The sequence below is a fragment of the Enterococcus sp. 9E7_DIV0242 genome (genome assembly GCF_002140975.2).
GTDB lineage: Bacteria > Bacillota > Bacilli > Lactobacillales > Enterococcaceae > Enterococcus_L > Enterococcus_L clewellii.
The window spans coordinates 4,471,713-4,529,383 of sequence record NZ_CP147247.1; the positions used below are offsets into that span (position 1 = coordinate 4,471,713).

The 57,671-nt window shown below is 40.0% G+C and carries 47 protein-coding genes and 1 riboswitch (2 of these 48 cut by a window edge); of the genes, 41 read left to right on the top strand and 6 right to left on the bottom strand.

Going from position 1 to position 57,671, the window contains the following annotated elements:
* Positions 1-158, bottom strand: the 5' portion of a protein-coding gene (locus A5888_RS20810) for an Rgg/GadR/MutR family transcriptional regulator (protein ID WP_086349347.1). It extends 697 nt beyond the left edge of the window; only the first 158 of its 855 coding nucleotides appear in the window; it begins with the start codon at positions 156-158; its stop codon lies off the left edge, out of view.
* A 156-nt stretch (positions 159-314) separates the two neighbouring features.
* Between A5888_RS20810 and A5888_RS20815 the strand changes: the two genes are divergently transcribed.
* Positions 315-971 (top strand): GPP34 family phosphoprotein, encoded by a 657-nt coding sequence (locus A5888_RS20815; protein WP_170924788.1) that lies wholly within the window; start codon positions 315-317, stop codon positions 969-971.
* Between the two features lie 607 nt (positions 972-1,578).
* On the opposite strand, the gene A5888_RS20820 is transcribed toward A5888_RS20815, so the two are convergent.
* The 3 genes from A5888_RS20820 to rnhC form a co-directional block, all read right to left on the bottom strand.
* On the bottom strand, positions 1,579-2,418 hold the full coding sequence (locus A5888_RS20820) for an AraC family transcriptional regulator (RefSeq protein ID WP_339101826.1): 840 nt from the start codon (positions 2,416-2,418) through the stop codon (positions 1,579-1,581).
* Positions 2,419-2,498: 80 nt separating this feature from the next.
* On the bottom strand, positions 2,499-2,930 hold the full coding sequence (locus A5888_RS20825) for a GNAT family N-acetyltransferase (RefSeq protein ID WP_086349350.1): 432 nt from the start codon (positions 2,928-2,930) through the stop codon (positions 2,499-2,501).
* Between the two features lie 104 nt (positions 2,931-3,034).
* Positions 3,035-3,970 (bottom strand): ribonuclease HIII, encoded by a 936-nt coding sequence (gene rnhC, locus A5888_RS20830; RefSeq protein ID WP_086349351.1) that lies wholly within the window; start codon positions 3,968-3,970, stop codon positions 3,035-3,037.
* Between the two features lie 135 nt (positions 3,971-4,105).
* Between rnhC and A5888_RS20835 the strand changes: the two genes are divergently transcribed.
* From A5888_RS20835 to rbfA, 7 genes are all read left to right on the top strand, one after another.
* Positions 4,106-4,891 carry a GNAT family N-acetyltransferase gene (locus A5888_RS20835; protein WP_086349352.1) on the top strand — a complete coding sequence of 262 codons (786 nt, stop codon included), beginning with the start codon at positions 4,106-4,108 and terminating at the stop codon, positions 4,889-4,891.
* Between the two features lie 226 nt (positions 4,892-5,117).
* Positions 5,118-5,591, top strand: coding sequence for a ribosome maturation factor RimP (rimP, locus tag A5888_RS20840; RefSeq protein WP_086349353.1), 474 nt, complete (start codon positions 5,118-5,120; stop codon positions 5,589-5,591).
* An 88-nt stretch (positions 5,592-5,679) separates the two neighbouring features.
* Entirely contained in the window at positions 5,680-6,888 is a 1,209-nt protein-coding gene (nusA, locus tag A5888_RS20845) for a transcription termination factor NusA (RefSeq protein ID WP_086349354.1), read from the top strand.
* Between the two features lie 20 nt (positions 6,889-6,908).
* Complete coding sequence (gene rnpM, locus A5888_RS20850; protein ID WP_086349355.1) at positions 6,909-7,205, top strand: RNase P modulator RnpM; 297 nt, start codon at positions 6,909-6,911, stop codon at positions 7,203-7,205.
* Complete coding sequence (locus A5888_RS20855) at positions 7,198-7,500, top strand: L7Ae/L30e/S12e/Gadd45 family ribosomal protein (protein WP_086349356.1); 303 nt, start codon at positions 7,198-7,200, stop codon at positions 7,498-7,500. Before rnpM ends, A5888_RS20855 begins: the two co-directional genes overlap by 8 nt.
* 12 nt (positions 7,501-7,512) lie before the next feature.
* Positions 7,513-10,224: a translation initiation factor IF-2 gene (gene infB / locus A5888_RS20860; RefSeq protein ID WP_086349357.1), complete on the top strand. Its 2,712-nt coding sequence runs from the start codon at positions 7,513-7,515 to the stop codon at positions 10,222-10,224.
* Between the two features lie 34 nt (positions 10,225-10,258).
* Positions 10,259-10,606 carry a 30S ribosome-binding factor RbfA gene (rbfA, locus tag A5888_RS20865; protein WP_086349358.1) on the top strand — a complete coding sequence of 116 codons (348 nt, stop codon included), beginning with the start codon at positions 10,259-10,261 and terminating at the stop codon, positions 10,604-10,606.
* Between the two features lie 285 nt (positions 10,607-10,891).
* Here the strand turns inward: rbfA and A5888_RS20870 are convergent, their stop codons facing one another.
* Entirely contained in the window at positions 10,892-11,338 is a 447-nt protein-coding gene (locus A5888_RS20870) for a GNAT family N-acetyltransferase (RefSeq protein WP_086349359.1), read from the bottom strand.
* 100 nt (positions 11,339-11,438) lie between these two features.
* Between A5888_RS20870 and A5888_RS20875 the strand changes: the two genes are divergently transcribed.
* The 31 genes from A5888_RS20875 (at position 11,439) to A5888_RS21025 (ending at position 54,882) form a co-directional block, all read left to right on the top strand.
* A complete protein-coding gene (locus A5888_RS20875; RefSeq protein WP_249274485.1) occupies positions 11,439-12,533 on the top strand; it encodes a DUF7278 family profilin-like fold-containing protein in 1,095 nt (364 codons plus the stop codon).
* A 497-nt stretch (positions 12,534-13,030) separates the two neighbouring features.
* Complete coding sequence (alaS, locus tag A5888_RS20880) at positions 13,031-15,673, top strand: alanine--tRNA ligase (protein ID WP_086349360.1); 2,643 nt, start codon at positions 13,031-13,033, stop codon at positions 15,671-15,673.
* Positions 15,674-15,994: 321 nt separating this feature from the next.
* Complete coding sequence (locus tag A5888_RS20885) at positions 15,995-23,302, top strand: SpaA isopeptide-forming pilin-related protein (protein WP_086349361.1); 7,308 nt, start codon at positions 15,995-15,997, stop codon at positions 23,300-23,302.
* Between the two features lie 274 nt (positions 23,303-23,576).
* Positions 23,577-24,287, top strand: a complete 711-nt coding sequence (locus A5888_RS20890; RefSeq protein ID WP_086349362.1) for a tRNA (adenine(22)-N(1))-methyltransferase — start codon at positions 23,577-23,579, stop codon at positions 24,285-24,287.
* On the top strand, positions 24,277-25,395 hold the full coding sequence (locus A5888_RS20895) for a Nif3-like dinuclear metal center hexameric protein (RefSeq protein WP_086349363.1): 1,119 nt from the start codon (positions 24,277-24,279) through the stop codon (positions 25,393-25,395). Before A5888_RS20890 ends, A5888_RS20895 begins: the two co-directional genes overlap by 11 nt.
* An 11-nt stretch (positions 25,396-25,406) precedes the next feature.
* Entirely contained in the window at positions 25,407-26,636 is a 1,230-nt protein-coding gene (pepT, locus tag A5888_RS20900; RefSeq protein WP_086349364.1) for a peptidase T, read from the top strand.
* Positions 26,637-26,714: 78 nt separating this feature from the next.
* The gene (locus A5888_RS20905) at positions 26,715-27,620 is read left to right on the top strand and encodes a diacylglycerol/lipid kinase family protein (protein ID WP_086349365.1); all 906 of its coding nucleotides are present in this window, start codon (positions 26,715-26,717) and stop codon (positions 27,618-27,620) included.
* Positions 27,621-27,675: 55 nt separating this feature from the next.
* Positions 27,676-27,966, top strand: a complete 291-nt coding sequence (locus A5888_RS20910; protein WP_086349428.1) for a DUF1294 domain-containing protein — start codon at positions 27,676-27,678, stop codon at positions 27,964-27,966.
* An 11-nt stretch (positions 27,967-27,977) separates the two neighbouring features.
* The gene (locus A5888_RS20915) at positions 27,978-29,012 is read left to right on the top strand and encodes a lysylphosphatidylglycerol synthase transmembrane domain-containing protein (protein WP_086349366.1); all 1,035 of its coding nucleotides are present in this window, start codon (positions 27,978-27,980) and stop codon (positions 29,010-29,012) included.
* 234 nt (positions 29,013-29,246) lie between these two features.
* A riboswitch (TPP riboswitch) is annotated at positions 29,247-29,346 on the top strand.
* Positions 29,347-29,446: 100 nt separating this feature from the next.
* Positions 29,447-30,130: a thiaminase II gene (gene tenA / locus A5888_RS20920; protein WP_086349367.1), complete on the top strand. Its 684-nt coding sequence runs from the start codon at positions 29,447-29,449 to the stop codon at positions 30,128-30,130.
* Positions 30,112-30,918, top strand: coding sequence for a hydroxyethylthiazole kinase (gene thiM / locus A5888_RS20925; RefSeq protein WP_086349368.1), 807 nt, complete (start codon positions 30,112-30,114; stop codon positions 30,916-30,918). Before tenA ends, thiM begins: the two co-directional genes overlap by 19 nt.
* Positions 30,915-31,727, top strand: coding sequence for a bifunctional hydroxymethylpyrimidine kinase/phosphomethylpyrimidine kinase (gene thiD, locus A5888_RS20930; protein WP_086349369.1), 813 nt, complete (start codon positions 30,915-30,917; stop codon positions 31,725-31,727). Before thiM ends, thiD begins: the two co-directional genes overlap by 4 nt.
* A complete protein-coding gene (gene thiE, locus A5888_RS20935) occupies positions 31,724-32,362 on the top strand; it encodes a thiamine phosphate synthase (RefSeq protein ID WP_086349370.1) in 639 nt (212 codons plus the stop codon). The genes thiD and thiE overlap by 4 nt, the downstream gene beginning before the upstream one ends.
* 3 nt (positions 32,363-32,365) lie before the next feature.
* Complete coding sequence (locus A5888_RS20940) at positions 32,366-32,800, top strand: GFA family protein (RefSeq protein ID WP_086349371.1); 435 nt, start codon at positions 32,366-32,368, stop codon at positions 32,798-32,800.
* A gap of 309 nt (positions 32,801-33,109) precedes the next feature.
* On the top strand, positions 33,110-34,543 hold the full coding sequence (locus A5888_RS20945) for an amino acid permease (protein ID WP_086349373.1): 1,434 nt from the start codon (positions 33,110-33,112) through the stop codon (positions 34,541-34,543).
* A 338-nt stretch (positions 34,544-34,881) separates the two neighbouring features.
* On the top strand, positions 34,882-36,423 hold the full coding sequence (locus tag A5888_RS20950; RefSeq protein ID WP_086349374.1) for a hypothetical protein: 1,542 nt from the start codon (positions 34,882-34,884) through the stop codon (positions 36,421-36,423).
* 358 nt (positions 36,424-36,781) lie between these two features.
* Positions 36,782-37,225 (top strand): YfhO family protein, encoded by a 444-nt coding sequence (locus A5888_RS20955; protein WP_422389727.1) that lies wholly within the window; start codon positions 36,782-36,784, stop codon positions 37,223-37,225.
* Between the two features lie 233 nt (positions 37,226-37,458).
* Positions 37,459-40,233, top strand: coding sequence for a helicase C-terminal domain-containing protein (locus A5888_RS20960; RefSeq protein ID WP_086349375.1), 2,775 nt, complete (start codon positions 37,459-37,461; stop codon positions 40,231-40,233).
* Between the two features lie 79 nt (positions 40,234-40,312).
* Complete coding sequence (locus tag A5888_RS20965; RefSeq protein ID WP_086349376.1) at positions 40,313-40,816, top strand: DUF5590 domain-containing protein; 504 nt, start codon at positions 40,313-40,315, stop codon at positions 40,814-40,816.
* A 174-nt stretch (positions 40,817-40,990) separates the two neighbouring features.
* Positions 40,991-42,187 carry a pyridoxal phosphate-dependent aminotransferase gene (locus A5888_RS20970; protein ID WP_086349377.1) on the top strand — a complete coding sequence of 399 codons (1,197 nt, stop codon included), beginning with the start codon at positions 40,991-40,993 and terminating at the stop codon, positions 42,185-42,187.
* 51 nt (positions 42,188-42,238) lie between these two features.
* Complete coding sequence (gene asnS, locus A5888_RS20975; RefSeq protein WP_086349378.1) at positions 42,239-43,537, top strand: asparagine--tRNA ligase; 1,299 nt, start codon at positions 42,239-42,241, stop codon at positions 43,535-43,537.
* A gap of 802 nt (positions 43,538-44,339) precedes the next feature.
* Positions 44,340-45,293, top strand: a complete 954-nt coding sequence (locus tag A5888_RS20980; protein ID WP_086349379.1) for a hypothetical protein — start codon at positions 44,340-44,342, stop codon at positions 45,291-45,293.
* 267 nt (positions 45,294-45,560) lie between these two features.
* The gene (gene murC / locus A5888_RS20985) at positions 45,561-46,898 is read left to right on the top strand and encodes a UDP-N-acetylmuramate--L-alanine ligase (RefSeq protein ID WP_086349380.1); all 1,338 of its coding nucleotides are present in this window, start codon (positions 45,561-45,563) and stop codon (positions 46,896-46,898) included.
* A 194-nt stretch (positions 46,899-47,092) separates the two neighbouring features.
* Positions 47,093-47,584: a MaoC family dehydratase gene (locus A5888_RS20990; protein WP_086349381.1), complete on the top strand. Its 492-nt coding sequence runs from the start codon at positions 47,093-47,095 to the stop codon at positions 47,582-47,584.
* On the top strand, positions 47,571-48,257 hold the full coding sequence (locus A5888_RS20995) for a Bax inhibitor-1/YccA family protein (protein ID WP_086349382.1): 687 nt from the start codon (positions 47,571-47,573) through the stop codon (positions 48,255-48,257). The genes A5888_RS20990 and A5888_RS20995 overlap by 14 nt, the downstream gene beginning before the upstream one ends.
* Before the next feature lie 236 nt (positions 48,258-48,493).
* A complete protein-coding gene (locus A5888_RS21000; protein ID WP_086349383.1) occupies positions 48,494-48,859 on the top strand; it encodes an MmcQ/YjbR family DNA-binding protein in 366 nt (121 codons plus the stop codon).
* Positions 48,860-48,973: 114 nt separating this feature from the next.
* Entirely contained in the window at positions 48,974-51,334 is a 2,361-nt protein-coding gene (locus tag A5888_RS21005; protein WP_086349384.1) for an ATP-dependent DNA helicase, read from the top strand.
* 14 nt (positions 51,335-51,348) lie between these two features.
* Positions 51,349-52,314 carry an asparaginase gene (locus A5888_RS21010; RefSeq protein WP_086349429.1) on the top strand — a complete coding sequence of 322 codons (966 nt, stop codon included), beginning with the start codon at positions 51,349-51,351 and terminating at the stop codon, positions 52,312-52,314.
* Positions 52,315-52,487: 173 nt separating this feature from the next.
* Positions 52,488-53,540, top strand: coding sequence for a glycosyltransferase (locus A5888_RS21015; RefSeq protein ID WP_086349385.1), 1,053 nt, complete (start codon positions 52,488-52,490; stop codon positions 53,538-53,540).
* A complete protein-coding gene (locus tag A5888_RS21020; protein ID WP_086349386.1) occupies positions 53,537-54,496 on the top strand; it encodes a phosphodiester glycosidase family protein in 960 nt (319 codons plus the stop codon). The genes A5888_RS21015 and A5888_RS21020 overlap by 4 nt, the downstream gene beginning before the upstream one ends.
* A gap of 11 nt (positions 54,497-54,507) precedes the next feature.
* Positions 54,508-54,882, top strand: a complete 375-nt coding sequence (locus tag A5888_RS21025; RefSeq protein ID WP_086349387.1) for a hypothetical protein — start codon at positions 54,508-54,510, stop codon at positions 54,880-54,882.
* 180 nt (positions 54,883-55,062) lie between these two features.
* Here the strand turns inward: A5888_RS21025 and A5888_RS21030 are convergent, their stop codons facing one another.
* Positions 55,063-55,557 carry a YajQ family cyclic di-GMP-binding protein gene (locus A5888_RS21030; RefSeq protein ID WP_086349388.1) on the bottom strand — a complete coding sequence of 165 codons (495 nt, stop codon included), beginning with the start codon at positions 55,555-55,557 and terminating at the stop codon, positions 55,063-55,065.
* Between the two features lie 641 nt (positions 55,558-56,198).
* On the opposite strand from A5888_RS21030, the gene A5888_RS21035 reads away from it, so the two are divergent.
* Both A5888_RS21035 and A5888_RS21040 read left to right on the top strand, forming a co-directional pair.
* Positions 56,199-57,128 (top strand): YitT family protein, encoded by a 930-nt coding sequence (locus A5888_RS21035; protein WP_086349389.1) that lies wholly within the window; start codon positions 56,199-56,201, stop codon positions 57,126-57,128.
* A 63-nt stretch (positions 57,129-57,191) separates the two neighbouring features.
* Positions 57,192-57,671: the 5' portion of a DUF4303 domain-containing protein gene (locus A5888_RS21040; RefSeq protein ID WP_086349390.1), read on the top strand. The gene runs 81 nt beyond the window's last position; only the first 480 of its 561 coding nucleotides appear in the window; the start codon lies at positions 57,192-57,194; its stop codon lies off the right edge, out of view.

Here is a 57,671-nt window from a genome sequence, read left to right on the forward strand (position 1 = left end):
CTAGATAGCAGCTGTAGTAAATTCGCAAAGCGAATATCGCTGTTTCCGTTTTCATATTTTCCTAAAAACTGTGTTGTGACAATACCTGTTGCTGTCTCTTTTACGGATAGATTCTTTTCTTCTCGGATTTTTTTGAAATATTTCCCTGTGCTGTTCAAACGAGCTCACCTCTTCCCAGTTGAAACTATAGTTTCATTCCTTTCTATTTTAACAAAAACAATCGATAGAGAGAGTTTTTTTGAATAGATTTTTTCTGTTTTTCGATTCTATTGAGGGCAACTGCTATGATAAATGAAAGAGAAGGAGTGAGAAATATGAAACATTTAACAATCAGTGAGCAGTTCTTTTTATTGGTAATGAATAAAAAAGGGACAATTGGCGCCTTGAATGATTATGGAAAAGTTAGTCTAGTCATGGCTGGCTTGTTGGATCTGCAGAATGCCGAAGTGATAGAAATCAGAGACAGTGAGGTGCTGATACTGAATGCAGAGCTTCCTGTAGAATATAGTGGCTTAGCTCCTTTGGTAGAGAAGCTCCAGAGTCTGAAAAAGCGGACACTTGAAAAAGTTGCGGATGCCTATGGTGGTACATTTTTAGAAAAAGAACTATCTTTATTGATAGCGAGTATTCGAGAGCAATTGATTAAGAAAGGCTTAGTAAGTAAGAAGAGTGAGGAAGGGATTTTTGGAGAAAAAATCAATTGGTACGCTGACGAACCTGAGATAGAAAGGATCATTCATTCTATAAGAAAAAGCTTTAGTTCTATGGAAGAAAATTTGGATCAATTAGCATTGGTTTTATTATTGCAAAAATCCAATGCACTGACCCAGTACTTATCCAAGCATGATCAAAAAATGATCAAGGATGAATTAAAAGCATTGAAGCGCAGTGATTTGGCAAAAGACATCCAAAAAATGATGGGCGTGATCGATCAGCTGTATACAGTACTAGCAGTTGCAGTGATTATATAACTAAAAAACGAATGAAAATCGGATGGCGAAGGAACCATCCGATTTTTATTATAGTTTAAGCATCTCGATTACATTGATTTTTTTATGACGGGTAGGTCTGAGTGGGAGACATAGACAGCGGTTTTCACGCCTTTTTTATGTCGTTTTACTTTCCCTTTTTTTGTTGATTTTACTCTCTTATTTAATCCACTATGTGATTTCATTTTGGGCATGATAAAGCTCCTTCTCGGTATTCAATAGGCCAATACTTGTGCCATTCATTTTCTTTCACACTGTGTTATTGCCTATAGATTGTTTTCTTTATATGAATCAGACGCTTAAGTTCGACTTTGAAAAGCTATAATCTTCTTTTTATGTTTCTTTTAAAATAGTACGCGATGAGTGGGAAGATAGACGATTTATGATTCAGATAATATGCTTCAACGAATTCTTCTTTCCACCTATAAGTATTAAAATCGAAATGGCGGCGTAAATTCAGTGATCCTCATACTCAAACCTCCTTAAAAAATAGAACAAGAAAAAGACCTTTTTCTTACTAAAGAATCTTCTATCTTGAATCATCTTTAGTATAGAAAAAAGTCTTCCTGTGAACTTCTGAATTCTTGCTCTATTTGATAGGAATGCAAACATTCATTTTAACGTAGTTGTTATCAAAATCAATTTTTTGATACATATTTAAGCCATACTTTCTGCTCATTTCATACGGGCTTTGCGGCAGCCAGACGATGAACAAACCTTGAATCTCACTGAAAATATCCTGAATATATCCTTCAAATGGGTAGACAGCGAATTTTCCACCTTCCAACAACGTTCTATTGTTGTCATGAATTGACGTATAATCAAAGTCAACTAGACATAAATCACATACATTGTTATGACGTGTAGTTGAAGAGGGATCATTATAGAATCTTTCTGTTAAAACGTTATTTCCATTCATAGACTGGCTGTTTCTATCTATAAAAAGCCGCCATTTTTCTTTTATATCCCTATAATTTCCTAATGTTCTTTCAAAAATCATGTAGGAGTTTTTAATTTCCTTGATTTGAATTTTACTTTCAAATGCTTGATATGTAACAAATTGTCCCGATTTTTCAGGATAAAAGGGATTCGCTGTATTCTGATGGTGAGGCAGCTTTCTATATATTGAAGGGGGAGAATGGTAGTACTCTTTGAAGATTGAGCTATAGTTTGTTGAACTATAGCCGTAATCTAAGCCGATTTCCGATAGTGAGCGTTCTTTCTTGAGCTTAAGATCTATAGCACTCTGCTCCATTTTAAACCGTCTAATAAAGGCATAGACACTCTCACCCGTTACTTCTTTGAAAATCCTACAAAAATAGTATTTTGAGAGGAAAAGATGCGCTGCTAAATCATCAATTGTGATATTGTCTTCTAAATGGTTCAACATATATTCTATACTATCAGTCACTATAGCTTTCTTATCCAAACACTTCACCCCCTTCTTCTATATAGTATTGCTTTTTAAAATTCTTGATAGTAAGTGCTCGAAGTATCTTAGCAGTTATCCTAATTGAGCATTTTATAATAATTTGCTTGATTTTTTCGTTTTGTAAAGCCAATATGCTCATAAAATTGATGGGCAGAAGTTCGATCCTCACCAGAGTTTAGACGGATACCGGTAGCATCAATAGTAAGCGCCCAATGCTCCACTTCAGTCATCAAGGCTTTGCCACAGCCTTTTCCATGAACCGTTGTAGCAACCGCAAGGGCCAAAATATTGAGCAGCTTTGGGGCATAGGTTGTTTGGTAGACAGCTGCGTGGATATAGCCGCAAACCTGTCCCTCGATCAAACTGACAAATAGCTTGTTGTCTGACTCTTTGAGCAGGCTTTCAAGTTGTTTTTTGGTCAGTTCCAATGGGTAATCGTAGCCTAAAGATGTTTGGTTGATTGCATGAAGCGCCTCAGCGTCAGCAAGTTGTGCTTCTCTTATATTCATACAAGTTCCTCCTCGTAAAATAATTGACATTATCAGTAAAAACAATGCGTTAAACTCAATAATCAATAGAATGATGGCGATTTTTTCTAATCGTCGTCAGATATTTAGCCTTTATCTGCAATTTTCTGAGCTTTACCAGTATTCGCAAAATGAAGCTTGGCGTAGTTCTCTAAGAGAGACAGTCCACCTTGTTTTAAAATTCGTGCAGCGACCTGATCAGATTTTGCACCGGCACCAGATGGTACGGCAAAACCCAATTCTTTTCCTTCTTTTTCCAATTCCTCTAGAAAAGCAGCTCGACAGATGATTGAAGCGGCAGCAACAGCGATATGGTATTGTTCACCTTTCGTGATAAAATATAATTTTTCACTGACTTGATTTCGTTCATCCCGAACGTATTTTCGGTAATTTCCTTCCGGCGTGAACTGATCGATAAGAATGCCTTCTGGTTTGACTGGATCAAGATCACGTAGAAGAAGAAAAATCGCTTGGTTATGCAAGGCAACCTTCATGTGAACCGCATTATATTTTGGCTGTATTTCGTTGTATTTTTTTGGTTCCATAATCAATAGTCGATACGGAATCAGCTCTTTGATTACTTTAGAGAGCTTGATGATCTGATCATCTGTCAGCTCTTTAGAGTCTCGCACGCCGAAAGCCTGTAGTTTGGGAATCATATCCTTTTCAACATAGGCTGCACAGACGGTGACCGGCCCGAAATAGCTGCCGTTTCCGACTTCATCACTGCCGATAGCAGAGCGTTGGGCAAAGCCGGCAGGCAGTGCAGTGCTGCTTTTACCTGTTGCTTTCTGTTCCCCTGTCTTTGTAGGTGCTGGTGCGCCCCATTTGGCTGCTTCTCTTTCCGCGTCATTGCCTTGAAACATGACTTTTCCGGAGGTATAAGCAGTAATAGTTGTCGTTCCAACCTTGGCAGAAAACTCAGTGTATGGGATTGCTTTGTTAAGCAGATTTTTTTGATAAGATTGCTTCATTTTATTTAGAGTATCTTTAGATACTTTGATTACTTGATTGGCCATTATTTCTCCTCGCTTTCATTTCTTCTATGGTAAAAGAAAAACGATCAAAAGGAAAGCCTCAACTGAAAATAGTATTGGTTTTCAGTAGGTAAACAGGTAAGATGGAAGAATAGATGAAAAAGAAAAGAGTTGGATAACATGAATGCAAAACAAATTGAAAAGAACGAGTTGTACTATTATAGCTTGGTAAGTCCTAAAAAAGAGTCAAAGCAATTTATTGAACACAGTAATTCGCTGGTACCACAAATGTATGATTATAATTTCTTCTATATAAAGGACCCTTTGTTTGTTTCAGAGCTGCCTGCTTTTATGAGAGGCTATGCGGAGGAGCAAGGTTTTCTTAAGTTATTTGGACGAATCTTTCCAACGAAAGAAAAGGCAATGTGGCTTGCGCCTACCTTTGAAGGTTATGACTATTCGGAGGAGCAATTGGTCTATTTAGCTTTGGAGGATTACGAAGCATTGGAACAAGCCCAGACTGAAGTTGCATATCGGAAAGTAGAAACAGAGGCGGACCTGCAGTTGTATTGTGCGTTTGCTTTTAATGATGCGAAGCGGATATCCTTGAGCTTTGCGGAAGAAAAAATGAAACTGATTCGTTGGTTGTTCCAATTGCAACCTGCAAGTTTTTATATTGCTGTAGAAGAGGATAGAGTGGTCGGCAGTATCGATTTTTATGAACTGCAGGAGTATTATAAGGTAGAGAATGTTTACGTAGATGAAAAATATCGCAAGCGTGGGATTGCGGGAACATTAATCAAAACGGCGGTTCAAGAACGGACGAACAAAGCCATGGGTGTCGGTCTAACTACCCATGTTGATGGAATGGCGCGTTCTTTGTACAAAAAACTGGGGTTTGAGGAAAAAGCCTTTTCTATCAATCATTTATTTGTCAAACAGATGGAAACTAAGAGGAATGAATAACAACAGATAGCAAGGTGAATAAGTACGAATAGTGTATAGTAAGAGCCGTAAGAGAACACAAAGGATTTGTTTGTTTGAACTTTCTTCCTATTTATGGTAAACTATGTACAAGTAATGATACTAAGTGTGAGTGAGCGGGTTTCTGCTCACTCTTTTTAATGGCATCGATCAGGAGCCTTGAGTTGCCAATGGTACGTTACATCTAATCTCGAAGGAGGCGAAAATTTTGAGTAGTGTCGTGGAAACTGTTACTGAGTTAGTCACACCGATCTTGAAAGAGCAGAATTTTGAACTTGTAGATATAGAGTTTGTCAAGGAAGGGAAGAACTGGTTTTTACGAGTGTTTATTGATAAAACAGGTGGCATTGATATAGAAGAATGTGCATTTGTCAGTGAGCAATTAAGTGAACGACTGGATGCAATAGAACCAGATCCGATTCCGCAGGCCTATTTTCTCGAGGTCTCTTCTCCGGGGGCAGAACGTCCATTGAAGAAGGAAGCTGACTATGAAAACGCAGTGGGAGAGTACATCCATCTTTCTTTCTATCAAGCTGTAGAAGGCGAAAAACAGATCGAAGGAACACTGAAAAGCTTTGACAAAGAAACAGTCACCTTGACAGTGAAAATCAAAACAAGAACAAAAGAATTGGTCATCGATCGAAAAAATATTGCAAAGGCTCGTTTAGCAATAAAGTTTTAAGGCAGTAGCTTCTAACGGTTTGTCTTTCAGTAAAGAAAGACAAGATTCGTTCAGCTTTGACTAAAAAATCGGGAGGAAAGAATAACTAATGAGCAAAGAGATGTTAAACGCTTTAGATGCATTAGAAGCTGAAAAAGGAATAAAAAAGGAAATAGTGATTGAAGCACTGGAGGCAGCATTAGTTTCCGCATATAAGAGACACTATGGACAAGCTAATAATGTTGAAGTGGAGTTCGACGAAAAAAAAGGGAACATCCACGTATATGCTGTAAAAGAAGTGACTGACGAAGTAATGGATTCACAGCTGGAAGTATCTTTGAAGGATGCAATGGCAATCAACAAAGCCTATGAAGTAGGCGATAAAATTCGTTTTGAAGTAACGCCAAAGGATTTTGGTCGTATTGCAGCTCAAACAGCGAAGCAAGTTATTTTGCAACGGGTTCGTGAAGCAGAAAGAACAGTTATCTATGATGAGTTCAGTGCGTACGAAAATGACATCATGCAAGGAATCGTTGAAAGACAAGACCGTCGCTACATTTATGTCAACCTTGGTAAAATAGAAGCAGTATTATCAAAGCAAGACCAAATGCCGAATGAGTTTTATCAGCCGCATGATCGAATCAAGGTCTATGTATCACGTGTAGAAAATACATCAAAAGGACCACAGGTTTTCGTAAGTCGCAGCCATCCGGATTTATTACGTCGCTTGTTTGAACAGGAGATTCCGGAAGTCTATGATGGTATTGTAGAAATCGTAAGTATTGCCAGAGAAGCGGGAGACCGTTCAAAGGTTGCTGTCCGTTCTAATGATGCCAATGTCGATCCTGTAGGAACTTGTGTTGGACCAAAAGGACAACGTGTACAGGCAATCGTGAATGAGCTAAAAGGCGAAAACATGGATATCGTAGAATGGAATGAAGATTCTGCAGTCTTTATCAGTAATGCATTGAATCCAGCACAGGTTGTAGACGTAATTTTTAACCCTGAAAATCCGAAAGCTTGTACAGTGGTCGTTCCAGATTTCCAATTATCTTTAGCAATTGGGAAACGTGGGCAAAATGCTCGTTTGGCAGCAAAACTGACAAACTTTAAAATCGATATCAAACCAGAATCAGAAATGGAAGACTTTTACGCTCAGCAAGCTGAAGCTGCTGATGGTGAAGAACTTCTTGATGTCTATGAAGAAGAATTTGTTGAAACAGAAGCTGCAGATACAGTAGATTATGAAGAAACAGATGATGTAGAAGCTGAACTTGATATGGAACAGCCGGAAGAGGCTGAACAAACAGAAGAATAACGTTTTGGAGGGGATCGAAAATGAAAAAAAGAAAAATTCCAATGCGCAAATCTGTTGTTTCAGGAGAAATGAAGCCTAAAAAAGAACTTGTTCGTATTACTCGCTCAAAAGAAGGCGATGTTTCTCTGGACCCGTCTGGAAAAATGCCGGGAAGAGGAGCCTATATAGCACTTGATCCAGAGGAAGTTAAAAAGGCACAAGCAAATAAGATACTCGATCGAGTATTGGAAACAACATTGACTGATGCCTTCTATCAAGAGCTATTGGATTACGTTGAACACCAAAAAGCACGTAAAGAGTTGTTTGGAAATGAATAAAGAAAAAACATTAAGCTTACTTGGTCTGGCAATGAGAGCTGGGAAATTGATCACTGGTGAGGAATTAACAGTGAAAGATATTCAAAATAATAAATCAGCTTTTGTATTCGTTGCAGCAGACGCGAGTGAAAATACACGGAAAAAAATCAAAGATAAGTGTTCCTATTATAAAGTTTCCTGTAATTGTGAACTGCTCCAATCAGAAATCAGTCAAGCAATTGGCAGAACACGGATGATCGTTGGTGTAAATGATAGGGGCTTCGCCAGGAAATTTGAGGAATTAACGAAAGGCTAGGAAGGTGATTGCATGGGTAAAAAGAGAATATATGAATTAGCCAAAGAGATGAATCAATCGAGTAAAGAGGTAGTGACCAGAGCACACGAACTGGGGATTGATGTGAAAAATCACATGGGAGCAATCAGCTCTGATGATGAAACAAAAATCCGTTCTGCATTTACGAAAAAGAACAGTCAGGCACCTCAACAGAAACCAGCAAATCAACAGCCAACTAAACAGCAAGGACAAAAATCAGACCATATGAGAGATAATAATACTAGTAATCGCCCACAGCAGGGACAGCAAAACAAACCAACGCAACAAAGTAGAACGGCACAACAAAGCCAAGGGAACAACCGTCCGCAACAAGGACAACAAAACCGCCCAGCACAACAAGGACAAAGTAATAATCGCCCACAACAAGGCCAAACAAATAATCGTCCACAGCAAGGACAACAAAACCGTCCACAGCAAGGACAGCAAAACCGTTCGAATCAACAAGGTCAAGGGAATAATCGTCCACAGCAAGGGCAGCAAAACCGTTCGAACCAACAAGGTCAAGGCAACAACCGTCCGCAACAAGGGCAACAAAATCGTCCGGCACAACAAGGCCAAAGTAACAACCGTCCGCAACAAGGACAGCAAAATCGTTCGAACCAACAAGGCCAAGGAAATAACCGTCCGCAGCAAGGACAGCAAAATCGTCCGACACAGCAGGGCCAAAGCAACAATCGTCCGCAACAAGGACAACAAGGTGGTCAGAATCGTCAAGGTACTGGAACAGGTACCGGCACTGGTCAGAATAATCAAAACCGTGGCAATAGTCAAAATAGAAACAACAGCTTCGGTGGCGGCGGGAACCAAAACCGCAACAATCGTGGCAACTACAACCAAAACCGTAACAGATTTAATAAAAAAGGGAAAAAAGGCAAGTATCAAGAATCTACGAAGCCGCCAGTACCAGCTAGAAAGTTCAAAGAGCTACCTGAAGTATTAGAATATACGGAAGGTATGAACGTAGCGGATATCGCGAAAAAAATCTACCGTGAGCCAGCAGAAATCATCAAGAAGCTCTTTATGATGGGCGTTATGGTTAACCAAAACCAATCTCTGGATAAAGAAACGATTGAGCTTTTAGCTGTTGACTACGGCATTGAACCAAAAGAAAAAATTCAGATTGATATTGCTGATATCGATAAATTCTTTGAAACAGAAGCGATTTCTGAAGAAAATCTTGTCACTCGTCCTCCAGTTGTAACAATCATGGGGCATGTTGACCACGGGAAAACAACATTGTTGGATACACTGCGTCATTCTCGCGTAACATCAGGAGAAGCAGGCGGGATCACACAGCATATCGGTGCATACCAGATCGAAATCGAAGGTAAGCCGATCACTTTCCTTGATACACCAGGACACTCGGCGTTTACAAGTATGCGTGCACGTGGTGCAAGTATTACAGATATCACGATCCTAGTAGTTGCAGCAGATGATGGTGTGATGCCTCAGACTGTTGAAGCAATCAACCATGCGAAAGCTGCTAAGGTACCAATCATTGTAGCAGTCAATAAAATTGATAAACCAGGTGCTAATCCGGATAATGTAAAACAAGCATTGTCTGAACATGAATTGATTCCGGAAGAATGGGGCGGAGATACGATTTTTGTCAACATCTCAGCGAAATTCAACCAGAATATTGATGAGCTGCTGGAAAATATTTTACTGATAGCTGAAGTGGAAGATTTGAAAGCTGATCCGACTCAAAAAGCAATTGGAACAGTTATCGAAGCTCGCTTGGATAAAGGAAAAGGAACTGTAGCAACCCTATTGGTTCAACAAGGAACCTTGAAAGTCGGCGATCCAATCGTTGTGGGTAATACCTATGGACGTGTTCGTGTGATGACCAATGATATCGGCCGCAGAGATAAAGAAGCTGGACCGGCAACACCAGTTGAAATCACAGGATTGAATGGTGTGCCGCAAGCAGGGGATCGTTTTGCCGTATTGGAAGATGAAAAGACTGCGCGTCAAGCTGGAGAAGAAAGAGCGAAGCGTGCCTTGTTGGAACAGCGTTCAGCGAACAATCGCGTGACTCTGGACAATCTGTTTGAAAGCTTGAAGGAAGGCGAACTGAAAGAAGTGAACGTCATCATCAAAGCCGATGTACAAGGTTCAGCAGAAGCTTTAGCAGCCAGTCTACAGAAGATTGATGTTGAAGGTGTACGGGTGAAAATCGTCCATTCAGCAGTTGGTGCGATCAATGAAAGTGATGTAACGCTTGCAGCAGCAAGTAATGCCATCATCATTGGGTTCAACGTTCGTCCGACACCTCAGGCGAAACAGCAAGCAGACCAAGAAGAAGTGGATATTCGTCTGCATAGAATCATCTACAATGCGATTGAAGAGATCGAAACGGCGATGAAAGGGATGCTTGATCCCGAGTTTGAAGAAAAAATCACTGGACAAATGGTTGTTCGTGAATTGTATAAAGTGTCTAAAGTCGGAACGATTGCCGGCTGTTATGTAACAGATGGCTCTATCCGTCGTGATAGTGGTGTACGTGTCATTCGTGATGGCATCGTTATCTATGAAGGCGAATTAGCCAGCTTGAAACGCTTTAAAGATGATGCAAAAGAAGTGAAATTAGGATTTGAATGTGGAGCGATGGTCGAAAACTTCAACGACTTGAAAGTTGATGATGTGATCGAAGGCTTCGTAATGGAAGAAATCAAACGAGCTTAATTCCTCTGCTCCATAGCTGAGAGGAGAAAAATAAATGGCAAATTATCGTGACCGTCGTGTTGGACAAGAAATTTTGCGGGAAATCAACGACATCTTGAGAAAGCGTGTCAGAGACCCTAGAGTCCAAGATATTACGATTACAGACGTACGTGTGACAGGCGATCTGCAGCAGGCAAAAATCTTTTACAGCCTGCTTTCAGATTTAGCTTCAGATCACCAAAAGGCCCAGCAAGGGCTGGACAAAGCGAAGGGACTGATTCGTAAAGAATTGGGACAACGCCTGACGTTGTATAAAACACCTGAGCTTATTTTTGAAAAGGATGCATCAGTAGAGTATGGCAATCATATCGATGAACTGATCCGCAAACTGAATCAAGAATAAGAAAAGTGTAGCCTGTAAGAAGAGAATAGAGGAAAACATTGAATTCAATGTTTTCTCTGTTCTTTTTTGTAAGCAGAGATAGTTGGTTTCTGCATTGAGATTTTTCTATCCCATAAAAAAACGCTGACTAAATTTCAAACGAAATTTTGGTCAGCGTTTTTTATATTAAGTTAATCTGTCTGTTCAGAGTTGTTCCAATGAGGAACTATGTCGTTTCTTCTTTTTATACTTGTGTCAACAACCTACTTGGATCGGATTTTAAGAAATACTTCTATGTATTTACTCTTAACCTTCAGTTGAAACAGAGAGATCTTTTGACATTTTTACACAAAGAATATTGTCTTCTAAATAGGTTCCAGACTTTTTTGTATAGCCAAGCTTTTCATAGAAAGGAACAACACTGATTTCAGCAGACAAAGTGGAAGTCGTACAGCCTTCTGCCACAGCTTTATCTTCTAACGCTTTCATCAGCTTACTACCCATTCCTTTTCTCCGGTAGTCTTCTTGAACACATAAACGGTCTGGTTGAACAATCTCTTCTTCTGCTAGTTCATAACGTAATGTTCCAACAACTTCTCTGCCTTGGTATAAAACAAAGTACTTACGATCTGGTGTGTCCAGTCTATCAAACTCGTCTTGGATTGAGATGTGTTGTTCTTTAACGAATACTTCATATCGAAGGGCAAAAGCTGCTGCCTGATTCCATCGTTCGTTTCCAAAATGTAGTTTCATGATTTTCCTCCATGTTTCTCATAATAAAATAGTAATTCAATGGTATACTTATAATAACAGAAAAGTGGAAGAAATACGAGGAGGTTCTTTTATAGTGTTCATGGAGCAATTGGACTGGATCAGCTGGAAAAAGATGTCCGACAAAGCTAAAAAGTCTGTATTTCAGCAGGTTTTGCTTTATTATGTACATCCAATGACGGAAATCAGCGACATTCGTTTGAAAGATTATGAATTATATGGAATAAAATGCCGAACCTTCGAATTGGAATTGGATGGCGAAACATTTGTTTTTATCCCAGGAAACAAAGAGGCAATTCTAGGCTGGGATCTTGGAGCAGAAGGCTTGCGTAGCCATGAGTTGCTTGGCTTTGATTTGTTGGAAACAGAAGACAAAACATTCAAAACAAGCTTGAAGCATGAAGAGCTTGGCGAAGCAGCTGATTGGATTGAAGCAGAGGAGTCTTATGATTTTAGCTCTCTTGATGGGATCAGTCTGTATATCAATGACCACACAAGTGAATTGAGAAAAACAAAGATTCCTGCGATGCTTGTTCAAAAATATGCACTGCCGGCAGGAACAGAAATTCTAGGTATTATGGATACTGTTACAGGTACCTTCAAGGGTGAAGTGACACACTTCCTCCCTTATGAAGAAGAAATCACAGCTACTCTGTTTCCAACATTATCGGCTGTGGAAAGTGTGTTTTGGGAGTTTCCCAAATCGATACACAAGCGTGATAGCTACTATTTAGAGTTTGTACCGACAACGGATGCGTATCTGGTCTACTCTTCTCGTGAACAAACCCATGCACAGCTGAAAAAGAGAATTGAGCAAAAAGGATTCAGTCTTTTATCTGAGGATCAATGGGAATTTGCTGTAGGGGCTGGAACAAGAAGACTTTTTCGGTGGGGAAATGAACTATTGCTTCCGCCAAAGGCTTCCGGTCGCCAAATCCTTGATAAGATAAATGGCCCAAATATGTTTGGAGTGGTAATAGACAGTCATCAAAATAGATATGAGCTGACTGACAGAGAACAAGTCGTCAAGCTCGAAAGGCAGCGTCCACAGCGTTCGCTGATTGAGAACATGCTTCCTTTATCCACGTATTATCAGTCGCAGCATATGCTTGCAAAGGACCAGATTCTTAGCCCTGATATCTATTTATATAGAAAGATGATTGCTATTGAACTATAAAGAAGCCAGTAAGGGCAACACGAATCAAGTTCGCTGTTGACATTGGCACGTTTTTTCCTTATACTTTGAGAAGAAATCTAAAGAACATCTTTTTGATCCACTGTATTAACAGAAAGTTCTTCATTGTTGAGAGAAGAATAGTACACGGTTGAACGGGCTCTCTTTAGAAAGTTTCAGCAGAAATGCTGACGCAACTCAGCGTTATTGAGCTTAAGAGGTAATGATACAACATCATTGCAATCAAGGTGGTACCGCGAATGATCGTCCTTGACTGCGATGGTGTTTTTGTGTGTTCTAAGAGAAACGATGGAGCAGCAAAATAGTTGAGCAAGAGACTGTGATTCTTGCAACGGCTGATTAGCCAGTTGGAAAAGTCAGTTGAGTGCGCGATTATGCATTATTTACAGGGTGGCATTAATTATTACTATGGGTCGCGGCTCTAGTGATTCACTAACAATATTCAGGGAAATTAATTGAAGAAAGCAGGAATAGAAAAAATGAAACAATTATCCAGCAGTCAAGTTCGTCAAATGTTTTTAGACTTTTTCAAAAGTAAAGGGCACACTATTGAACCAAGTGCATCACTTGTGCCAGTCAACGATCCAACATTATTGTGGATCAACTCAGGTGTTGCAACGCTAAAGAAATACTTTGATGGTTCCGTTGTACCTGAAAATCCAAGAATTACCAATGCACAAAAATCTATTCGTACAAATGATATTGAAAATGTTGGGAAAACAGCCCGCCACCATACAATGTTTGAAATGATGGGGAATTTTTCTATTGGGGATTACTTCAAAAAAGAAGCGATTCATTGGGCTTGGGAGTTCCTAACTTCACCGGATTGGATTGGTTTTGATCCTGAAAAGCTATATGTGACTGTTTATCCAAAAGACACAGAAGCAAAACGTATTTGGCGCGAAGAAGTTGGGTTGCCAGCAGACCATATTGTTGATGTGGAAGACAATTTTTGGGATATCGGTGCTGGCCCATGTGGTCCCGATTCAGAAATTTTCTATGACCGTGGCGAAGCTTTCCTTGATATTCCAGAGGATGATCCGGAAAATTTTCCAGGTGGAGAGAACGAGCGCTATTTAGAAATTTGGAATCTGGTGTTTTCTGAATTCAATCATCAGCCAGATGGATCTTACGAGCCGCTTCCGCATAAAAACATTGATACTGGGATGGGACTGGAAAGAATGGTCTCTGTTATCCAAGATGCACCAACAAACTTTGAAACAGACTTGTTTATGCCGATCATTCATGAAGTAGAGAAGCTAAGCAATCAAGTGAAGTACGGAGACAGTCCGCAAACAGATAGCTCATTCAAGGTGATTGCTGACCACATTCGTGCATTATCGTTTGCTATTGGTGATGGAGCGGTTCCATCTAATGAAGGCCGAGGCTATGTGTTGCGCCGTTTGTTACGTCGTGCAGTTATGCATGGTAAAAAGCTGGGAATTGATAAATCCTTCTTATATGAACTGGTTCCTGTAGTTGGTGAGATCATGGTCAGCTACTATCCGGAAGTGCTTCAAAAGAAAGAATTTATTGAAAAAGTGGTTCATAATGAAGAGAAACGTTTCCATGAAACGATCAACGAAGGCTTAGAGATTTTGAACCAAGTCATCGAACAAGTGAAAGCATCCGGCGAAGATACATTGAACGGAAAAGATATTTTCAAGCTTTATGATACGTATGGTTTCCCTGTAGAATTAACAGAAGAGGTTGCAGAAGATGAGGGCTTGAAGGTCGATCATGAAGGCTTTGAAAAAGAAATGAACGCACAACGTGAACGAGCTCGTGCGGCGCGAAATACAGAAGCTTCGATGGGGGTTCAGTCTGCTGTTTTAACAGATATCAAAGTTGCGAGTACCTTTGTTGGGTATACTCAGCTTGAGGCTGAAAGTAAATTGTTGATCATTCTACAGGATGAAGAGATTATTGATACGGTTTCGGAAGGAACTGTTCAAGTGATTTTTGCTGAAACGCCGTTTTATGCAGAAATGGGTGGACAGGTTGCCGACCATGGAACGATCGAAACAGCAGATGGAACAGTGGTAGCAAATGTTGTAAATGTCGTGAAAGCACCGAATGGACAATTTCTCCATACAATTGAAGTGATCGGGCTAATGACAGAAGGCGGCAGCTACCAATTGAAAGTTGACGAAAAAATGCGGAATCGTATTTTGAAAAATCATACAGCAACTCACTTGTTGCATCGTGCATTGAAAGATATTCTAGGCGACCATGCCAATCAGGCTGGCTCCCTTGTGGCACCGGGACACTTACGCTTTGACTTCACTCATTTTGGTCAAGTGACAGCGGAAGAATTGGTTCAGATGGAAGCAATCGTTAATGAAAAAATCTGGGAAGCGATCCCTGTTGAGACGATCGAAACTGATATTGATACCGCCAAAAATATGGGCGCAATGGCTCTGTTTGGTGAAAAATATGGTAGAGAAGTCCGCGTGGTTAATATCGGTGGCTATTCTATTGAGCTTTGTGGTGGGACACATGTTCAAAATACTGAAGATATCGGTATTTTCAAAATCGTTTCTGAATCTGGAATCGGTGCGGGGGTTCGTCGGATCGAGGCTGTAACAAGTAAGGAAGCCTACGAAATGATGAATGAGGAAGAGCAGCAGCTGAAGGCAATTGCCGGTATCGTGAAGTCACCGCAGTTGAAAGAAGTTGTTTCTAAGACAGAACAGCTGCAACAACAGCTTCGTCAACTGCAAAGAGAAAATGAACAATTAGCAGGCAAACTGGCGAATCAACAAGCCGGCGACATTTTCAAGGATGTCAAAGAAGTGAATGGACATACCTACATTGCTGCAAAGGTCAATGTAAAAGATATGAATCAGCTTCGTCAATTAGCTGACCAATGGAAGCAAAAAGAATTATCTGATGTCTTGGTACTAGCGACAGCACAAGAAGACAAGGTAAGTCTTCTGGCTGCGATGTCATCCAAAGCAAATGAATCTGGCTTGAAAGCTGGGGACTTGATCAAAGCAATCGCACCCAAAGTGGGCGGTGGCGGCGGCGGTCGTCCTGATATGGCACAAGCCGGTGGTAAAAATCCAGCAGGAATTGCAGATGCGCTAAACGAAGTAACAAGCTGGCTTGAAAGCAAATAAGGGCATCCGTGATGTATAAACGAAACAGATAATACTAAACAAATCAGAAAACAGGCGATTGAAACGTAGAATGTTTCAATCGCCTGTTTTCTGATTTGTTAAGAGGTAAGTATTTGTCTTTATCAATAAAATAATATGTTTTCAAAAACTATTCATAAAAAGTGAGTATATTTTCATGAAAATGATATGAAAAAAGTATGGGTGAGTCGCCATAAAACACGACAGTGATATAGGAATGTATGAAAAGACAAGCAGTATATTTTTAATAAATCAATATTTTTTGTAAAGTTAGGGGGAGGAATCATAGGGGAGGATTATCAAATGAATAAAAAATGGATATACAGCTTAATGGCTGTGCTGATTTTTCTACAATATCTGGCACCATTGCCGGCGATTGCAGAAGAGCTAACGAAAGTAAATGAAGAGTTGACGCTGTCGGGACTTACAGTTACCGGAGAGACAGAAGACACGATTGAACTGAAGCTTGATGGTCAAGCGAAAAATGACCAAAATATACCGATCGACAAACAGTTAACGGTCAATGGTGGAGCGAAGCTGATTGTTCAAAATGGTACGAGCTCAGGAACTATTGCCGGTGCTTATTCGGTAACTGAAAGTGGTCTTCAATTGTCGCTTCCGGCAAATGCGCAAGGAGATTTTAGTCTGAGTTTTTCCATTGACAGACGATCCGTAGCAAGTGGGGAGTCCTTTGTTCTAACTGGAAATAATCAGTCTGTTTCAACGACGCTCCCGATTCAAGAAGAAATAAGCTCTTCTAGTTCAGAGGAGATAGAAAGTAATACGACACAAGAGAGTACCGCAACTAGCGAATCCAGTAGTACCTCTGAAGAAACAAGTACGAGCGAAACGCAGTCAACTGAAACTTCCTCTTCGATTCCGGAAAAGCAAGCAAGAGCCGATGGCGGAAATGATATTCGAACTTATTTTGATGGTGGTACAGGAACAATACTATCAAGTGCCGACATTACTTTCAGGGACAAAGACGGTAATGTGATTACAGGATCGATCCCTGCTGATGCAACAGCTGTTGTTCATTACGATTGGTCAATTCCCGAAGAAATTCGAGATCAGATCCAACCCAATGATCACTTTACCTTTTATTTGCCAGAAGGAGTGGAAATTGCGATTCCTCATGTACGTGAGCTTGTTAATGATGATGGAACAATATATGGTGCATATTCTGTTGATTCTACAGGAAAAGTGACCATGATATTTAATGAGAATGTCACAGATGAGTTTGATATTAAAGGAACTTTTGACTTCTTTACAAACTTTGATTCTGGTGTAATCACAACACCAGGGGAGAAAACAATCACATTTCCAGAGGAAGATAACCTACCTCCTGTTGATGTATTTATCAAGCCAACAACAGACACATCAATTGCTAAAGCCGGGAAGTTTGATAAGACACCGAATCCTGACAGTATTACTTGGACAGTAGATGTTAATCAAGCGATGAATAAATTGAATGATCCTGTTGTGACTGAAACTTGGCCAGATGGTGTAACACTTGATAAGGATTCAATAAAGGTTTACAAGCTTGTCATGAATCTAGATGGAACAATCAATTCAGTTGGCGAAACATTGACACCCGATCAATACACGATAGATGCGAACGGAAATGTGACGATTCTTGGTGAGACATCGGATGCCTACCGCGTGGAATATGTGACGAACGTCAACGATTCAAAAATTCCAGTTGCTGGAGGATCTGTGCCGTTCAAAAATCAGGCGAGTCTTTCAGATAAAAATGATCCCACGAAAATTCCAGCAGAAGCAACAGTCACTGCAACTTATGGGAAATTGATTCAAAAAAGCAGGAATAGCTATGATTCTACAAATCAGCAGTTTAGTTGGACGATCAAATATAACTATGGAGAGAAGGATATCCCGAAAGCAGATGCAGTGATTACTGATACAATGAGTGACAATATGGAGCTTATCAAGGAATCATTAGTCATCTATCCAATCACCTTTGCCGCAAATGGAAGTGAGATACAACAAGCGCCGCTTCCTGCTTCTGCTTATACAATTGAACCAAATCCGAATGGTTCCGGTTTTGTTATTAAATTTGCGGATGATATTGACGGAGCGTATAAAATTACGTATAAAACGCAGGTAGATGGTATTGTCACTGGAACCACTCCTGTTAATAATACAGTGAATGTCGGTACTGGTGAGGGCAGCACAGGTGGCGGAAATGCAACACAGCAAAATATTATCAAAAGTCTGCGCTCTGTAGACTATACAGATTCAACAGCCGATTGGCGCTTTGTTGTTAACCGAAACCACTATACGATGAAAAATCTGACGATCACTGATGTGTTTGATCCGGTTCCAGGTATGGCTCTAGCAAGACCTGATGAAGGTGTAGGTGGTAATTATGAGCTAAAGATTACCTCATCAACAGGAAAAGTTTTAACGTTGGGAACAGACTACGAATTGGTGGTCAATAACTATGATGGTAGTAGTGATTATGGTTTTGATATAAAATTCATCAATGATTATGCAGAGACGACAGAGTCTTTTACCATTGACTATACAACAAAGTTTGATATTAGTGTGATTGATCCACGAGATCCTGCGAAAGATCATTTTCATAATAAAGGAACAGTGAACTGGGTCGATGAGAACAATGATCCACATACCTCATCGGACGAGAAGGATTTTGAGCCAAAGCCGGAGTTCTCCTACAATGCAGGAAAAAGCGGAGCATACAATGCACAAACGAAAACGATCACTTGGACTCTTCATACGAATTTAAGTGAAAATCAACTGCATAATGCAACTCTGACAGATCCAATCACTGGAAATCAGGAGTATGTGCCGAATTCACTAAAAATCTATTATGGTCATACGAATCCTGATGGTACGGTGGTAAAAGAAAGTGACGATTTGGTCAATGATCAGATGGTTACGATTAAACAGCCCAATGAAAATAATAATACTCTATTTTTACAATACCCAAACAATCAAAAAACTTACTATATAGAGTTTCAGACGACGTTGAAAGATAAAGTCGTCAATGAAGCAAAAACCTATGAAAATATAGCGAACTATATCAATAATGATGTCAGTCGAGATGTTATTGGACAGGTTTCGGTGAAAAACGGGGGATCTCACGTTCAAAAAACAGGAGCACAAGATCCAGATGATCCAAATTATGTTTTATGGAATGTGACCATCAACCCAAGCTTATCTACACTTAGTGATGTTGTTGTCACTGATAAACCTTCTAATAATCAAATTGTGGATCAAGAATCGATCAAGTTATATGGAACAACTGTGGCTGTAGATGGTACTGTGACAGTTGATCATACCAATGTATTGACGGAAGGAACTGATTATACAGTAGAGGTGATAACTGACAACGCGACTGGAAATCAACAGTTAGTAGTCAAACTTGTGAATGAAATCAGTACCGCTTATGTAATGGAATACCGCTCGTTGATCAGTTCTTCTGCTACAGGAAGCACGGATAAAGTGAGCAATCAGGTCTCTATTACAGGGACAGGATCTGAACAGGTGGAAGATGATACGAATAATGAAGTGACTGTGGAGATTGACCATAGTAGTGGTAGTGCCTCTGGGACAAAAGGAAAAATTACGCTGCAGAAAACGACAGAAGATCGTGTCGTTATGCCTGGTGTACATTTTGAATTATGGAACTTAGACAAGACACAGCTTCTTCGTGAAGGGGACATTGACGATAGCGGGTTGATCACCTTTGGGAATTTGAAACTTGGAGATTATCTATTAGTGGAAACGAGCACATTGCCTGGTTATACGATTCCGGATGATTTGGTAGCTGGACGTAAAATTACCATTTCACAGGCAACTAGTGAAGAAAGAGCTGTGCCGCTTGGCGTCATTAACGAAACTGCAAAAGTTTATCTGACAAAAACAGCTTCAGATGAGACAGCTTTGGCAGGCGCGGTCTTCAAATTGGAACAGAAGGTCATTGATATCTGGCAACCGGCTACTGGAAACAGTACGTTTACTACAAATGCACAGGGGATACTAGAGATTGAAGAATTGGTTCCGGGCGACTACCGCTTGATTGAAACAAAAGCGCCAGCTGGCTATTTGCTGGATGCGACACCAATTGAATTTACAGTAGCGAAAAATGCAGAAAATCAAATTCCGGAAGTTGATTTGACGATGACCAACTATCAAGGGTCGGCAAAATTAGTGAAAGAATCGGCAGATGGACAACCTTTAGCCAATGCACAATTCAACGTGATCGATTCATCTGGAAAAACAATAAATGCTGATCCGCTAGTTTCTGATGCATCGGGTGTTGTAACGATTAATAATCTGGCACCAGGCGACTATAAGTTTGTGGAAATAAAAGCACCGACCGGTTATATTTTGAATCAGCAAGAATATTCATTTACTATTGCCGATGAGGCGGTAGGGGAACCGGCGCAAGTCGATGTTGGAACTGCGACAAATTATCAAGGGTCAGCTGTTCTTCAGAAGAACGATCGATCTGGTAGTGGTTTGTCTGGGGCACAATTTGATATATATGATGCTACGGATACAAAAATCACAGCAGCACCATTGGTTTCAGATACCGACGGTAAAGTGACGATCGATGAGCTGGCACCGGGCTCTTATTACTTCAAGGAAGTCAAAGCACCGGATGGTTATGTTCTAAATACACAGACCTACGACTTTACTGTTCCGGAAGCAACGACTGGCGAATTGCCAACAATTAATGTCGGTGAAGCAGTAAACTATAAAGGAAATGCGGAATTAACGAAAGTAAATAGTCAAGGGGAGCTTTTGGCAGGCGCAGAGTTTTCTGTATACGATAAAAACAATCAGCTGATAAAGGATAAGCTCACCTCTGATGAACAAGGGCGGGTTCAAATCGCTGATTTGGCTCCTGGTGACTATAAATTTGTAGAAACAAAAGCACCAACTGGATATATTCTGAACCAGCAAGAATACCCTTTTACTGTTAAAGATGAGGCTGATGGACAACCTGAATTGGTTGACGTTGGCAAGGCTGTGAATTATCAAGGGTCAGCTGTTCTTCAAAAGAATGACCGATCTGGTGATGGTTTGGTAGGAGCAGGCTTCGATGTATATGACGCTACTGATAAAAAAATCACAGCGACACCTCTTCTTTCAGATGCTACTGGTAAAGTGACGATCGATAAGCTGGCACCGGGTTCTTATTACTTCAAAGAAGCCAAAGCACCGGATGATTATATTCTAAATACGCAAACCTATGCCTTTACTGTTCCAGAAACAAACAATGGCGAATTGGCGACAATCAATGTCGGTGAGGCAGTGAATTATAAGGGGAGTGCTCAATTAACGAAAAGAAATAGTCAAGGAGAGCTTTTGTCAGGAGCAGAATTTTCTGTATATGATGAAAAGGATCAGTTAATACAAGAAAAAATCATTTCTGATGAGCAAGGGTTGATTCGGATTAGCGAACTTGCGCCAGGCAACTACAAGTTTGTAGAAACCAAGGCACCAACCGGCTACATTTTGAATCAACAAGAATACCCATTTACAATTGTGGGTGAGGCTGCAGGTGAATTAGAGCAAGTGGCTGTCGGTACTGCTATAAATTATCAAGGCTCGGCCGTCCTTCAAAAGAACGATCGATCTGGTAATGGATTATCAGGAGCGCAATTTGATGTATACGACGCTACGGACAAAAAAATCACAACGACACCATTATCATCAGATACTACTGGTAAAGTGACGATCGATAAGCTGGCACCCGGTTCTTATTACTTTAAGGAGGTAAAAGCACCTGAGGGGTACATCTTAAATACACAGACTTACGACTTTATTGTTCCGGAAACAGCTACTGGTGAATTGCCAACAATCAATGTCGGTGAGGCAGTAAACTATAAAGGCAGTGCGGAACTAACCAAAATAAATGGCCAAGGGGAGCTTTTATCAGGCGCGGAATTTTCTGTATACGATGAAAACAATCAGCTGATACAGGATAAACTCGTATCGAATGCACAAGGGCTGGTTCGTATTACTGATTTGGCGCCAGGTAGATATTACTTCAAAGAAACAAAAGCACCAGTAGATGATGAAGGAAAAGACTACGTTATCAATGATTATCCTGTTTTCTTCACGGTTTCAGGAACTGCAGAAGGTGAACCAGAGATATTGGGCTTGGGTAACTTCCAAAACTTCAAAGGAAAAATTTCACTGACTAAAGAAGGTGAAGCTGCTCAAACAATTGCGGGAGCGGAATTCACGATTTATCGAGCAGATGACCAAAATCAAGAAGTAGCTGAACGAGTGGTTACAGTAGACGAAAGTGGAGAAATCGATATTAGTAATTTACGTCCGGGCAGCTACAAAATTGTTGAAACCAAAGCACCAATCGGATATATCATCAATACACAGCCGATTTACTTTGTTATTCAAGAGGATTCAGAAACAGAACCTGTAGTAGATCCTGTGACTGTACCAAACTATCAGATCTCCATTGTTGCTTACAAATTGGATGGGGATTCGAATGAACCTGTCAGAGGACTTGCTGGCGCAGAGTTTGTTGTTCTGAATGGTGATGGAACGCCATTGGATGAAACCCAAAAAATTTATGATGCCAATGGAGAAGAAATCACAGAAAATAATAAATTGACCTCCGACGAAAATGGTCGGGTATATGCATCTGGAACGGCAGCAGGAACGTTCCAATTGGTAGAAACAAAAGCACCTGAAGGCTACATTCTAGATACCACACCGATTTTCTTTACTGTAGAAAACCAAGCCGGGAAGCCAGAAAATATTCAATTGTCTTTAGGTGATATCAATAACTATAAGGGCAAGTTTTCAATTGAAAAAGTCAATGAAGAAGGAAAGCTTCTAAGTGGCGGGGTATTCCATATTGAAAATGAAAATGGTGAGAAACAAACCGTTACTGATTTATTAGGAAATCCTGTGACTGAGCTTTCTGCCAATGACAAAGGCCTGATTGCGGGTGGAGGATTAGCACCAGGCGCCTATACACTTGTAGAAGATGAAGCACCAGAAGGATATATCATCAACACGACGCCTCTTTCCTTTACTATTGCATCGGAAGTTACAGGGGAACTGACGACTGAAAATGGTGGGGTATTTAATGGACAGTTTGTGAACTACACAGGTTCAGCTCAACTAATCAAGGTAGATGACAAGAATCAACCCTTATCGGGGGCTGAATTCACAATGTATGATAGCACGGGTACGGAGATACAAACAGTGGTATCAGATAGCTCTGGTAAAGTGACTGTGACTGACTTAGCACCTGGTAGCTATGAATTAAGGGAAAGCAAAGCGCCGGAAGGCTATCAATTAAGCGACAAATCGGTGTCATTCACTGTTTCAAAAGAGGCATCTGATAAACCGATGCAGCTTGAGCTGGGGAATTATGTGAACAACAAGGTTCCGGAAGTTCCTAAGACGCCGAACACACCGAATACACCGGGAACACCGCCAGAAACACCACCTAGTGTAACACCAAAAGGTTGGTTGGCAATGTTCAATTCACAGGTGAATTATCTTTGGATCTATGCGGGCATTGTTGTTGTACTCGTTACTTCGGGTATGTTAATCAAGCGGAGTAGAAAAACTAGGAAATAGGATTTGAGTTGAGGTTTTAGGTGTATAGAAGAGTGTGGGATAGAGTTATGTCCCACACTCTTTTTTCGTACTACGACTGAACGTTTTTGTCTGAAGTTGTTTTTTTTGATGAGGTGGAAGCATTTCTTCAGTAGCTGATTCACGTCGATCCTTGGGCTTTCCCAGCTTTAGCTGCAGCAGTGATAAGATCAAAAGAAAATCATCGAATAGTCTGCCTATTTGGCAAGATTTCTTTAGCGTTGAATGCTATAATATGCTGTGGAGGAATCAAGATATGAATGAAAATCAATTATCAAAACGTTTAGAACGCGTTGGTGAGCTAATACCATCTGGCAGTCGTCTGGCAGATATCGGTTCCGATCACGCGTATTTACCTGTAGCACTTATGCTTCAAGGAAAAATAGAGTTTGCAGTGGCGGGCGAAGTCGTAAAAGGTCCGTATGACTCTGCTGAAAAACAAGTTCGAAAAAATGGCTTGAGTGAAAAAATAACTGTTCGATTAGCAGATGGTATGGAAGCTGTTACTGCTGAGGATCATATCACGGCTGTTTCCATCTGTGGAATGGGCGGAATACTGATTCGAGACATCCTCGAAAAAGGAAGAGTGACAGAGCATTTATCTGGGCAGGAAGTACTTATTCTTCAACCGAATGTTGGGGAACCTATGTTGAGAAGCTGGTTAATGACACAGAGCTATACGATTATTGCCGAAGATATTCTGGAAGAAAATCAAAAAATTTATGAAATCATTTGCGCGGAGAAGAAAGCGAGTCCAGCAAATTATACAGAAGAGGAGCTGACTTTCGGTCCGTTGCTGCTTCAAAAAAAAGGGATCGTATTTACTAAGAAATGGCAACGTGAGTTGAAACAACGAAGGAATGTTGTGGAGCAGTTGAAAAAATCAAAAGCAGACCAACAGCAAAAAATTGCTGCGTTGGAGCAGGAAATCAAGAAAATCGAGGAGGTATTGAAAGGTGAGTATTAGCGGAAATACCTTTATTGAAAAATTTGAAAGCTATTGCCCTCAATGGCTGGCTGAATCGGGTGATCCAGTTGGACTTCATATAGGAACACTGAACAAAGAAATGAAAACAATCATGGTCACCTTAGATGTTCGACCAGAAGTTGTTGCTGAAGCTATTGAGAAAAAAGTCGATTTGATCATTGCGAAGCATCCACCGATTTTCCGACCGGCAAAGCGATTAGATACGGATCAACCTCAAACGAAAATGTATGCAGAACTTCTGAAAAACGATATTGCTGTCTTTGCAGCACATACGAATTTAGATATCATCGAAAACGGCTTGAATGACTGGTTTTGCGACTATTTAGGTATTCATGACACCACTTATTTAACGAAAACACACACCGTACCCTATAAAAAATTAGCGGTGTTTGTTCCGGTTGATGACGCTAGTGAAATGCGGGCCGCGTTGGGAGAAGCAGGTGCCGGGACGCAAGGTGATTACAGAAATACCAGTTACTCTTTGATCGGCACCGGTCGATTTACACCAGTTGCCGGAGCAAATCCAGCAATTGGGACCCTTGATAAGGAAGAACAAGTTCAAGAGGCGAAGATCGAAGTGATTTTTCCTGAAACCTTGGAAAAAGCAGTGCTGTCTGCGATGTTAGCAGCACATCCTTATGAAGAACCGGCATTTGATGTCTATACGATCGATAATTTAAAAAAGGAGTATGGTTTGGGAAGAATTGGTGATTTGGCCGAACCTGTGAAGCTCTCTACTTTTGTTGAGAAAGTCAAACAAACCTTTTCATTGGAGGGCTTACGATTGGTCGCTGAGGATGAAGAAAAGGAAATCCAGCGCGTAGCAATTTGCGGTGGCAGCGGTGAGAAGTTTTATAAAGATGCATTGGGGAAAGGTGCCGATGTTTATATTACTGGTGATGTCTATTATCATACGGCACATGATATGGAAGCAGAAGGCCTGACCGTGATCGATCCGGGCCATCATATTGAAGAATTGTGTATGCCTGAGTTGGTCAAACTATTCAATCAATGGAAAAAGGTCTATAATTGGGATGTAACGTTTATACAGTCTGAAACAAATACGAATCCATTTAAATTTAGATAGGAGTAATTAAGATGTACGAAAATTTATTGCCTCGATTTTTAAGCTATGTAAAAACAGAAACTCGGTCAAACCCAAAGAGCACGACCACTCCCTCAACAGAAACGCAGATTGCTTTTGCGCAGACACTGAAAAAGGAATTGGAAGAGTTGGGGATGTCTGATGTTTTCTATAATGAAAGCAACGGTTTTGTTATCGCGACATTGCCGGCGAATACGGAGAAGTCTGTGCGCACGATTGGCTTTATCGCTCATATGGACACAGCCGATTTCAATGCAGAAAATGTTCATCCGCAAATCGTGGAAAACTACGATGGGGAGTCAACAATCAAGCTAGACAAGGATGGCAAGTACACATTAAATACTAAGGACTTTCCAAATTTAAAAAATTATGCTGGGCAAACATTGATTACAACGGATGGAACAACACTTCTAGGTGCTGATGATAAATCAGGAATTGCTGAAATCATGACAGCTATGGAGATTCTTATTAAGAATCCATCGATTGAACATGGCACGATTCGTGTTGCTTTTGGTCCGGATGAAGAAATCGGCGTAGGTGCGGATAAATTTGATGTTGCACAATTCAATGTTGATTTTGCATACACTATGGATGGTGGTCCAGTTGGCGAATTGCAGTATGAGACATTCAATGCTGCACAAGCAGAAATCACTTTTTATGGAAAGAATGTGCATCCGGGAACGGCTAAAAATACAATGATCAATGCACTGCAATTGGCGAATGATTTTCATAATCTGTTGCCGGCAGATGAGGTTCCGGAAAAAACAGAGGGCTATGAAGGATTTTTCCACTTGTTCTCTTTAGCTGGGACACCGGAAGAAGCATCGGCAACGTACATCATTCGAGATCACGATAAAAGTAAATTTGAAGAACGTAAACAGCAAATCACAGATATCCAAGAGAAGATGAATGCAGCGTTTGATCAAGAACGGATTGCTGTGAATATGTTCGATCAGTATTATAATATGAAAGAGATCATTGAGAAGGATATGAGCATTGTTGAATTAGCTAAAAATGCCATGATCGCTTTGAGTATCAAGCCATTGATCGAACCGATTCGTGGTGGAACGGATGGTTCTAAAATTTCTTATTTAGGAACACCAACGCCCAATATTTTTGCTGGTGGCGAAAATATGCATGGCCGTTTTGAGTTTGTTTCCTTACAAGCGATGGAAAAAGCGACAGATGTGATTGTGAAGATCGCTGAGTTAAACGCAAAATAATTTGAAACATAGAGATAGGCTGGAGCTGACTGATTTGGATTGCTCCAGCCTGCCCTTTTTCTGAGAGGAGAGAGTCATATGAAGAAATTCATGGTATTGTTCAATAATACCTCCGGTAATGACGAAGGACAGAAGCTTGCTGAACGATTCAAAGAATATGCTGAAGATAAAGACGACAATCTGACCTGTGATCTTCAAGAAATTGGTCCGGATATTGATGATCAAGAAGCGGTTGAAGCAGCAAGAGAAAAGAAAATCGATAGTCTGATCATTATTGGCGGAGACGGAACAATCAATCGAATGACGGCGGCATTCAAGGATGATTTGTCGCATTTGACTGTTGGAATATTACCCGGTGGTACAGTCAATAATGTAGCACAGGCGCTCAATATCCCTGCAGATTTTGAAAAAGCAGCAGCGATTATACTACAAGGGCATACTCGAGGTGTTGACTATGGTCTGATTGGGCAGCAACATAGTATCGTCAGCACAATGACCATTGGTATTTTGGCAGATACAGCTGCACGCATTACTCAGAAGGAAAAGCAAAAGTATGGTAAACTAATCTTTATCAGAAATTTTTTCAAGTTGTTGATAAAAAAGAAACGATACGATTTGGATATCGTGGTCGATAACGAGCGCTGGCAAGGAAAAACACAGCTTTTGGCATTATTGATGACAAATTCTGTTGGCGGTTATCGAAATTTTGATGCTTCTGCCAAACCAGACGATGGTCTGTTTCATCTAATTATCTTATCCCATATCAACTCATTTCGTCTAATTTTTTATTTACCGAAAATCATGCTTGGAAAAGTCAATGAGCTACCGGATATTGATTATTTGACAGGGACAAAGATAACGATAAAAAGCAGAAAAAATGAAAAAGTTGGGACCAGGGTAGACGGAGATCCATGTGATGATTTGCCGGTAGAACTGGTAATGGTCAAAAAAGGGCTATCGATATTTGCACCGGAAGAGACTTGAGCCCCAAACATCACTTTCTATGATCCTCCGCAGATCAGAGGAAAGCGAGGAAATTATGATAACTGAACGTTTAAACGAACTATTCTGGATTTATTTAATAGGAATCAATTTGTATACACTGATCTTGATGTTTTATGATAAGAGACAAGCTAAAAAGGGAGAGTGGCGAATTCCTGAAAAGCAGATTCTTTTTGCAGGGATTCTTGGTGGAGGTCCAATTGGATTGGTCAGTCAACGCCTGTTTCGCCACAAGACGAAGAAACCGAAATTCTATGTTGCCTTTATTATTGGAAGTGTTGTCTTTTTTGGGATTCTTTATTTCTATTTCACTAATTATCGTCATTAAGGGGAGAGAAGATGAAAAACAAACCAAAATTGAAGATTTTTCTGAACATTCTGCTGATGGCAGTCATGATCGGCGTAGTCTTCTATGTGGTGGATAATTCATTGAGCGATATTATGGCTCAATTATTGAAAACCAGTGCGGTAGTTGCTGTGATGGTCGTTATATTGGGTGTGATTTATCAGTTTGTTGAAGGGCAATCGATTCAGGAAATAGTAAGGAGCTTCGAGCCGAAGTTTACAATGACAGATGGATTTTTTGCTTCTTGTTATGTGGCTTTTTATCGGATTGTTTCTTTTGGAACGGGGACGCTTGTTTCTGAGGTTCTTTTTTATCGGAAAAAGGGCCTGGCCGTTTCTCAGGGGATGGGTGTAACTGCTCTTCACATGATTATGTATAAGTTAGCAGTCGTTTTTTGGGCAGTGCTAGGATTGATTACTCAGTTTTCGGCATTGTATAAAAGCTCTCCGCAAATGATTCCATTTATTTTAGCTGGAATGATTATTACTTTTTTGATTATTTTCGCCATACTTGCTTTGTCCGTCAGTATTCGTCTTCAAGTGATTTTGACTGTCTGGGCAAATAAGTTTATCAAACGTCAAAATCTAAGAGACTGGGTTGATAAATGCAATATTCAGATTTATTCATTAAGGGATACTGTGCAGACGATCATTAAAGATCGCTCGGCTCTGATTCGAATCTTTCTTTGGAATGTTGCAAAGGTCTTCATCTGGCTGTTGATTCCTTATGTGGCTTTAGTTGAACAGCACACAACCATTGATTTATTACAGGTGTTGTCTTTTACTAGCTTTTCTATCGTTTTAGCCGGTGTGATTCCCACACCAGCCGGGATCGGTTCATTTGAGTTTGTCTATTTGCTCTTGTTCAAGCCATTAGTTGGTACAGTCGATGCAGTGTCTTCTTTACTGCTTTATCGTTTCAGTAGCTTTGTCTTGCCATTTTTGATTGGGATGGTTTATGTCATGCAATTAAAGCGTAAGGAAATAAAAGAAGAAATTATTGCTGTACGAGAAGAGTCGGCTGAGTGAACAGTTTGATGAAAAATGGAGTATTTAAGCAACTATTGCTAATGTTTCACTGGGGTCGTTAACAGAACAGAATGCTTTAAGTCAAACGATGGTTTTAACCAACGAACTGTCAGTTTTCCAGTTACTATCATGGGAAACTGGCTTATTTTATTTTTGATTAATCGTTCAGCTTTATAGAAAACGCCCTACGGAGAATTTCAAATTGTTCTAAGCAAATATGATGTGTTATACTATTAGACATACTAGGGGAGTCATTATGACTGAGATGTTCAATTGAACGGACCCTTTGAACCTGTGAGTTGAGACTCGCGTAGGGAAGTAGTCTAAGGAATAGAGTGAATATTTCCGACTCTTCAAATGGTTCAATGACCTATTTGAAGAGTCTTTTTCTATTTTTTCGGCTTTCTTCTCAAAAAAATATGAGGAGGAACATCATGAGCTTTACAACAGAAGCACGAGCAGCTGCAGAAGAGCTGTGGGAGAAAAGTAAGAAACACGCGTTTATTCAAGAAATACAGGACGGGACTTTGTCACCAGCAGTTTTTCGTTATTATTTGCTGCAGGACCGCTATTATTTGGAGCAGTTTGCGAAAATTCATCAAAAGGCAGCCGAACTTGCTACTTTAGAAGAGGAGAAGCAGCTTTTCCTAGCAGGAGTAACAGGATTAGAAGAAGCAGAAATAGCTGTTCGAGAAGGTTTTTTCAAGGAGTTGGGTATTTCAGAGGAAGAGATTGCTGCAGTTCCCATTGCGCCAACAGCCTACCATTACACAACTCATATGTATAGTGAGTTGCTATCTGGAAGTACGGCACGAACAGCTGCCGCCCTTCTTCCCTGTTATTGGTTGTATCAGGAAATTGGTGAATATTTGATAGAAAGCGGTTCCTCACATCCGTTGTATCAGCGGTGGATCGAGACCTATGATAGTGAAGGGTACAAAGAAGCAGTCACAAGACAACGAGAATTGACTGATCGGCTGGCTCAATCAGCAACTGCAAAAGAGCGTCAGGCGATGCTACAAGGATTTTTGGTTAGTAGCTATCAGGAATGGAAATTCTGGGAAATGGCTTATGTGCAGGAAAAATGGGAGGACAGCTCATGTATCCATATCAGTTGATTGAGGAGATACGCAAACAAAATCCTTTGATCCACAACATCACGAATATCGTCGTTGCCAACGATTCAGCCAATGGGCTTTTAGCAATTGGTGCTTCACCATTTATGTCGAGTGCACCTGAGGAAATGGAAGAAGTTGCGGCTCTTGCGTCTGCAACGGTTCTTAATACAGGCACATTATCTGCCGAACAGCTGGAGGCAATGCGTCTAGTCGGTAAACGAGCAAACGAGTTAGGAAAGCCAGTGGTGATCGATCCAGTGGGCGTGGGTGCGACAACCTTTAGAAAAAGAGAAATCGGCCGTTTACTGACAGAAATAAATCCAACATTGATTCGAGGAAACGCCGGAGAAATTGCCGCATTGGCTGATATTGAGTGGCAAAGCAAAGGTGTAGATGCAGGCAAAGGCTCAGCAGATCTTGTTATGGCTGCGGAAATCACAGCGAAAAAATATCAGACGATTGTTTCAGTTAGTGGTGAAACAGATATCGTCACAGATGGGACAACAACGTATTTTGTGGACAATGGCACGCCATTTTTCACTGCAATGACTGGCGCCGGGTGCTTGCTTTCTTGTGTATGTGGTGCATTTCTAGCAGCGGATGCCACTAAAAGTCTGGAAGCTGTCGTAGTTGCGAATTGCAGCTATGCGATCGCGGGAGAAGTAGCTGCTGCTGATTTGAATGGACTGTCGGTAGGATCATTTAGAACCAACTTGTTAGATATCCTATCACAAATAGATAGTAAAAGAATGAAGCAGGATGCAAAAATCAGGAGGAAAGCTAAATGAATACAACGATACAGGCGTTGACCATCGCTGGGTTTGATAGTGGCGGTGGTGCCGGTCTGCAAGCGGATATAAAAACATTTCAAGAACGTATGGTTTTTGGCACATCTGTTTTGACTGCTTTACCGATTCAAAATACCCAAGGGGTGCAATCGGTTTATGACATTCCCATTGCGGCAATATCAGATCAACTACAGGTGATTGCTGAGGATTTTTCGATTCAAGCAGTTAAGACAGGCATGCTTTTTACAGAAGAGATCATTCGATTAGTAGCAGCATTTTTAAGACAGAACCATTTTGGTCCTTTGGTCATTGACCCAGTCATGGTTGCTAAGAGCGGTCATGCATTGTTGAAGGACTCAGCTGTACGTGCTTTGATTGAAGAGCTGCTGCCGCTTGCTGCGGTTGTGACACCCAACATTCCGGAAGCAGAAGTTATTACAGGGATGGCGATTACGACTAAATCTGATATGATGGAAGCGGGAAAGAAAATACAGGCATTGGGTGCGAAGCATGTTGTGGTCAAAGGTGGTCATCATATTGAGGGACAAGAATCTTCGGATATGCTGCTGCTTTCCTCTGGAGAAGTTGAGTGGTTATCTACTGAGAGAATACAAACGAAAAACACCCATGGAACGGGCTGCACTTTTTCCGCTTGTATTACTGCTGAGCTTGCAAAAGGGACAGCTGTTAAAGAAGCCGTTCATATCGGAAAAGCATTTATTCAAGCAGCAATCTCTGATGGTATTGATGTTGGTCTTGGGAATGGTCCAACAAATCATTGGGCCTATCGGAAGGTAGAAAAACTATGAGGAATCCAACGACGTATCTACCTATTTATTTAATTGCCGGTACACAGGATATCGTTGAAGGAACCCTACCTGAACTACTTGAACAAGCTTTGCAAGCGGGAATCACGTGTTTTCAATTGCGGGAAAAAGGGCTGGGAAGTCTCGAAGATAGCAAGTCACGCAGAAGCTTAGCCATTGATTGTCAGAAGCTTTGTCGTAGCTATGACGTCCCGTTTATTATCAATGATGATGTAGCATTGGCTCTAGACATAGGAGCTGATGGTGTCCATGTTGGGCAAGACGATCAGGCAATTGATGAGGTACTGGGTTTGTTTCCCAATAAAATCGTAGGTCTATCTTGCTATGATGAGAAAGAGATTGAGTTGGCGAATCAATTAGTGGGAATCAGTTATTATGGAATTGGACCAGTCTTCGGTACGATATCAAAAGCGGATGCCAAGCCACCGATTGGAGTGGAGAGACTAGCTGAGCTTGCCAAGCGATCTAAGAGACCGGCTGTTGCAATTGGCGGTATCAGTACAGAAAATTTCAAGGAGATTCAAACAACCACTGTTGCCGGTTGCGCTGTGATTTCTGCAATCACAAGATCCGCAGATTTAACTGATACAATAAAAAGATTAACAATAGGAGGTTAGAAAATGGAACATCATGGAAGCTGTCTATGCGGTAGCGTAAGTTTCACAATCAAACATGCCGATCCAGATGTATCTGCTTGTCATTGTGGAATGTGTAGGAAGTGGACGGCTGGACCGTTATTATCGATTGATGCAGGACATTCAGAAAATGTTCTTTTCGAAGGGATAGAGCACATTGGGCGATATCGCTCGTCTGAATGGGCAGAACGAGGCTTTTGCAAAAATTGTGGTTCTTCTTTGTTTTATCACGGTTTGGATGATGATAGCTACTATATTCCCATCGATTTGCTGGATACAGTCAATCAAGCTCAGCTAACATTGGAAATCATGTATGATAACAAACCAGCCTATTACAGCTTCAGTAATCAGACCGAAAAAATGACAGAAGCTCAGGTTTATCAACAGTTTGTAGAGGATACAACGAGCACAGAAAAATAGAATGTTTTATCTATGTCAACTAAATTAGAAAAATGAATATATCATGAGAATGAAAAAGTGGACAAACCTTGCTAAACAGAAGGTTTATCCGCTTTTTTCTGTTATGCAAATGAATAATTATAAACAAAGGATAGAAAATGATGGCGAAATGATAATAAATAATCAGATATTTTAAGAGAACAATTGAGTTCACTGGAAAAACGAGTATGATAATACTATTGAAAATGGATTTAAAACAGAGAAACTGAGTCTGAAAGACGGAATGCCATTATTCATGATGTGTTTATTTCAATCAAAGGAAGTGTTTTTATGGAACAAAAACAGCTGAGATGGTTTAGTGTGGGGCTGATTGCCTTCAACATGGTTTGGGGAATTGGTAATGTTGTTAATAATTATGCGCAGCAGGGAATTTCTGTTGTAACGTCGTGGCTATTGATTTTGGTGCTTTACTTCATTCCATATGCCTTGATTGTTGGTCAACTTGGGTCGACCTTCAAAGATAGTAATGGCGGTGTAAGCTCATGGGTACAAAACACGAGTACTAAGCGGCTGGCATATTACGCGGCTTGGACGTACTGGGTTGTTCACATTCCCTATTTAGCACAAAAACCTCAGGCGATTTTGATTGCTTTAGGCTGGGCGATTCAAGGCAATGGGAACTTGGTAAATACAATGTCTATTGCAACAGTTTCTTTCTTATCATTGATTATCTTTTTGCTTTTTCTCCTATTGTCCACTCGTGGATTGGCAACGCTAAAAGTAATCGGAGGGATCGCCGGAACTGCGACCTTCGTGATGTCGATGCTATTTATTCTTTTTGCTGTAGGTGCTCCTGCAATCAACTCATCGGTTGAATTTGCAACACCTCACATGGAGCAAATCAGTACGTATATTCCAAAATTTGATTTTAGCTATTTTACGACAGTTTCCATGCTGGTCTTTGCAGTCGGCGGGGCTGAAAAGATTTCTCCTTATGTCAATGCAACAAAGAATCCTGCGAAAGAGTTTCCAAAGGGAATGATTTTCCTTGCAGCAATGGTTGGTGCTTCAGCAGTATTAGGTTCATTTGCAATGGGGATGTTGTTCGCAAGTAACAATATTCCAGAAGATTTGATGGCCAATGGTGCGTACAGTGCATTCCAAATTCTGGGTGAATATTACGGCGTTGGAAATTTATTGATGATTATTTATGCGTTGACAAATGGTGCTGGACAGATTGCTGCTTTAGCATTTTCTATTGATGCGCCACTAAAAATTCTTCTTGCTGATGCAGATCCTGAGTTTGTTCCGTCAGCTCTTCGTAAGAAAACGAAAAAAGGGACACTTGTTAATGGATACTGGTTAACAGGTATTCTTGTCAGTATCATCATCGCGCTGCCAATGTTTGGATTGAAGAATATGAACGAATTAGTAAAATGGTTGACAAATCTGAACTCTGTAGTGATGCCGATGCGCTATCTTTGGGTATTCTTTGCCTATATGATGCTGAACAAAGCCTATAAGAACTATCAGTCAGAGTACAAATTTATGAAGAATCCTAAAGCCGGATTTATCTTTGGCCTATGGTGTTTCTTATTTACTGCATTTGCCTGTGTCTTGGGGATGGTACCGAAATTTGATTTTGCTGCAGATCCGCAAGGATGGTTTTTCCAATTAGCTTCCAATATCTTGACACCGATTGTCTTGATTTTGTTAGGAATGATTTTGCCGGCAATTGCACGAAAAGAAAAGAATACATTATAATCTAAAATCATAATATTATCCGAAAAACGGGCGGATTATCCGGAAATTGTATATCAATCTTTTCGGATAGTTCGCTTTATTTCTGAAATAGTAGCTATTTTACTTGAAGTGAGAGGGCTTATTAAGGCCGTAAAATAGGAAAAAAACGAACGATCCTACAAGGATTTTTGCTGAATTTACTGAAAAATGGTAAAATAGTTTCTGTTGACTCATAAATAGTGGTTTTTTTATAAAAAATTGAGAGCAATTTTCGTTTATAAACGGTATAATTATTGTTGAAGTGTATTTTTTCTTTTTTGAAAGATGATTATAAACTAATATAAAGACTATTCGAGGAAGTGAGAACAATTAGTAAACGAGGTAAAAAGTCAGACGTTGAGAAAAAATCTGTCTTTCTATGTAAGACAGTCGATCCTGAATTTTTAGGTAGAGAAATTTATGCTGACAATGTTGAAACACTCCACAATTTTTATTTGATTCGCGAAATAAATCTGGCAAAGGATTACCAAAATTTGGCCGAAGGTGAGGCCTATTTTGATGCCATCTGTGATAGTTGGGACGCGGCAGAAGAATTCAATAAACTAGTCGTCAAAAAAATCTATATGTATGTAGAAACTGAATTGATGTACTACACGTTGCTTATGGGAAGCTTTGAACCGTTGAACAGAGAAGCGAAGTCCCAGCTAAAGCAATGGTTGACAGATGTAACCGTTGAAAAAGAAGCCCATTCTCTTACGCATAAAGGCAATACAGAGGTTGAATCGGCTGAATTGAACAGCGTGATGAAGCAAATGATGGAAGCCTCAAACGAAATGTTCCGTTTGCGAAAAATGATTGGTGACCTGAGTGAAACAATCGGTCAAGCGAGACTTGAAGCGAAGGCACAGCCGCTGATGTCACGAAGTGTGCACACCATCCATTTGAAGCGGGCGCAACCATTGGTCATAGATAATGAAGAAGTTTCTAAAGAGCCTATCAAAAAAATCGAACAAAAAGAAGAAGCACCCACTATAGATGGGGAGTATTCAGAAGAACCGGTCATTGAGATCCAACAGGTGACGATCGAACCAACCGAACCGGCAGAAGAGGAAATAGAAACCGGAAAAAAGCCGATGAACGGATCGAGTTCAGAAACGGTCCAAGAAGATATCCAGTTAGCCGAAGAGGATACAGCCTTACTAAAAGAGCGAAAAGATGAGAAAGCAGAAGTAGAGGAATCCTCTGCGGATAAGCTCAGACGCAAAAATTTGGAAAATCAAACAGAAAAAGCAGTGATTGAAGAAGCGAAGGCAGAGAAACCATTGCCGGAAGTGAAACAACCTGAAATTTCTGATGAAGAACGTCGTAATTTACTATTATCAAAGCTGATTCTAGAAAAAGAGAAGACAAGAAAAAGGACTCCAGGGAATTGGCCACGTTTTTCTAAACTGTTGCAGGATAGCCACATGGTACCTGCACCGAAGAAAATCCCGAACTTTTCAAGAAGTGAGATGGAGAACCTTGAGGATGACATTTATCTTCGTTTCATGAATAAACGAATCAATATTGGCAAGAAAAAAAGTCGGGATCAGAAAAGGCGTATCCCTCAATCTGAACTGTTAAGCCAAATTTCAAAGGCCGAATACCTCAGTTACTCATGGGGACAAGTGCTAAAACAACGTAAAGAGGACGTATTGATTTGTAACCGTCTGAGTAGTGCAGGCTTGGTCAGTGGGCTAGATGATTTTCTTTATGATATGAAGCGAACGGCTAACAGACCTTCATTGCTTACAAAAAAAGTCAGATGTTCAGTTGACAAGCTGAGAAGATTGGATGGCTACGTGTTGATGGATCAATATATGCAGAAGTTGAGCCAGATATCTAAAGAAGACTATAAATAGAATGTCTGCTACGTAGGTAGAGAGTTATTATAATTAAAAATAGAAGACGGCAACGAATCCATTTTTTAGGAATTCGTTGCCGTCTTTGTCTATTTCTAAATACTTTTTTATCAAAAACGATTAAGCAATAGAACAGTGCTTTTCCGGTATCTTATAAAAGCAACAAATCATATAACAATACGATTTGTTGCCAAAAATCGAATATAATCACTTTTTTAAAGGAAATATGTATTTTATTTGATAACTTTTGACTATGGAAACTAAGCCTTTTTATTAGAATAGCTGTTCATATATCCACATTTTGCAACAGCTTAATATTTATGATACAAGAATTGCACCGACAGGTCAGTACTATAATGTGGGGTATTATGAGGAAAAAACGACATTGACCTTTACAACGACATTCAGTAGTACGGACAAACTTGCTATTGTAAAACCGGATATTGTTTTACTTGACACACCGAAGTTTAAAAAATCTGTAGATGCCTTACAGGAAAAAGGTGTGGATATGAAAGTAAATGGTCGACATGCAGAAGCGAAGGTAAGTGCAGAAAAAGATCAATTACTATGGACAACGATTCCTTTTGACAAAGGCTGGAAAGTATATGTAGATGGAAAAGAAGAAGCAATACAAAGTTTTAAAGGGGCTTTCCTATCTGTTCCGTTAAGTGCCGGTGAACACGACGTTGAATTTGTCTTTTTACCTTATGGCTTGAGGCTGGGAGCAGGGCTGTCTATTTTTAGCTTGCTTGGCTTCGGGGGGGTATTGGTATTATTTGAAAAAGAAGAAAACAAAGACTGATAGAATGAAATAGCAGGAACCGTTAGATACTTATTGATGAAGTGTTTATACTAGAAAAAAGTTCGACAAAGAGAAATTGTCGGGCTTTTTTCTGCTGTAGAGAAAGTATTCTTGTCTTGTAAAGAAGATAAAACGAGTGTTTATAAAAGAAAATTGATTCTTACCCACAAATAATAGTGAAAAACTTCGATTTTATAGTATAATTTTCAAGATGGCAGAAAGGTGGAGAGACCATGAAAAAAAATCCAATATATGCGGTCGTTGATATAGAAACCACCGGGACCGATCCTCAGGTAGACCGAATCATTCAATTCGGTTGTGTGTTGATCGAAGAAGGGAAGATTGTCACGCGTTTTTCAACAGATGTGAATCCGGGACGGAGTATTTCTCCACAAATTCAACACTTGACGGGAATCACGAATAAACAAGTGACTAAAGCACCCTATTTTGAAGATATTGCCTTGACCATTCATCATTTATTGGCAGACACGATTTTCGTTGCGCATAATATTTATTTTGATTATTCCTTTTTAAATAAAGAGCTTCAACGCTGTGGTGCACCGGAGTTACAAATTCCGGGTATCGATACGGTTGAGCTTTCACAAATATTTTTTCCCACTGAAAAAAGTTTTCGTCTAAGTGATTTATCCGAGAGCTTAGGCCTGGTTCATGAGAATCCGCATCAGGCGGACAGTGATGCTCAGGTAACAGCGGAGGTTTTTCTACTGATTGAAAAAAGAATCAGAACGCTTCCTCTATTGTCATTGAAAATGATTTTATTATTGAGTGACCAGTTAGGAATGGAGACAGGTGCTTACTTGAATAGACTGTATGAAGAAATGAAGGTGCAGCCCATTCCATTGAAAGAGGGCCTGCAAGTGATTGATGGGCTTGTTTTAAGAAAAAAAGTTCTTCCTTACTTTGAAACATCTGTCTATGAGACTGGCGCGTATCCAACATCGAAGAAACAAAAAGAGCGAGTATTTGCTAAGCAATTGACTTACCGTAAGGAACAAAGTCGAATGATGAATGATGTTTTTAAACATTTTACCGAGGGGAAAGAGAAAAATCTGTTCATTGAGGCTGCGACAGGGATAGGAAAAACATTTGGGTATTTGTTTCCAAGCAGCTACTTTGCTGAACCGAAGAAGCCGGTAATCGTCAGTACGGTATCAATCATGCTTCAAAATCAGCTTTTTGAAAAAGATATTCCATTTACGAATCGTTTTGCAGAGAAAAAGCTGCAGGCGACGGTCTTAAAAAGTCATCGTCATTATCTTGATCTTCAACGGTTTAGAGAAACCTTGAAGAACCCAATCAAGCAAAAACAATATGCGCTTTATCAAATGAGAGTATTGGTCTGGCTTTTGGAAACAGAGACAGGAGATCTCGACGAACTGCAGTTGATCAATTTTAATCATATTTTTTGGAAAGATACTATCCATAGAGGGACAGAGCTTTTGAAGAAGGATGATCCTCTCTATCAAGAAGATTTTGTTCGATTTCTTTATAAAAAAGCGGAGCAAAGCAATCTGCTGATCGTCAATCATGCCTTTTTGATGCAGGAATCATTTAGAAAGCACCCGTTACTACCGAAAGAGGCGAGTCTGATCATCGATGAGGCACATCATTTACCGGATGTCGTAAAACGTACTGCGCTGCAGACGATTCCGATTTATGCTTTTCAAAAGCAGGTCGTCCAAGCTCGCGAAGAAGGTCAGCTTTTCGATCAAGTAATCTCTCTACTGGAGAAACTACCTACTGAAAAACGGTATGTTGAGATGTACTCCCGCACACTGATTGATATTGTGGAAGATCTGAAAGACTTTGCTTATGAGTTGGGGCAGATTTTGGTCATTGATAAGCGTGAACAGCTACAAGAATCTGTGATTCAGAAGACGCAGTTCGATCAGCTTTCCTTAGAAGGAGAAAAGCTGATTCGAAAAATTGAGACCTACTTGAGTGATTTGGAAGAAATACAACAACAGGTTCGAACAGGAATCGATCGTCAGTTGGAAAGATTTTCTGTTTCTGAACGGATGAAGCTCACTGCGCTATTTCAACTGTTTTCAGAGGTTTCCAATCTGGCTGAATGTTTTGATATCTTTGTTAATCAATGGGAAGCTCATTGGGTCAAGGAATATCGAACCGATAAAAAAGGGCTGACTATACTTGCGGTCAATGATCTGAGTGCCGGGATGATCAAAAAGGCCAGTTGGTATCCTAATTATCAGCATATTCTCTATACAGGCGGAACATTGGTTTTTTGGAAAAACCGACAGTACTTGCCGGATAAACTTGGGGTAGATGATTTCTCTGTTAAGGTTTTGCCGGACCCTTATGATTATGAAAAATCTGCTCGACTCTATGTTCCTAAGCTTCCAATGGATATCCATGAGGTGTCAGATGCGGAGTTTGCTGAATATATTAGTCAGATAGTAGAACAGGTAGCGAGGCAGGAAGATCGCCCGATTTTAGTTCTGTTCACTTCCCATGAGGTACTCAGAAAAACATATAGTCATTTGCATCAATCGATGATGAATATTGGGAGAGAGGTCATGGCTCAAGGAATTAGTGGCACGAGAGAGAAATTATTGAAACGGTTTTACCATAGTAAAAACAGCATTTTACTCGGTGCAGATAGTTTTTGGGAAGGAGTAGACCTTCCAGGAGATTCCCTGCAACTATTGATTGTCACGCGGTTGCCTTTTGAAAACCCGAAACGACTACTAGTCAAAGCGGAGTATGAATACCTTGAAGCACAGGGAATCAATCCTTTTACAGGGGAAGCCCTTCCTAAAGCGTCTATGCGATTACGACAGGCACTGGGGCGGCTCATTCGTTCTGAAAATGACCATGGTGTACTGCTGGTGTTGGATCGTCGACTTGTCCGAACAAAATACGGTAAGCGAATGCTAAGAGCTTTGCCTAAACGGTTACCAGTTGAAGAACTATCATTAGACGAAACGTTGCTATCTATCCATGAATTTTTTAAAGAAAAAGGATAATTTTCTCCATCGTGTATCAAAAAGAATTTATTTTCTGATATAATGAAAAACAGTAAGTTTTGAAAGGACGAACGTGATCGTGACATCAGATGAGCAGAAAGAACACAAAAGGGTTGTCATACTTTTGGCACTTGTTGCCATTTTGTTGACCATTATTGTTATGTTAAGTATTTTTTATATCCGTTCGACCCATTCAAAGTCTCAAGCACGAAAAGAAGCGGTCAAAATCGCGGAAGAACATGCGCAGTTGGATTCTGTGGAGGACTTCTACTGGTTCAATCGAGACGAAACCTACTTTGGTTTGACTGGAAAAGATGCATCTGGGAATGAAATTGTCGTCATTATCCCTGAAAAGGGTGGAGATATCTTGACGTTTGATCAAGAAGAAGGTCTCACGGAAGGTCAAGCGAAGCAAGTAGTGAAAGAGCGCTATGGTGAAGAAAATGTTCAAAAAGTCAATCTCGGTATGTTTGACGGTAAAGCAGTTTGGGAAGTTGTCTGCAAGTCATCTGAAGGGGCGCTGAACTATTATTTGATTGCCTTTGAAAATGGTGAGGAAGTCAACACTGTTCTTGGGATTTGAGTGAAGAGCAACGAGAACCGTATTATTAATCAGTCATCTGGGTAGTTTATGCTTGGTTAGCTCAGATGTTGCCATTAGTAAAAACAGCTTCATAAACTAGAATAGTCGTTTTTATGACGAGTTGTTCGTTGTATCTCTATAGAAGCGGGATAAATCAAAATGAGGGGTGGAAGTATGAAACTATCAAAACGTGCACAGCAGTTGGCACCTTCGGTTACTTTAGCGGCATCAACAAAGGCTAAAAAGCTAAAAAGCGAAGGAAAGGATGTCTTAAATCTGACGGTTGGGGAGCCAGATTTTGCTACACCGAAAAATATTCAAGAGGCAGCGATTCAGGCAATCACAGATGGCAGAGCGAGCTATTACACTCCGTCAGCTGGAATTCCGGAGCTAAGACAGGCAGTTGTTGAAATGATCCACAGAGAGTATGGCTTGGATTATGATGCAAAACAAGTAATTATCACAGATGGGGCTAAATATTCCTTGTATCTTTTGTTTCAGGCGATGCTTGATGCGGGGGATGAAGTTATTATTCCGGTTCCATATTGGGTCAGCTATGGTGAACAGGTAAAACTTGCTGAGGGAACACCGGTTTTTGTTTCCTGTGAAGAAGAGAATGATTTCAAGGTAACAGTCGATCAACTGGAAGCAGTTCGAACAGACCAGACGAGGGCAATGATTTTGAATTCACCTTCTAATCCAACAGGGATGATTTATACGAAAGAAGAGCTGTTGGCTATTGGAAACTGGGCTGTAGCACATGATATCATGATTGTATCAGATGACATATATGGTCAGCTTGTATACAATGGCAACACTTTTACTCCTCTGGCAACAGTATCAGAAGCAATCCGAAAACAGACCATCATCATTAATGGTGTATCGAAATCTTATGCAATGACAGGCTGGAGAATCGGTTATACGATTGCTGATGAACAGCTTATTGGAGCTATGAACAATATTGCCTCTCATTCAACTAGCAACCCAACAGCTGTCAGTCAATATGCGGCAGTAGAAGCGTTGAATGGCAATCAAGATACAGTAGAAGCAATGAGAAAGTCATTTGAGGAACGGTTGAATACGATTTATCCTAAAGCAGCAGCCCTGCCAGGATTTAAGTTGACCAAGCCTCAAGGTGCATTTTATCTGTTTCCGAATATTCGTGAAACATTGACTTTGTGCGGGTATGATGACGTGACGACTTGGGTAGATGACTTGCTTGAAGAAGCTTATGTTGCCTTGGTAACAGGTGAGGGCTTCGGTTCTTCGGACCACATCCGTATCAGTTATGCGTCGGATCTAGCTGTATTGGAGCAGGCAATTGAACGAATCGCTGGATTTATCGATAAAAAAATCCAGGAAAACAACTAAGAACAACTCAATTCGGGATTGGTAAAAATTGAAGGAACGGGAGAGACAATAGTGGAACAAATTCAAATCATTGATTCAAAAAATCATGTAGGCGAGACAGTAAAAATCGGTGCTTGGGTAGCGAATAAGCGTTCAAGTGGTAAAATTGCTTTTTTACAACTTCGTGATGGTACAGCTTATTTTCAAGGAATTGTCGTGAAAAGTGAAGTAGAGGAAGAGGTCTTCCAGCTTGCGAAAGGACTCAATCAGGAAACAGCAGTGCTGATTACGGGGGAAGTGAGAGAAGATACTCGTTCAAAATTCGGCTATGAAATTGGAATCACCGGCATCGAAGTAGTTGGGGAGAGTCATGATTACCCGATCACACCAAAAGAACATGGAACAGATTTTTTGATGGACCATCGCCACTTATGGTTGCGTTCTTCAAAACAGCATGCTGTAATGCAAGTTCGTAATGAAATCATCCGTGCAACCTATGAATTTTTCAACACGAATGGTTTTGTGAAAATCGATCCGCCTATCCTTACAGGAAGTGCGCCAGAAGGAACAACAGAACTGTTCCATACAAACTATTTTGACGAAGAAGCTTATTTATCACAAAGTGGTCAGTTATATATGGAAGCTGCTGCAATGGCATTCGGAAAAGTATTTTCTTTTGGTCCGACATTCCGTGCTGAAAAGTCTAAAACGCGTCGTCATCTGATTGAATTTTGGATGATAGAGCCTGAAATGGCCTTTATGCATCAAGAAGACAGTCTTGAAGTTCAGGAAAAGTATGTGGCCTTTTTAGTGCAGAACGTATTGGACAACTGTGATTATGCGTTGGATGTACTTGGTCGTGATAAAGAACTTCTTAAGAAGTACACAAACTTGCCATTCCCGCGCATTACTTATGATGATGCAGTAGAATTGCTGAAAAAGAACGGGTTTGAGGATATTGAATGGGGCGATGATTTTGGTTCGCCGCATGAAACCTTTATCGCTAATTCTTTTGAGCAGCCTGTGTTCATTTTGAACTATCCGAAAGCAATCAAACCATTTTACATGAAACCACATCCAACGAGAGAAGATGTCGTGATTTGTGCAGATATGATTGCACCAGAAGGCTATGGAGAAATCATTGGCGGCTCAGAAAGAGCAACCGATTATGAATTCGTATTGGAACAGATTCGCCAACATGGATTGGATGAGAAAGAATACTCATGGTATTTGGATTTGAGAAAATATGGTTCCGTTCCTCATTCTGGATTTGGTCTAGGTCTGGAACGTACAGTTACTTGGTTGACAGGGATCGAGCATGTTCGAGAGTCTATCCCATTCCCTCGTTTGTTAAATAGATTATATCCATAATCAGTAAAGTATTCTGCTACCGCAGTTCAGGCGCACAAGAGCCTGATTGTGGTAGTTTTTTTAGTGGGAAGTGACATCTGCAAGTTCGTTTTACAGTTTTTTTTGAAAATATCCACAATTTTTCCATAAGGGCTATTGATTGAATAAAGCAATCTGGGGTGCTAGACTCAATGTAAGCACTACAATGAACAAGAAGGGGGAATCTGTATGGAGAAAAATTTAATATGGGGGCGACTGTCGGAGCACCAGTCTTTTCTTTTTCAACAGTTGCCTGTAAGGAGGGATGCGCTGTTTTTATAGAGAAATTGAATGAAGTGGAATCATACAGTTCATCATTCCGAAAATTATGAAAGATTCATTCTTCGTTCCTGTTACTTGTTAGATTGGTTGCTTTTCTAAATAGCAGTCATAATGAGAAATGCGACCGTGTAAATTTTATGAAACAGATAAGTGAAAATCAAACGATTTTTTATGAAACAGAAACAATTTTTTTGTAAATCAATTAATGACATTAAAAGGGATCGGTACAAAAGCGAAATCTTCTAAATGGCCTTCAAAGCTACGGCTTTTTAGAGACGGGAATGACGGGTCAGAAAATACCGTTACTTTTGTACCGTCGCTTATTGTATTTTATAGGTAGACAATGCTATATGTCTGATAGGAACGCCTTCATTCCCATTTCTGAAACGAGTACATAATCCAAGCCTAATTGTAAGCTATTCAAAAAAGTGGTGTAAGTTGTTTAGAATTTCAGAATTATATGGTAAAATGAACGGAAAGCAAAGGTAAAGGACTGACGTGAATGGGAAATGCAGCACAAGTAACGAGAAAACATTTTCGATTTCCAGCCTATGATGATCAGGTAGGAGTAAAGCTGTCTACAGGAAATGGACGTAAGCTTTTTCAAAATGAACCGCTTTTGAATGAGCGAGGAAATTTTACTGCTGAAGGCTATCAGGAATTCGAATCTACAAATAAGAATACACCTACAAATGTAGCGACTAATACAGCAACAACAGCACCAAGACAATCTACAACAGTTTCTAAAAAGCAAGCAGCAATCGCTGATTTAAAGCAGCAAGAGCACACAAAGGAACAAGTGGAAGAATTAAAGCGCCACAAATTGAACCTTCCTGATTACTCAACACATCATAGCAGAGTAATGGAACCTCAAAAAAAGCCTAATTTATTTGGATCTATGCATAAGCAGAGCAAAGAAACGTTCGAATCTGCTACATTTGGCAGACGGACGACAGGGAGAAAAATCACTTCTTTCAATGACTCGAAAAAGTCAGAAGCACCTTATTTTGTTCCCACTTACGTTCCGGCTTCAGTGATACCGGATGAGGTCCCTAAGTTTACAGAGATTTCTGATCAGGATCTTTTGGCTGCTATGAAGAAGGATTCAACGTCCTATTTGATTTTGGATAATGAGGACACTTTGTTTAGAGAAAAACGAGTAGAAGAGCCGGCAGTTCAAAAATTCAATGTACCAAATGAAGAACCTGATATCCCATTGACGCGCCGTCAATATCAAAAAATCCGTCCAAATATGCAACGTTTTGGTGGAACAGATACAGAACAAGAATTACCACGTTCTCGTACAGAGCTTAAGTCTGCAAAAAATCAGACCTCTTATGCTCAAAAAGTATCTGAAGCGGAGCAACAACAGAAAAAAGGAATCATGGATAAATCATTGAGTGGTCTTATTGAGGATTCCAGCATGGAAATGACAAATAGCAAGTATTTCAATTAAGAAAAATAAAGAAGCAGTGTGTGAAACACTATAGGCTAAAGCGGACTGAATGATCTGAAGTATAGATTATTCAGTCTCCTTTTTTAAGATATTCTTTTTCAGACAGCAATTTTTACGTCTTATTTGTATTTAATTTCTCTTAAATACCAGAATATTTTTTTTAGTTGATTATTTTACCATTTTATACGATAATGAGAAACGTACAATTTAGGATAATTTTAATAATTATTGTTTACTTACATAGAGATTTAAGAGAAGAGGATCATAATGGAGAATCGTGAAAATCAGTTGTATCATTTTGTAGGGATCAAAGGCTCTGGTATGAGCTCGCTGGCGTTAGTTCTTTTTGAAAAGGGCTATCGTGTTCAAGGATCAGATGTAGAGGAATATTTCTTTACACAAAGAGATTTGGAAAAAGCCGGGATTAAGCTACTACCATTTGATGCTGAAAATATTACAAAGGATATGGTTGTTATTGCAGGGAATGCCTTCCCAGATGCTCATGAAGAGCTGGTGCGTGCAAAAGAGCTGGGAGCAGAGGTTGTTCGTTACCATGACTTTATAGGTCAATTCATTCAACCATATACAAGTATTGCTGTAACAGGGTCTCATGGGAAGACTGGGACTACGGGATTGCTGTCTCATATTCTAAGTGGTATCAAACCAACGAGCTATTTGATTGGTGATGGAACTGGTCACGGGGTACCAGATGCAGAGTTTTTCTCGTTTGAAGCTTGCGAATATCGTCGACACTTTTTGGCTTATTCTCCTGATTATGTGATCATGACAAATATTGATTTTGATCACCCAGACTATTATAAGAGCATTGAGGATGTGTTTTCTGCTTTTCAGGCAATGGCTAGTCAAGTGAAAAAAGGAATTTTTGCTTATGGCGATGATAAATATTTGCGTAAGCTTGAGGTTGATGTACCTATCTACTACTATGGGATGAATGAAAATGATGATATCCAGGCGCGTAATGTCGAACGAACAACGACAGGTTCTGTCTTTGATGTCTATCATAACGAGGATTTTGTTGGGCACTTTGATTTGCCGGCATTTGGTGAACACAATATTATGAATGCTTTAGGTGTGATTGCTGTTGCTTATTTTGAAGAGTTGGACATGAAGAAAGTAGCAGAAGAAATGCTGACTTTCCAAGGAGTAAAACGCCGCTTTACTGAAAAACAAGTCGGTGATGTTGTAATCGTGGATGACTATGCGCATCATCCAACAGAAATCAAAGCGACCATTGACGGCGCACGTCAAAAATATCCGGATAGAGAAATCATCGCAGTTTTCCAACCACATACTTTTACGCGGACAATTGCACTGATGGATGAGTTTGCAGAAGCGTTGGATTTAGCTGATCACGTCTTTTTATGTGATATTTTTGGCTCAGCTCGAGAAACACAAGGCGATGTGAAGATTGAAGATCTTGGCAGCCGTATCAAAAAAGGCGGGCAAGTGATTAAAGAAGATAACGTGTCTCCATTACTTGATTATGAAGATGCAGTAGTTGTCTTCATGGGTGCAGGAGATGTTCAAAAATTCGAACAAGCCTATGAAACATTACTAAGTAACACAACAAGAAATGTACTCTAAATTCAGTTGAGAATCTAGAAGCGTGGGAAGTTATTCTTCTCGCGTTTTTTATTATTTCACTATTTTCATAAAAACAAGTAGTAATTTATTTTTATCATTTCTGATAAGAGTCTACTCGTGTCGGCGTTCTTTTCTACTTGCCTTTTGCAGTGGTTTTGGTACAATTATCTTATCATTAATGGAGGTGTACTAATTTGAACATCGGAAAACCGAGGAAATTAGGCAAAACCATCGAAGATATCGAGGAAGGCGATTCGTTGTCCTTAACGGAATCAATTGAAGACAAGGACTTGCTGCTTTATTTAGGCCTGACGAATGATGCCAACCCCCTCTATATCCAACATGATTATGCCAAGCAAACTGAGTATCAAAAACCGATCGTACCGTCGATCATGTTGATGGGAATCATTACGAGTGCCATTTCAAAGCACTTGCCTGGACCAGGCTCACATGTGGTCAATTTTTCTACGAATTTTTTAGAACCTGTTTTTCATTACGAAACACTGACTTTTCATTTTGAGGTTATTAAAATTGATAAAATGAAGGATGTCGTGACGATTTCTATTGAGGCAGTCAATGAAGAAGAAAACCGTGTATTGGATGCTGTGGTTATCGTACAGCCGCCAAAGCATGTTGTTTTAGATGAACCAACTGAGAAAGAAGGAGTATTCAATGAATCAAATTGAGACAACAAAGGTGCAGGAAGGCTTAAATAGCTTTTATGCGAAAATTTATGGTTTTTTAGCACTAGGGATAGGGATCAGCGCGGTTATTTCTTACCTGATACTGAATGTATTTTATTATGAAATGGTTATGTTTCTATATCAATACCCATATGCGTTTATGGGAATGTGGATCGCTGAGATTGCATTGGTTATTTTTTTAGGGATGAAAGCACAAAAGAATCCATCGCTTGCCATAGGAGGCTTTATTGCTTACTCAGCAATTAACGGAATTACATTGGCAGTCACATTATCAATGTATACGGAAGCGACAGTTGTTTCTGCTTTTGTCAGTGCAGCGTCTACCTTTGGTTGTATGGCGATCGTAGGTGTTTTGACGAAGAAGGACCTATCTGGTATGGGACGTGCGTTATTGACAGCCTTGATAGGGATTATTGTGGCAATGCTGCTTAACCTATTCTTTTTCCAAAGTGGACCAATGGATTACGTGATTTCTATCATCATGGTCTTGATTTTCTCAGGCTTGACTGCTTATGATAATCAACGAATCAGAACTATTTATTTTGCATCAAATGGAACGGCTGGAAATGGAATTGCAGTTTATATGGCGCTACAGCTGTATCTTGACTTCATTAATCTGTTCTTAGCATTTCTGCGCATTTTCGGTAAGGATTAAAAGAAAGCAAGTGACGGGAGTTCCTTCTGATTTGCTGTCTATCCGATTTTAAGGGCTAGGGCATAGTAATGTCCTAGTTCCTTTTTATTATCTAGCTTTACGAGTCTGCTCAGTCGGCAATAAGATAAACTGAGTATAAAAGGAAAGGGCACCTTTCTATCAGTTTCCTATATTGCTCGTGAGCAAAGCGACTCGTCTAGCCTTTATTTTAGTAACTAAAAATAGGAGTGAGTTGAATGGAAAAATTAAAAGAAGCATTGAAAAAGGAAGCTGAAACATTTCCGGGAGCCTCTGTTTATTATCGTGAGAGCTGGGACTGCGACTACTTCGATATCGCAGGGAAATTTTTCGCGATGTTGGGTGAAAACAAAGAGGGCGATGAAATCTTTACATTCAAAGGAGAGCCAGAAGAAAATGAGCTGTTGAGAGAGCAGTACAGCTTCATTGTTCCAGGCTATTACGCGAATAAAACGCATTGGAATTCAATCATTCTCAAGGATAATACATTCAATGAAGCGCAATGTGCAGCCCTACTAAAAAAATCCTATGAGCTAGTTGTTGCGAAGCTACCTAAAAAAGTCCGTGAGACATTAGGCGAATAGCATGTAAAAAACTGATTCTTACAGAAAAATGTGAGGATCAGTATTTTTTTTGTCAGTCACTTTCTATTTGCGAACGTATGTTTTATAATAGGAGGGATTGTGAGGGGACGACAGATGTTTCATTCAGAAAAAATTCCAATTCGCAGACTGGTCGAGTTTATTTTACGTCAAGGGAGTATTGATTCACGCAGAACGAGTAATCATACGGCACAAGAGGGGGCACGAATCCATCGCAAGCTTCAGAAGGAGGCCGGTAAAGGCTATCAAAAAGAAGTGAAAATTGCGAAGGAAGTAGTGTTGAACGACAAGCCCTATTTTGTTGAAGGGCGAATGGACGGTCTATTTACGAATGAGCAGGAACAGTTAGTGATCGATGAAATTAAAACATCTGAATCGGCATTCGAGGATATCTATGACGAACAGTTGGCGATGTACTGGCATCAGATCAAATGTTATGGTGCGATTTATAGTGAGCAAGAAGAGCTTGAAGAGATTACATTACAGCTTACCTATTTTCAGACCACAACGGAAGAAGTCACCAAAACACAAAAAGTATTCAGTCGTATAGAGCTGAAACAGTTTTTAGACGAGTTATTAGAGGAATACGAGAAATGGCTGATTTTTAGCGAGAACTGGCGTACGGTTCGTAATCAGTCATTGAAGGAGCTGCCTTTTCCCTATGGAGAGTATCGCAAGGGCCAACGAGAGCTGGCAGTTTCAGTATACAAAACAATTCTTAGTGAACAACGTCTTTTCGTAGAAGCCCCCACAGGCACCGGAAAAACTATCTCTACTCTTTTTCCCTCGTTAAAAGCTATTGGGGAAGGCAAAGCGGAAAAAATCTTCTACTTGACTGCAAAGACAATCACTAGACAGGTTGCTGAAGATGCTGTCCAAGCAATGAATCAAAAGGAAATGAAAATTAAAAGCTTGACGATTACGGCGAAGGACAAAATTTGTTTTTTAACCGAAAGAAACTGTACACCAGAGCACTGTCCTTTTGCTGCTGGGTATTACGATCGTCTAAATGAAGGGCTTTGGGATATTCTTCATCATGAGAATCAGTTTAGCCGTGAAGTTATTGAAAAATATGCGCAAAAACACCAACTGTGTCCGTATGAACTATCTTTAGACGTCAGTCTGTGGTGTGATTTGATTATTTGTGATTATAATTATGTATTTGATCCAACCGTTTATTTACGACGCTTCTTTGATGAGGGAGTGAAAAAAGACTACTTGTTTTTGATTGATGAGGCACACAACTTGGTTAGCCGTTCCAGAGAAATGTATTCCGCAGAGCTTTCCAAAGGACAGTTGCTCATGATGAAGAAGCTGCTAAAGAAAAAAAGCGCACCATTGACCCGTGCGGTAAATAAAGTAGTTGACGAATTTGATCGATTGGATGAATTATGTATCAGTGAAGAGAAAGAATTCATTTCTCAGCCTGCTTACCTTGATGGGATGGAGAAGAAGGTTTTTCGGTTGACGGAAAAAATCGGTGAGTGGTTGCCGCAGAATCAGGAGTTGCCGGAACTGAATCAATTGTTGGAAATTTATTTTGCTTTGCTGAACTATTTAAAGATCGGTGAGTTTTATGATGATCATTATTGTACGTACATCCAAAAGAAAAATCGTGGATTATCTGTCAAATTGTTCTGTTTGGACCCATCGTATTTATTAGCGCAGAAGCTATCGATGGCGAATGCCAGTATCCTATTTTCTGCAAGCTTTACACCACTGAGCTACTATAAAGACATTCTTGGCGGAGAAGAAGAGAGCTTGACCTATCGGATCCCCAACCCTTTTCCAGAAGAAAATCAGCGCTTGCTGATTGCACGCTATGTTCAAACGACTTATCGAGAACGAGAAAAAAGTCTTGATTACTTAGTTGAAAGCTTGACGACGATGATTAATCAAAAGATGGGTAATTATTTGTTTTTCTTTCCTTCTTACGCCTATTTAGATATGGTTTATGAAGCATTCAAGAAAGCAAATCCACAGGTCAAGACATTGATCCAACAGACAGAAATGAATGAAAAAGAACGGGAACTTTTTTTGGCACAGTTTGTATCTGAACCCCAAGAGACACTAATTGGTTTTTGTGTACTTGGTGGTGTATTTTCTGAAGGAATCGATCTTAAGGGAGATCGTCTAATAGGAACAGCAGTAATAAGTGTGGGACTTCCTCAAATCAATGAGGAGCAGGAGCTGATCAAGAATTATTTTGATGAGCAGGGCTTAGGTTTTCAATACGCCTATCAGATTCCAGGCATGAATAAAGTTCTCCAAGCAGCAGGACGGGTGATTCGAGATGCAGAGGATCACGGGGTTGTTCTACTACTGGATCAGCGCTTTGCCAGTCCGGCTTATCAGCGGCTGGTACCACCACACTGGTATCGGGCGCAAATTCTGCCGACAGTCCACCATTTAGAGAAAAATATTCAAGCATTTTGGAAGGAAATAGATAGTAAATGAAAGGAAATGAGACGATGAAGAAAATTCTGGTGTTGCATACTGGTGGAACGATTTCCATGTCAAAGGATTTAGAAGGCGGTGTGATTCTGAACGAAGAAAACCCGCTGATGAATCAAAATGAGCTGTTTCAAGGGGAGATAGAGATTATCGTTGAAGATATCTTTAATCTTCCTTCGCCTCATATGACATTAGAGCGAATGCTTCAATTGAAGGAACGTATTCTACAAGGGATTACAGAAGGAGTAGATGGAGTTGTCATTACTCATGGGACCGATACATTAGAAGAAACAGCCTATTTTCTTGATTTAACAGTTCCTAAGGAGATTACCGTTGTCGTGACAGGTGCAATGCGATCCAGCAATGAAATCGGTAGTGATGGGCTCTACAATTTTATGAGCGCCGTTTGGACGGCTGCTTCAGAGGATTCGAAAAATAAAGGAGTCCTTGTCGTAATGAATGATGAAATCCATATGGCAAAATATGTGACAAAGACACATACGACTAACGTTGCAACATTTCGAACACCGACATTTGGCCCCATAGGGATGCTAACAAAGGGCAAGACTTTCTTTACAAAAGAGGTTATGCCTGAGGAAGTCTGTGATATTCAAGCGGTACAAGGAAACGTTTTTTTAATTAAGGCCTATGCAGGGATGGATGACCAGATTTTCAATTTAATCAATATAGAAGAGCTTGATGGATTGGTTATTGAAGCTTTGGGAGCTGGAAATCTGCCGCCTGCAGTATTACCTGGCTTACAAAAAATTCTTGAAAAAGGTGTACCAGTTGTCCTTGTTTCAAGATGTTCAAATGGGATTGCAGAAGACATCTACGCTTATGAAGGCGGAGGTGTAGGACTTCGTGAGCATGGCGTGATCTTCATGAAAGGGTTGAATGGTCAGAAGGCACGTATTCGCCTAATTGTTGGAGTAAATACGGATAAATCACCGGAGGATTTACGGTATTATTTGGAAAGCTGATTGGATTTTTGAATACTGTGACTAGAAAAGATAAGGTTAGTAGCTAAGCTGTTTACTGGAACGGCATAACTACTAACCTTATTTGAATAGCAATTTGAAAGGACTTCTTTAAGTTGGTTTTAAGTTCTTCTTGTTATTCTCTGGGTAAGATAACAAGAAAGTAAGGTGAGGATATGTCAGTAATGCTCTTGATTCCTAGCTATGAACCACAGACAAAGGTCATTTCTTTTGTACGGAAGCTGAGTGAACAAACAAGAAAGAACATTCTGATTGTTGATGATGGAAGTGGCTCGGACTATCAATCTACTTTTAAGAAATTGGCCACATCCCCATCGGTCAGTATTCTTTCCTATTCCAAAAACAAAGGAAAAGGAGTTGCTTTGAAGACTGGTTTTCAAAAAATAGTGACAGATTATCCCGAAGTGACAGCTGTTGTTACTGCAGATTCTGATGGTCAACACAGTATTACCGATATTGAACGAATGATTCGTGCTGTGGAGCAAGCAGATGCACGGACGTTGGTACTTGGGACAAGGTCTTTTAAAAGAGCTGAAACACCTGGCAAAAGCTATTGGGGAAACAGGATTTCCTCCATTTTTTTCTATTTTGTTACAGGAACAAAATGTGGAGATACCCAAACTGGTTTGCGAGCAATTCGCCGAGAATTGTTACCGGAGCTTTTGGGTGTTGAAGGTGAGCGCTTTGAGTACGAGATGAATGTATTGCTAAAAAGCAGAGAATTGGCTATCCGATTGGAACAGCTTCCGATCGAAACAATTTATGAAGAAAACAATGCACATTCCCATTTCAGAGCTATCCAAGATTCTTATCGCATCTATAAGCTGCTATTTCGTTACTTGTCTTCAGCGCTGCTATCGCTAAGTGTAGATTTTCTCGTGTTTCTATTCTTGCTATCTTGGCTCGGCGAGTCAAATGAAATGACCGCTCTTGCGACAATCATTGCTCGTCTCCTATCAGGAATAGTAAATTATACGTTGGCTCGCAGTTGGGTATTTGAAAATAAGGATTGGGTGTACACGACACTCTGGAAGTATAGTCTCCTATTTCTCGTTCAAATGGGACTAAGCTCTCTCGGTGTTCTATTGTTGCTTAGTATTTTGCCTAGTGCTTTACTTAGCAAACTGATAGTAGACAGTATATTATTTGTTTTAAGTTTTATTGTTCAAAATCGAGTGATTTTTCAAAAGGATAAGGTGAGCCGATGAGGTATGTTGCGAAGATTCTGTCAAAAAAATATCTTTGGGCCATTAGTGTTGGTGTTTGTCTAACAGGTGCAGCTACTGCGGTATTACTGGATACATTCGTTCTTTCACGCAGAATAAGTGTTGAAGCTGTACAAGCTGTCATTATTGATTCTGAGGATTCAACCAATGAGGAGTTAGACTCTTCCGTTGAGAGCGCAGTAAATACAACAGAAACAGCAGTGCTTACTGAGCCTGTAATCACAGATACAAGCTATAAAGATGACCAGCTGGACATCTCGATAACGACAGTTCGAGAATATGAAACGGAAATCTATCTTGTTGATATTCAAGTCAGCGATGCAAATGCATTAAAAGCAGCTTTTGCTGAAAATTCTTATGGAAGGAATATCAAAGAGACGACCTCACAAATGGCGGAAGAAAATCAGGCAGTCCTGGCAATCAACGGAGACTATTATGGTTTTAGAAACAAGGGATTTGTCGTGAGGAATGGGGTTCTTTATCGTGATACTGTAAATGAGAGAACAGAGGCACTGGTCATTGATAGTAATGGTGATTTCACTATCGTCGAAGAGGAACAGTCCTCGGCTCAGGAATTAGTAGAAAACGGCGCACAGCAAATTTTATCTTTTGGTCCTGCACTGATTCAAAATGGCGAGATTTCAGTTACCGAAGAAGAAGAAGTTGGTCAAGCAATGCAAAGCAATCCACGAACAGCGATCGGTCAAATTGGCGAGAATCATTATATGATTATTGTAGCCGATGGTCGAACCGAAGAAAGTGAAGGGCTCTCTCTTTATGAACTGGCAGAAGTTTTTCAAAACGCCGGTACTTCTGTTGCTTATAACTTGGATGGGGGCGGTTCATCAACCTTATGGTTTAATGGACAGGTCATTAACCAGCCAACGGAAAAAGGGACTGGTGAACGTTCAGTCAGTGATATTCTATATTTCAATTAGGAGGAGAGCGAATGAACAGAAAAAAACTAGTGAGCAGTTATTTAGTAATCGCTCTGTTGCTCTTTCTTTTTCAAAAAGTGTATCACTTTTATGGGCATGGTGTGATTTCCTTTGCTTTGTCGTCCATTTGGATTGCGCCGCTTATTGTGGGTTTGTTATTCACTGTTTTTCTTTTTGGAAAACCGAATAAAAGGGATTCATCTGTGTTTCGTTTGAGTGTCAATTTGATGAATACAAGTCTCGCTATTTTTACAGTAGGACTCATATTGACAGGAGTGACTGAAATTGCAGGTACAGACTCGCCTTATATTCTCTATTTTTACGTTGTGAGTTTTTTATTTCTCGTTCCTGCATCTATAGTTACGATGGTTGCATATATAAAATGAGGTGATCTGGATGTGGCTCTTTTTGATTATTCTTTTCACAGCAGTGTTGGGTCTGATTTGGCTGATTATTCCGAAGGAGTAAGGGCTGATTTTTACAGATGACATTGATTTCCCAAAGAATCACAAAAACCCCTATAATCAATTCCGGTTTATGGCAGAGTTGATTATAGGGGTTATTAATTATCTGTAGTTATTAAATTGAAGTTCTATCGGTAAATCTAACTCTCTTAACAGTGCAATGATTTTTTGCAAATCATCTCTATTTTTTCCAGTAACGCGGATCTGATCATCTTGGATTTGCGATTTAACCTTCACACCAGAATTTTTGATGGCAACATTGATTTTCTTTGCATTCTCTTTATCGATACCACTGACTAAATCGCCATATTGACGAGCAGCACCACCAAGAGCTTTTTCACTCGTCGAAAATTGAATATTTTTTATTGGAACACCTCGCTTGACCAATTTGCCAAACAGGACATCTTTTACTTGCTCCACTTTGTAGTCATCATCTGCAATAACAACCAAACGATTATTATCCAATTTGATATCGGCAAGAGAATCCTTAAAATCAAATCGATTTTTGATTTCCTTTAAAGCGATCTGCATCGCATTCTTTACTTCCTCCATATCCATTTCAGAAACAACATCAAAACTTGCATCCTTTGCGGCCATATGCCAACCTCCTAAATTTTGCTATATCCATAGTAACAATGAAAGCGCAATACGACAAGTGATTTATCAAAACCATACGTGACAATAACTAGTCTTTGCGGAGCGCATACATCTGAAGATAATTATAGGAAATTCAAAATCAGGATGTATCGCTTCGAAAAAGAAAAATTTGATGATAAAACCTATCGAAAATCTTGCGTAATTCTTTATAAAACATATAATGAGAAAGGACATGTTTTACGCAGAGAATATCTGAAGGAAACAGCTGCCGATACAGTAGAAAAAGAGCATGTAGTCAGACCTTGAATAGCGCAAGAAAGAATTGCTTTTATACAAGGTGAACGAAAAACAGCGTCGCGTAATCCTAGACCATCAAAAATAGAAAAACAGGACAATTACTTAACTGTTTTTCTAGCAATAAAAACAGGGCTCATTCCCTTTTACCAAGAATGCTAGGGAAGGGGACATCGGACCATCGAATGAAGAAACTAGACAATGACTTGGCTAGTCTCCACGACAAATCAAAGGAGGGCTCATTCCCTTTTATCAGGAATACTAGGGAAAGGGACATCGGACCACGAAAATGAAGAAACTTGGCAATTACTTGACAAGGTTCCTCAATAAATCAAAGGAGAGCGAAAATGGGGAAAAGTCTTACACTACATAAACGTTCGGAGCTGATCAAAAAGATTTTAGTTATTATTTTGACTGGCTTTACGGGGGCAATGGGGTTGAATATGTTTTTGATTCCTGCACAGGTTTTTTCAGCAGGGATGAACGGAATGGCACAAATTTTAGCGACATTATTATACAATCATTTATCTATTACTATCGATACCGGGTTATTCATTTTTCTATTGAACTTACCGGTTTTTGCATTGGGTTTTTGGAAATTAGGGAAAGAAGCAACAATTTTCAGCTTTGTCAACGTGGCGGTTGCCTCAGCAATTACGATGATTTTGCCCGTCTATACGGTGACGGATAATCCTCTGATGAACGCGATTGTTGGTGGCGTATTAATTGGTATTGGTGCCGGACTTTCTTTGAAGATGGGATTTACCACAGGGGGAATGGATATCGTCTCTTTGGTTTTGTCTAGAACAACAGGCAACACGGTTGGAAAATATATATTTGCTTTGAATAGTATCATCGTAGCGATTGCGGGCTTTTTATTTAACTGGGAGAGTGCGCTATATACAATCATTTCGATTTACTGCATGACTCAGGTCATCGATGCACTGCATACGAGTCATCAAAAGGTTACGGCGATGATCATTACTACGAATCCAGACAGAGTCGTTCAAGGAATCTCAGAGCAGATGGTACGCGGAATGACACTGCTGCCATCGATCGGGGGCTATTCTAAAGCGGAAGGACGTATGATCATGATGGTTATTACACGCTATGAGCTATATGACTTAGAACAGATCGTCCATTCGATCGATGAAAATGCGTTTATGAATATTGTTCCTACTCAGACTGTTTTAGGTCGCTTTGCTAATGAGGATGAGCAGCGATTTTTCAAAAATAATGGCAGTTTCCCAGAGATGAAAAGACATCGGATCAAATAATGTAAATGGCTGCGTCTCCCTTTTATGCTATGATAAATAGAGCATAATTAAAGGGGCGATTTGATGACTATGGATCAAAAAGAACTATTTAAGAATGAATTGATTTGCTGTATGCCCAAACTCGTTGAGGAAATCTTGTTGTATCTTCCTGAACAGCAGGTATATGGCATTTCTTTTTTAACGACAGATGATTTTTATGGAATGTATGTGGGCTTCAATACAAAAGAATTTATGGAAGAGCAGATCAAGAAGGAGTCAGCGAATGAGTATCAACGTTGGATGCCGACAGAATGGCCATTTTCCGATGAAGAGCTGCCCACAGATTTTAATAAGGAACTGTACAAGAATTTAGTGGAAATCATTGATCACAATAAGGAAACCGATTTCATGCGGCCTTCTGATGGGAAATGGGCATTTGCTTTGTTCTTGATCGAGGCGATAAATGAGGCCGTTCGTGCGATTCCTAAAGAGACATTTACAGAGCATGGGTATGAACAGAACAGCATCGTTTTTTCTGTTACGATGTCAGATGGCGACTATATG

What these genes read in the sequence shown, in the direction of transcription:
- thiD (WP_086349369.1), top strand. Translation starts at nt 30,915, where the DNA reads ATGAATACAACGATACAGGCGTTGACCATCGCTGGGTTTGATAGTGGC.
- murC (WP_086349380.1), top strand. Translation starts at nt 45,561, where the DNA reads ATGGAGAATCGTGAAAATCAGTTGTATCATTTTGTAGGGATCAAAGGC.
- A5888_RS20825 (WP_086349350.1), bottom strand. Translation starts at nt 2,930, where the DNA reads ATGAATATAAGAGAAGCACAACTTGCTGACGCTGAGGCGCTTCATGCA.
- A5888_RS20875 (WP_249274485.1), top strand. Translation starts at nt 11,439, where the DNA reads ATGGAGCAATTGGACTGGATCAGCTGGAAAAAGATGTCCGACAAAGCT.
- A5888_RS20960 (WP_086349375.1), top strand. Translation starts at nt 37,459, where the DNA reads ATGAAAAAAAATCCAATATATGCGGTCGTTGATATAGAAACCACCGGG.
- A5888_RS21030 (WP_086349388.1), bottom strand. Translation starts at nt 55,557, where the DNA reads ATGGCCGCAAAGGATGCAAGTTTTGATGTTGTTTCTGAAATGGATATG.
- A5888_RS20970 (WP_086349377.1), top strand. Translation starts at nt 40,991, where the DNA reads ATGAAACTATCAAAACGTGCACAGCAGTTGGCACCTTCGGTTACTTTA.
- A5888_RS20835 (WP_086349352.1), top strand. Translation starts at nt 4,106, where the DNA reads ATGAATGCAAAACAAATTGAAAAGAACGAGTTGTACTATTATAGCTTG.
- nusA (WP_086349354.1), top strand. Translation starts at nt 5,680, where the DNA reads ATGAGCAAAGAGATGTTAAACGCTTTAGATGCATTAGAAGCTGAAAAA.
- rbfA (WP_086349358.1), top strand. Translation starts at nt 10,259, where the DNA reads ATGGCAAATTATCGTGACCGTCGTGTTGGACAAGAAATTTTGCGGGAA.
- A5888_RS20910 (WP_086349428.1), top strand. Translation starts at nt 27,676, where the DNA reads ATGATAACTGAACGTTTAAACGAACTATTCTGGATTTATTTAATAGGA.
- thiE (WP_086349370.1), top strand. Translation starts at nt 31,724, where the DNA reads ATGAGGAATCCAACGACGTATCTACCTATTTATTTAATTGCCGGTACA.
- A5888_RS20855 (WP_086349356.1), top strand. Translation starts at nt 7,198, where the DNA reads ATGAATAAAGAAAAAACATTAAGCTTACTTGGTCTGGCAATGAGAGCT.
- A5888_RS21015 (WP_086349385.1), top strand. Translation starts at nt 52,488, where the DNA reads ATGTCAGTAATGCTCTTGATTCCTAGCTATGAACCACAGACAAAGGTC.
- A5888_RS20815 (WP_170924788.1), top strand. Translation starts at nt 315, where the DNA reads ATGAAACATTTAACAATCAGTGAGCAGTTCTTTTTATTGGTAATGAAT.
- A5888_RS20890 (WP_086349362.1), top strand. Translation starts at nt 23,577, where the DNA reads ATGAATGAAAATCAATTATCAAAACGTTTAGAACGCGTTGGTGAGCTA.
- A5888_RS21010 (WP_086349429.1), top strand. Translation starts at nt 51,349, where the DNA reads ATGAAGAAAATTCTGGTGTTGCATACTGGTGGAACGATTTCCATGTCA.
- A5888_RS21005 (WP_086349384.1), top strand. Translation starts at nt 48,974, where the DNA reads ATGTTTCATTCAGAAAAAATTCCAATTCGCAGACTGGTCGAGTTTATT.
- tenA (WP_086349367.1), top strand. Translation starts at nt 29,447, where the DNA reads ATGAGCTTTACAACAGAAGCACGAGCAGCTGCAGAAGAGCTGTGGGAG.
- A5888_RS20995 (WP_086349382.1), top strand. Translation starts at nt 47,571, where the DNA reads ATGAATCAAATTGAGACAACAAAGGTGCAGGAAGGCTTAAATAGCTTT.
- A5888_RS20905 (WP_086349365.1), top strand. Translation starts at nt 26,715, where the DNA reads ATGAAGAAATTCATGGTATTGTTCAATAATACCTCCGGTAATGACGAA.
- A5888_RS20915 (WP_086349366.1), top strand. Translation starts at nt 27,978, where the DNA reads ATGAAAAACAAACCAAAATTGAAGATTTTTCTGAACATTCTGCTGATG.
- A5888_RS21025 (WP_086349387.1), top strand. Translation starts at nt 54,508, where the DNA reads ATGAACAGAAAAAAACTAGTGAGCAGTTATTTAGTAATCGCTCTGTTG.
- alaS (WP_086349360.1), top strand. Translation starts at nt 13,031, where the DNA reads ATGAAACAATTATCCAGCAGTCAAGTTCGTCAAATGTTTTTAGACTTT.
- A5888_RS20940 (WP_086349371.1), top strand. Translation starts at nt 32,366, where the DNA reads ATGGAACATCATGGAAGCTGTCTATGCGGTAGCGTAAGTTTCACAATC.
- A5888_RS20885 (WP_086349361.1), top strand. Translation starts at nt 15,995, where the DNA reads ATGAATAAAAAATGGATATACAGCTTAATGGCTGTGCTGATTTTTCTA.
- A5888_RS21035 (WP_086349389.1), top strand. Translation starts at nt 56,199, where the DNA reads ATGGGGAAAAGTCTTACACTACATAAACGTTCGGAGCTGATCAAAAAG.
- A5888_RS21000 (WP_086349383.1), top strand. Translation starts at nt 48,494, where the DNA reads ATGGAAAAATTAAAAGAAGCATTGAAAAAGGAAGCTGAAACATTTCCG.
- A5888_RS21020 (WP_086349386.1), top strand. Translation starts at nt 53,537, where the DNA reads ATGAGGTATGTTGCGAAGATTCTGTCAAAAAAATATCTTTGGGCCATT.
- thiM (WP_086349368.1), top strand. Translation starts at nt 30,112, where the DNA reads ATGTATCCATATCAGTTGATTGAGGAGATACGCAAACAAAATCCTTTG.
- pepT (WP_086349364.1), top strand. Translation starts at nt 25,407, where the DNA reads ATGTACGAAAATTTATTGCCTCGATTTTTAAGCTATGTAAAAACAGAA.
- rnpM (WP_086349355.1), top strand. Translation starts at nt 6,909, where the DNA reads ATGAAAAAAAGAAAAATTCCAATGCGCAAATCTGTTGTTTCAGGAGAA.
- A5888_RS20870 (WP_086349359.1), bottom strand. Translation starts at nt 11,338, where the DNA reads ATGAAACTACATTTTGGAAACGAACGATGGAATCAGGCAGCAGCTTTT.
- A5888_RS20945 (WP_086349373.1), top strand. Translation starts at nt 33,110, where the DNA reads ATGGAACAAAAACAGCTGAGATGGTTTAGTGTGGGGCTGATTGCCTTC.
- infB (WP_086349357.1), top strand. Translation starts at nt 7,513, where the DNA reads ATGGGTAAAAAGAGAATATATGAATTAGCCAAAGAGATGAATCAATCG.
- A5888_RS20980 (WP_086349379.1), top strand. Translation starts at nt 44,340, where the DNA reads ATGGGAAATGCAGCACAAGTAACGAGAAAACATTTTCGATTTCCAGCC.